This window comes from Bradyrhizobium sp. SZCCHNS3052 (assembly GCF_032484495.1).
In the GTDB taxonomy this organism is placed as follows: Bacteria; Pseudomonadota; Alphaproteobacteria; order Rhizobiales; family Xanthobacteraceae; genus Bradyrhizobium.
On sequence record NZ_JAUETB010000003.1, the window covers coordinates 1 to 57,671 of the forward strand.

Here is a 57,671-nt window from a genome sequence, read left to right on the forward strand (position 1 = left end):
CGGGCCTCAGTCGAGGTCCGGCCTTCCCTGCACCCTCTCGTTTGAAGAGGGTGAGACCACTGTATCACTCGGACGCCCGGGGCGCCGCGAGGCTACGGACACACATCCCCATATGCACATCCCATATGCCTCAAAATTGTTGATCACGACGGCGCCAATGGCTCGGTGCCCACCCTCCCCTGGAGGGGGAGGGTCGGTCGCCCGCGAAGCGGGCGAGCGGGGTGGGGTGATCTCTCCGCGAGCGCTTGTGCACGTGGAGAGATCACCCCACCCCGGCTCACGTTTCGCTTCGCTCACCACGAGGCGACCCTCCCCCCTCCAGGGGAGGGCGGGCACCGAGCTCGCGGCTTAGCTTTGGAGAGCGACTGATGCGGATCCATAGGGCCCGTTTTGAGGTGTCGGCTATGTTTCCGAACACCTTCACGGCAGTTGTCCGGGCCATGCCCTGCACGGCGACGAGGGCGGAGAGGCGATGCAGGAGCCGTCTCCCGTTCACCATTGACCGCCCCATCGATTGGCCTATCTCTTCAACACCGCAAAGAAACGGAACTGGATCCCCTGATGACCGCACATCCGCGCAACTTCGATGCCGCCATCGATCCCGTCAAGCTCGACCGCCTGGCCGAGGTGGCGGTGAAGGTGGGCCTGCAATTGCAGCCGGGTCAGGATCTGCTGCTGACCGCGCCGTCGGTGGCGCTGCCGCTGGTGCGCAAGGTCGCCGAGCACGCCTACAAGGCCGGCGCTGGGATCGTGACCTCGTTCTTCTCCGACGAGGAACTGACGCTGGCGCGCTACCGTTTTGGCCGTGACAACAGCTTCGATCGCGCCGCCGACTGGCTCTATCAGGGCATGGCCAAGGCGTTCTCGGAGAATACCGCGCGGCTCGCCATCGTCGGCGACAATCCGATGCTGCTGTCCGGCCAGGATCCGGCCAAGGTGGCGCGCGCCAGCAAGGCCAACTCCAAGGCCTATCAGCCGGCGCTGGAAAAGATCACCAATTTCGAGACCAACTGGAACATCATTGCCTATCCGAGCCCGTCCTGGGCCAAGCTGGTTTTCCCGGACGTGCCGGAGGAGGTCGCGGTGGCGAAGCTCGCGGACGCGATCTTCGCAGCGTCGCGTGTCGACCGCGAGGATGCCGTGTCTGCCTGGGAGCGCCACAACGCGGTGCTGCGCGAGCGCACCGAGTGGCTCAACGGCCAGCGTTTCAGCGCGCTGCATTACACCGGACCCGGCATGGACCTGACGATCGGTCTTGCCGACGGCCATGAATGGGAGGGCGGCGCCTCGACTGCCAAGAACGGCATCACCTGCAACGCCAACATTCCGACCGAGGAAGTGTTCACGACGCCGCATTGCCGCCGTGTGTCGGGTCACGTCGTCAGTTCCAAGCCGCTGTCCTATCAGGGCACGCTGATCGACAACATCCAGGTCAGATTCGAGGAGGGTCGCATCGTCGAGGCCAGGGCTTCGAAGGGCGAGGAGGTGCTTAACAAAGTGCTCGACACCGACGAGGGCGCGCGCCGGCTCGGCGAAGTCGCGCTGGTGCCGCACTCCTCGCCGATCTCCAAGAGCGGCCTGTTGTTCTACAACACGCTGTTCGACGAGAACGCGGCCTCGCACATCGCGCTCGGCCAGTGCTACTCCAAATGCTTCGTCAACGGCACGTCGCTGTCGCCGCAGCAGATCGCAGCCCAGGGCGGCAACCAAAGCCTGATCCACATCGACTGGATGATCGGCGCGGCCGACACCGACATCGACGGCCTCCATGAAGATGGCCGCCGCGTCCCGGTGTTCCGCAAGGGCGAGTGGGCCTGACGCATGACGGGCCGGCGCCACGCGTGCACCGGCCCGAAGCGAGCCGCGAGCGATGCTCGCGGCGGTGTCGTCGTCGATCGAAACTGCCTACTGCTTGGCGCTGCCGGTGGTGGCCTGCACGTCGATCGTGATCCGCTCCGACATCACCGGCTTGTTGTGGGGGATGTGGCTCCAGTCGCCGAGCACGAGCTGCAAGGTGTGCTTGCCCGGCGTGAGATTGACCGAGGCTTCAGTCTGGCCCTTGCCGAAATGCACGTGGCCGGCATCGACCGGGATCGCCTCGTTGAGTGCGTCGCCCTCGAGCGCGGGCGCGTCGATCAGCAGGTGGTGGTGCCCGGTGTTGGGAGCCTCGGTGCCGGACGGCGCGACGCCCATGCCGGACAGGCCGAAGCGGATCAGGACCGGCGAGGAGACGGTGTCGCCGTCCTTCAGGTTGATGAAGTAGGCCTTGGCGTTTTCGGGGGCGGGCGTTTCGCCCGCCATGACGAGACTGCTGGTTGCAAGGGCGGCGGCGGACAGCGTGAGGGCGAGTGCGAGGCTCAGTCGGCGCATCCTGGGAAATCCTTATCTCTGCGAAGGCGGCAAATCTTTAAAGGTGACGGCACGGCGCAGGATGGGCAGGGCGACCGGAGGGGCGCCTGTCCGCATCTTGCAGTGCGAGCAAACAGTAGATCAGCAGGTTTGGCGAGGCCGCGAACAAATTGCGGCGTTCGCGTGAAGTTTATAGCGCTTGCGTGTTTGTGATGCGACGGCTGGTCGCGGTGGTCTGTTCAAATCTTAACGATCGCGGAAAGCAGCCATTAGGTGCAATCGGCTACGGTCGCAGGCTCATGCCGGCGTTCGCCCGGTCATTTCAGTCCCATGCATTTGAGGTCCAAGATGTCTCCGTCCTTGATCGAAACCGCCAATCTCGCCGTCGACCTGGCGCCCGCTCCGATCGAGCCGTCCTGGATCATCGAGGGCAATCCGACCGCGACCTCCTGCACCATCGCGCGCAGCAGCGACGGGCTGGGCTCGACCATCGTCTGGCATTGCACCGAGGGCAAGTTCAACTGGTACTACGATTTCGACGAGACCATCCTGATCCTCGAAGGCGCGATCACGCTGGAGAGCGAGGGCATGCCGGCGAAACGCTACGGGCCGGGCGACGTGATCTTCTTCCGCGATGGCGCACATGCCAAGTGGCATGTCGAAGGCCACGTCAAGAAGCTCGCTTTCTGCCTGAAGACGCAGCCCTACGTGCTCGGCCTCGCGGTGCGGATCATCAACAAGCTCAAGCGCATGTTCCTGACGCCGGAAGGCCGCCGCGGCACCAGCCTTGCGGGCGCCTAGACGCCGTCGAGGATGATCACGGTCGGGACCTGTGGCAGCAGCTCGCGCGACATCTTCAAGGTGCGCTCGGCGCGGCGGTCGATCTCGAACTGCTGGCCGATCTTGCGCATGAACTCGTCGAGCGGAGTCGCGAAGCGGTGCATCGGCAGCACCACCGAGGCGCGCAGACGCTTGGTGATCTCCGAGATGCCGTCGAGCGACATCGTGTAGGTGCCGTCGATCGGCACCATCACCACGTCGAGCCGGCCGATTGCGGCGAAATGAGTCTCGTCGAGCTTGACGTGCAGGTGGCCGAGATGGCCGATGCACAGGCCGGCGACCTCGAAGATGAAGATCGAGTTGCCGTCCTTGATCATGTCGACGCCGATGGAATCTCCGAAATAGCGGCGGATGTCGGTGGTGATGTTGCGGATCAGCACGTCGCCGATTCGCTCGAAGATCTGGGCCGGCTTGCCGTCGTCGCCCCAGCCGCGCAGCACATGCGGGATGCGCGGATCGGGGGCCAGCGTGTAGTGCGTCGAATGCGCGCGGTTCATGGTGATCACGTCGGGCAGCCGTCCGACCTGATAGGCGCCGCTGTAGTCGGTCGCGATGCGGATGCCCATCGGCGTGTCGATGAAGTAGGTCGAGTGGCCGGCATAGGTGATCGTCACCTCGTTGCCGGCAGCCGCCGTCCGGCGCAGGCTGACCGGCATCGCGCGCGGTTGGTTGCCGGCCATCGCCAGGCACTCGCTGGTGCGCGGCCCCGATTGCGCCAGAGCGGGCGATGCGAACGCGACCAGCACGGCAAGCAGCGAGACCAGCGAGCGCAGCATGGCAGTTCCCCTTCGACAGCGCGTGTGAGTGTAGCGGGGAATCCGGATCAGAACTATCCTCGGCGCAACGCCCGGCTCGAGAGCGCGGCGCGACGACGTGGAGAGATGGCATGACGGATCGGGTGTTGCAGCCGTTGCGGGAGATCGACGCAGGCGTGCTCCGCATTGCCTATGTCGAGAGCGGGCCGGCCGATGGCCCCGTCGTCATCCTGCTGCACGGCTATCCCTACGATATCCACTCCTATGTCGAGGTCGCGCCGCGCCTCGCCGCGCAGGGCTGCCGCGTCATCGTGCCCTATCTGCGCGGCTATGGACCCACTCGTTTCCGCGACGCATCGACGCCGCGCTCGGGCCAGCAGGCCGCGGTCGGCGCCGATCTGGTCGCGCTGATGGATGCGCTGGCGATCCCGCGCGCCGTGTTCGCCGGCTATGATTGGGGTGGCAGGGCCGCCTGCGTCGGCGCGACGCTGTGGCCCGAGCGCTGCACGGGCCTGGTCTCCGTGAACGGCTATCTGATCCAGGACATCGCGCGGGCATTGGAGCCGGCGCCGGTGCCGCGCGAGTTCGCGTTCTGGTATCAGTGGTACTTCCAGACCGAGCGCGGCCGCGCCGGGCTCGCCGCCCACCGCGCCGACATCGCACGGCTGCTGTGGCAGCAATGGTCGCCGCACTGGCGCTTCGACGATGCGACCTTCGCGCGCGCGGCGGACGCGTTCGACAATCCCGATCACGTCGATGTCGTGATCCACAGCTATCGGCATCGCTACGGGCTGGCCGATGGGGATCCGCGCTATCAGGAGCTGGAGCGGCGATTGGCGACCCTGCCCGTCATCACCGTGCCTACGATCACGCTCGATGGCGACGCCGACGGCGTGATCCCGGCAACGGACGGCCAGGCGCATGCTGCGAAGTTCAGCAACCGGATCGGCCATCGCGTGATCGCGCGGGCCGGCCACAATTTGCCGCAGGAAGAGCCGGAGGCGTTCGCCGCCGCCGTGACGGAGCTGCTGCGCTGAACGCTTCAGGCCCGCGCCGGGCTCAGCTTCCAGGCCGCGAGCAACAGGCCCGCGGTCATCAGGCCGCAGACGATGGCGGCCTCGGGCAGCGCGAGCGCCAGCGCCGCGGTCGCCGCCCAGCCGATCGAGGAGAACGCCTCGGCAAAGGTCGCCAGCCGCGACGAGGTCTGGCGGCGGCGAAACTGGCTGCGACGCGCCTGGATCCGGAACCAGAGCTGGATGGCCGTGGAGGAGACGGTCGCGACCAGAACGGCAACGGCCGTGACCACCGCCTGCGCCGGTGCGACCCAACCGAGCGCAAGCACGAGGGGGGCGAAGATCATCGCGATCGTGATCAGCACGACCTCGACCTTGGCGCGCACGATGCGCGTCGCCGGCAGCGGCGCCGTCGCCACCAGCTCGGGCGCGTCCTCGCCGGAGAGGGTGAGCCAGGCGAGGCCGCCCGCGAGCTGGCCCGCCGCCATCACGACGACCGGCGTGATCAGGAACACCGCCTGCGAGCTGTCGGAGTAGCTGCGCCACAGCAGCAGCGCCGGAGGCACCAGATAGAGCAATTGCATCAGCGTCTGCGAGATCAGCCAGGGATCGCGCCGCAGCAGCATGAACTCCTTGCGCCGCAGCGCCTGCTGCCGCGAGCCGCCCCGAAACGACCTGACGCGTGCGCCGGCGCGGCTGGAGATGCCCTGGGCCGCGGCGCTGATCGCGGTGTCGGCGAAGCGCGGCGAGAACACCATCATGACGACGCCGAGCAACAACAGTCCGGCTGCCAGCAGAATCAGCAGCGCCTGGCCGTCGCCGAGCGCCGCTCGAGCCGGCAGCCAAACAAGACCGTCGGGATCGGGCGCGATGGCGGCCGCGGCATCCGAGGTGAGGATGGCGAAGCGCGACAGCGTGCCATAGGACACGATCGCCGCGATCTGCAGCACGATGACGAAGCCGGCGCCGATCACGGCCGCCAGGATCTGGGCGACCAGCCGCGTTCGCGCCGGACCAATGAGGCGGAACAGGACGATCGTGATGGCAATGGCGACCGCGGCCGCCGACAGGCCGACGGCCGCGACCACGACGAACGCCGCGAGCCAGCGCGTGCCACCCTCGATCAGCAGCACGTCGACGAAGGGGGTCGCGAGCAGCAGCGCCATGCTGGTCACGGAGAGCGCGATCGCCGCGATCCGGACGGAGAAGATCTCGGCCAGCCGCACCGGCGACGACATGATGAGATCGAGGTCGGCACGGGCGTAGAACACGCGTGTGACGGATTCGATCGCCTGCGACAGCATCAGCGCCCAGGACAGCATGATGGTCGCGGTGATGACGATCAGCGCGGTCTTGTCGAGCGGCAGCTCGAGATCGGCGTAGCGACCGACCACGACCCAGGCCGGCAGATGCATGAGGGCGCCGAACAGCACGAGACCGATGATGGCGGCCCGCGTGCGGCGGCGCCTGCCGGCCGTGATCATGCCGAGCCATTCCCGCCAGGCGAGCCGGAGCTCGTGACGGGCGAACCAGGCGAGCGTCGCCGCCCGCGTCATGCCGCGGACTCGACGTCGACCAGTGCGATGAACAACTCCTCCAGGCTGGTGTCGGTGCGACCGTTCTGCTGGCGCAGCTCGGCCAGAGTGCCTTCGGCGACGACGCGCCCGGCGGCGATCACGCCGATCCGGTCGGCCATGCGCTCGGCGACTTCGAGAATGTGCGTGGTCATGATCACCGTGCCGCCGCGGCGGACGCGCTCGGCGAGCAGGCCCTTGACGTGCCGCGCCGACACCGCGTCCAGGCCCGTCAGCGGCTCGTCCAGGATGATCAGCCGCGGGTCGTGGATCAGCGCGCCGGCGAGCGCGACCTTCTGGCGCATGCCCTTGGAAAAGCCTTCGCAGCGCTCGTGCAGATGCGGCTCCAGCCCGAGCGAGACCAGAAGTTCGGTTGCCGCGTTACTCGAGGCCGCCGGATCGATGCCCCACAGTCCGGCGACGAACTCGAGATATTCGAGCGGCGTGAGCTTGTCGTAGATCATGGGCTCGTCGGAGACCCAGGCCATCACCTGCTTGGCGGCGATCGGGTCGCGCAGTGCATCGATGCCGAAGATCTCGATCCGCCCGGCATCCGGCCGCAGCAGGCCCGCGACCATGCGCAGCGTCGTCGTCTTGCCGGCGCCGTTCGGGCCGACCAGTGCATAGAATTCACCCGAGCGCACCACGAGGTCGAGCGCATCGACCGCCGGCCGCTCGAAACATTTCGTCAGTCCTCGCACGGCGAGGGCGGGGCTGCCTGGGGTCATGACGGCACTATCGCCTCGTTCGGTTCGCGTCTGCAATGTGGATGCAACTCGTTGCGGCGCGGTGAACGAGCCGCCGCATCGTGTCCTTCGGTGCCGGCCGGTTCCGTCGGCGCACTGGCCGCATTCCTGCCGTCCTCGTCCCGTGAACTCCCGGCCACGTCTCAAGTTGTGGGCACGCGGCAACGATGCGCGATCGTCAATAGTTCACGGAAGCTGTCCCCTCAGGCGACAGCGCCCGGACCTCCGCCATCAGGGGCAAGGCCTGATACCGGGAGATGCCGGTCTCGTCGATCACGAACAACGGCCGCACCTGCCGCGCATCGCTGTCCTGGATCATCGCCATCCGCTGATTGTCGAGCATCAGCCAATGCCCGTCGAGGCGCGCCGCCGCGACGGCGTGATCCTCGTCCCGGACGACATCGTGCAGGATCACGATCCGCAGATCGTCGATGGCAACGCCGGCCATCCGAAGCGCGACGAGCTTGGCGATCGCGTAGTCCTCACAATCGCCGGCACGGCGTTCGAAGGTAGCGAGAGGGGAGGCCCACACGTCCACCTGGCCATATTGAGCGAGATCACTGGCCGGCCGGATGGCCAGATTGACCGCCCGATTGATCTCGCCGAGCCTTGCCCGTCCCGCCCGGAGACGGCCCTGATCGATGATCGCCAGCAGGCTGAGGGCGGCAGGGGAGACGCAGCGCTCGCGGTCGCCATCGCACAGCGCAAGCTGCACGCGCTCGTCTTCGAGCTTGCGCGCGAGCGCCAACCATTTGTCGCGCAACGGGCCTGCTTCCAGGCCGACCCGCGGCAGGCCGAATGGCTCGGCCGTATCCTCGATGGCGGTTGCGAACCCCAATGGCTGCGCGACAGGACCGGCGCCCGCTGGGCTGCCGATCCATATGGCGGCGCTGGCGGCCGCGACCGCCAGCGATGCGCGCATCAGCGCGAGAAAATTCATGTGACGCCCCGTGCCCGGATCTCGGCCGGCACGACGCAGCGCCTGACGGAACCGGATGCTTGTTGGGGGTCAGCATGGGTGCGAAGGCTTGGCCTCTGCTTAAAACCGGCAATCCGGCGACCAAATCGCAGGATTTACGCTGAACGTTGTGTTGCTCCGATGCGACAAATCCTAGCGAAAGCTGAGCGATGGTCGCGAAGGTCTGGAGGGTTCGCGGTGAAGTTGTGCTTCGAACCCATCCGCAGCTCCTGCCAAATTGATGCAATTCGTCGATTCTTGTTCTCCCACCCGCAGTCCTCCACTTGAAATCCGTTGTCAGGGGTAAGCCGGTGCGGATGTTGATGTCGGCAAAGGTATTGGATGGCCTATGAATACTTGGAATTACTTTGATTTTCTGAAGCGACGTGAATTTTGACTTGGCAGGTCTCGGCCGGGGTCAGCTTTAAAGAGGGCAGAAACTCGACAACATCGTAGCGATCCCGCGGAAGCCGCCGTTTTTGGCCACCTGAAGCACAAGCTGAAGGTGGTTCCGCCAGACACTTGCCAGTGATATGCACGCCTTGAACACTCATTCTTATGTATTCATTAACCATAGTCGGTGGCCCCTTGAATTACGCTGGCAATTTTGACGCCGCGCTTTTCTCCGAAGGCCGGGGCGCCTCTTCGCACGGTCACGTGCGGCTGGAGACGCCGCATGCCCATGCGCCGACCGACGCGATCGTCGTTCCGGACGCGCATTTTCTGTTCAATGCCGATTTCAAGCGGTCTGGTCTCGACCTGATCCTGTCGTCCGACGGACGCGAGATGGTGCTGCCGGACTATTTCAAGGGCGAGAAACGCGCGCCGCTGGCCTCGCCGGACGGCGCGCATCTGACCGGCGACCTCGTCAACGCGCTCTCCGGCGCGGTGCAGGTCAGCCAGGCCGGGGCGGCCGCGAGCGTGAGCAAGGTCATCGGCCATGTGACCAAGCTGCAGGGCACCGCGACGGTCATCCGCAACGGCGTTTCGATCCTCCTTCACAACGGCGACAACGTCGAGAAGGGCGACGTCGTCCAGTCCGGCTCGGATTCGACGCTCGGCATCACCTTCATCGACGGCACCGTGTTCGGCCTGTCGTCGAATGCGCGGATGGTGCTGAATGAAATGGTGTACGACCCCAACGGGTCGAACAATTCCTCGCTGATCAGCCTCGTCGCCGGCACGATCTCGTTCGTGGCCGGCGAGACCGCCAAGCATGGCGACATGAAGGTCGACACGCCCGTGGCGACCATGGGCATTCGCGGCACGGCCGTGCTGGTCGAGATCGACTTCACGGTGCCGGGGCAGGGCAGTCTGCCCGATGCCAAGTTCCAGGTGCTGGTCGAGCCCGATGGCCACACCGGCTCCTACGTTCTGTTCGACAAGACGACGCTGCAGCCGATCGCTGTGGTGAATCAGGCCGGACAGCAGATCCAGATCAGCAACGGAATCGTGAATCAGAGCGCTGTCCCGCTCACGCCGGACATCCAGAAGCTCATCAATGACGTCTTCACGCTGAAGTTCACCGACAACAGCAATCCGAAGTCGACGACCCATTTCACCGACATCGGGGTGCCGCAGACGCTGACGCCGCTGACCTTGCCCAATGGCACCAGCGCGACGCCGATCATCCGCGTGGTCGACGACACCGGCGCGACGACCGGGACTGGCCAGACCGGCGAGCAGCTGTCGCACATCCCGGGTCCGCCGGAAGTCAGGATTCTCGATACCGGCGGCCGGCTGACGACGGCTTTCGGAATTATGGAGCGCGCCGGTCAGACTGGGAACGGCGCCGATCTCGACGCCGTGCTCAGTCGCGTCAATTTCGTCGACGTCAATGGCATCGACCGGCCGACGGTGTCCGTCAGTTTCAGTTCCTACGCCTATAAGAGCGCGCAGCAGGCCGACGTCACGGCCTCGTTGAATGCCCTACAATTGCAGGACGTCCTGGCGACCGCGGTGAAGATCACGGTCACGCCCGATCCGAACAACAAGAATTTCGGCACGGCGACGCTGACCTACAGCGTTCCCGACAAGTATTTCGATTTTTTGGCGGCAGGTGAAACGCTGACGCTGACTTACATCGTCCGCGTGGACAACAACTTTGCGCCGTCCAACGAATTCGCTCTGGTCCCGATCACGATCACCGTGACGGGGACCAACGACAAGCCCGAGATCGTCGCGAGCGTCCAGACCATCGCGTTCGAGGGCGGCACCAGCGTGCCCGGCGGCCCGCTGACATCGGACGATCCGACCTCGGGCACGCTGACCTTCACGGACGTCGATCTCACCGACAGCCATACCGTCTCGGCGAAGCTGACCAGCGCGGTTTTGAAGGGCGGCGGCAGCATTCCGCCGGCTCCGTTCGCGCTGTTCGAACAGGCCCTGACTGCGTCTCTGGCCTCCGACAGCACCGGGAGCGGCACCGGCAAGATCAATTGGAGCTTCGCCAACCTGCCGGTCTATGTCGCGGATTTCATTCCCGCCGGCCAGACGCTGACGCTCACCTACACCGTGACCGTGACGGACTCGCAAGGCGCGACATCGACGCAGACGGTCACGGTGACGATCACCGGCACCGACGATCCGGCGGTGGTCTGGATCGCCACGACGCAGCCTGGCGAGAGCAGCGGGGGGCAGGTTCATCTGTGGAGCGACGGCGCGAACTGGGCAACCGGTCTGGCTCCGACCGCCGATGATGACGTCATCATCATCACCGATCAGCTGCACGGCCTGACGCCGGCCTTTCCGGTGACGATCGATGACGACGCCTACGCCTATGCCAAATCGGTCACGCTGAATGATTTCGGCGGCGGCGCCGTTCCGGAGCTCGACAATAACGGCACGCTGACGATCAGCGGCGCGCTGACCGCCAAGGCCGACTCGCTCATCTACAACTTCTCGGGTGCGACGATCACCGTCGGCGGCTCGGTGCAGATCCTCGAGCAAAGCGAGTTTCACAATGCCGGCACCGTGCTGCTGGCTGGTGGCGGCGTGTTCGGGGCGAACGCCGGCATCTTCAACACCGGAACGATCGAGCTGTCCGGCGGTACGCTGACCGTGCACGGCGACGTCACCAACGGCGGTGAGGACTCCTCCGGCCTCATCCAGGTCGACCAGGGCGCGACGCTGACCCTGGAGGGTGGCAGCATCGATGGCGGCACCATTCTGATCCAGGGAATGCCGATCGTTCAGAATTTTGGCACGCTGGAGAACGACGGGCAAACGCCGCCGCAAGCCAACGGTCTGCTCGTCCTGAAAGGCGGAGCCGACATCAGCAATGGCCAGCTGACCAATTTCGGCGCGGTCGATGTGTCTGGCGCCGGAAATGCCATCTCGAACGAGATCGTCACGAACGTCGGCCTGATCGACATCAAGGCGGGTGGCGCGCTCGCGCTCGCCAACGACACCAGCATCGACAATACCGATGGTACGATCACGGTCGAAGACGCCGGAACGCTGACCCTGTCACAGGCGCGCGTCAGCGGCGGCACGCTGATCAACGAGTCCGGCGGAGCGGTGGCCCTGATCGGCCACGCCGCGCTGATCGGCGGGACGCTCGACAATTTCGACACGATCGCCGTGTCCGGCAGCGGCAATGCGTTCGAGGACGAGACGATCACCAATGCGAACGCCGCCGCGATCACCATTGCGCTGGCTGGTGCTCTCTCTCTGAGCGGCACGAGCATCGCCGGCGGCGCTATCACCAGCCATGGGACGATCTCCGTCGACGGCGACAGCACGATCGACGGCAGCGCCGTCGCTGGCGGAGAACTGCTGATCGGCGAGACCGGTCCGCTTGCGGAAATGACGGCGATCCTGACCGTTCAGGGCGGCGCGTCGTTGACCGACGTCGGCATCACGATCGGCGACGGCTCGACGCTCGAGGTCGCTGCAGACGAGACCGCGACCCTGGCCGGTGTCACCGTCGACAATTCCGGCACAGTCCAGGTGGACGACGGCGCGGTGCTAGTGATCGAGAGCAGCACGATCACCGGCGGCGATCTCGTCAACCACGGCATCGTGCATGTCGAGACTGCGGTGGCGACCACGTTCGACAATGTCACCATCGATAACACGGACGGTCAGATCATCATCGATGAGGATGGTGAGATGCCGGTCCCGTCGACGCTGGTGCTCGACGGGAGCACGACGCTCACGGGCGGCACCTTGAAGATCCAGATCGCGGGCACGCTGGAGATCGCCGGTCACGTGACGCTGAGCGGGGTAGACGTCGAGAATCTCCACGTCTTCACCGTCGATCTCGGCGCTTACCTCGATCTCGTCGACACCAAGGTGAGCGGCGATGGTGAGCTGCATGTCCATGGCACGATCACGGCGAGCGGCACGAGCGGCCTCAGTGGAACGATCTACAACGACGGCACGATCGAGATCACGGGCGGTACGTTCGAGATCACTGGCGATGTCCAAGGCTCCGGCCAGATCAAGGTCGATGCCGACGCCATCCTGAAGATCGACGACCATATCGAACAGACGATCGACTTCAGCAGCAAGGGAAGCAGCGAGATCGTCATCGACGACGCCAGCTTCTCCGCCAAACTCGCCGGCCTCGGCGTTGACGACAAGATCGACCTGCAGACGATCAAGTGGAGCGCGGCGACGACGGCGACCTACGATTCGGAAGCGGGCGTGCTCAGCGTCATTGACGGCCAGGGCCACCGCATCGATCTGACGCTCGTCGGCAACTATAGCGATGCGCATTTTGCCGGGAGCGATGATGGCCATGGCGGAACGCTGATCACGCTCATGGCGAAGGATGACGTGCCGGTGGTCGCCGATCCCCACCAGGCCGGCGCCATCACTGAGACGCCCAGCACGACCGGATCGTCAGATCCGCGCAGCGTCGGCGGCACCATTCACTTCACCGATGTCGATCTGACGGACCGCCCGACGGCTGCCATCCTCACCAATGCGCAGACGGTGAAGTGGACCGCGGCCGACAACACCGATCTGTCCGGTCAACTGACGCCGGACCAGGTCTCTGCGCTCGCGCAGGCGCTGCATCTGGTTCAAAGCGACAACACCAACAACGGCTCTGTCGATTGGACCTATGCCATCGCCGATGGCTCGCTGGATTTCCTCGGCGACGACCAGACCGTCACGGTGACCACGACCGTGACGCTCGACGACCATCGCGGCGGCACCGCGGCCTCGACCATCGTCGTCACCATCACCGGGACAAACGACCTGCCGGTGGTCAAGTCGTTGGCGCAGGCCGTTGTAATCGCCGAGCACTCCGGCAAGTCGGAATCGAGCGATCTCGACACCGCGCACGGCACGATCACCTTCACCGATGCCGACGTCGCCGACACGCATGCGGTCAAGGTGATCGACGTCGAAGTCGATGGCGCCCACAGCGGTCTTCCCTCGGACACATCGCTGCTCAAGAGCTGGCTGTCGCTCGGAGCTCTCACCGATTCCGTGGGAGGCGCTACCGCATCGCAACCCTGGACCTTCTCCGCCCAGGACAAGGCGTTCGACTATCTCGGAGCCGGCCAGCACGTGACGCTGACCTACACAATTGAGATCGCCGACGGCCACGGCGGCGTTCAGAATGTGCCCGTGACCATCACGGTCAATGGCGCCGAGGACGCGCCCGTCATCACCGGCGAGACCAATCCGACCGTGCAGACCGTCGTCCTGGCCGAGCGGGCGACCGTGCTGGCGAGCACCGCCAAGACCAATGCCGAGGGCATGCCGACCGAGACGTTCGATCGCGTGTCGGAGGGCTCGATCTCCGACAACGGGCGCGGTCACGGCAGCTTCTACAGCGAGGCGCTGCACGCAACCTTCACGGCCAGCGGCAATGCGGGAATCGTGCACGGCTCCTCCCCGGTGTCGGCGGCGCCCTACATGGCCGACGGCGCCGACAAGACCAACTATCTCAGCGTCGGCAGCCACGCGCAGGAGACCATCACCTTCGACAGCGTCAAGAACAGCTTCGGGCTGTATTGGGGCTCGGTCGACAGCTACAACAGCATCTCCTTCTACAACGGCAACAAGCTGGTGGCGTCCTACACGGGCAGCGACGTCGCGCCGCTGCTCGCCAATGGCGGGCAGGCGTCGCTGGCCTCGAACGGCTATGTCGAGTTTCTCGGCCTGTCGCCGTTCAACAAGGTGGTGCTCGCCAGCAGCCAGAATGCGTTCGAGCTCGACAATGTTTCGGCCGGCTTCATCGCCGATCAGCCGGTGAAATTGACGAGCGGCATGTCCGGCACCTTGACGGTGCTCGACAGGGATGTCGGCGACACGCTGACCGCTTCGGTGGTCCAGAACGGCGTGATCAAATACAATGGCTTGCCGAGCCTGCCCTCGAACGCCCATGTCCAGGCGCTGGCCGATGCCCACGCGATCACCTTCGACCGCGCGATATCCGATGGCGGCTCCGAGGTGCTGCACTGGACATATCATCCGGCCGATGTGAACCTGGATTTTCTCAATCCCGGTGACACGCTGACCGTGACCTATCAGGCGGACGTCAGCGACGGCCGAGGCGGAACTGCGACCAAGGCGCTGACCGTCACGTTGGCCGGCAACGGCGCATCGACGATCAACGGCACGGACCAGAACGACAATTTCGTCAATGTCGGCGGCGGCGTGACGATCTTCGGCAAGGACGGCAACGACACCTTCGTCTTCAACCCGCATTTCGGCAGCGCCACGATCGGCGATTTCGATCTCAACAAGGACATCGTCGAGCTCGATCGTTCGCTGTTTGCCAGCGTCGAAGCGGTGGTCGCTGCCGCGCAGTCGGCCAATGGCGGCCACGACACCGTCATCACCGATGCGGTGCATGATACGCTCACGCTCAAGGGGGTGACGTTGGATCAATTCAAGGCGCATCACGACGGTTTCCACCTCGTCTGAGCCCGCACGTCCGTCTGCGATGCGGGCGCCGGCGTTGCCAAGCCGAGCGCTCTTTGGAGACGATCAGACGCCTCGGATCGCCCGCCTCGGCGTGATATCGGATGCTGCATGAAGCGATTGAGAGCAGTTCCTCGATGGTTCGCACGCAAGTTCGGCTTTGCGCGCCTGATGTGCCTGGTGCTGCTGGTCGCCTTCGCGGCGCTGCGCGCTGCCGATCCCGCGCCGATGCAGGAGCTACGCCTCCGCGCCTTCGACAACTTCCAGGCGTTCAGCCCCCGGCTCAAGACGATGCGCCCGGTCACCATCGTCGACATCGATGAGAAGAGTCTCGCCGACCCCAAGCTTGGCCAGTGGCCTTGGCCGCGGACGCGCATCGCTGAAATCATCGACAGACTGACGCAGCTCGGCGCGCTTGTCATCGCCTTCGACGTGGTCTTCGCCGAGCCGGACCGGCTCAACCCGGCGATCGCGGCGGATACGTTTCTGAATCTCGATGAGGCGACGCGCGAGAAGCTAAAGGCGTTACCGTCGAATGATCAGATGCTGGCCGACGCCTTGCGCAGGTCGCGCATCGTGCTCGGCGAGACGGCCAGCCTCGACAGGCGCACCGATCTTGACAAGACATTGCCGGTGACCGGCTTTGCGATGCTCGGCGACCCGATCCCGTTCATGGAGCCATTTCCCGGACTGTTGCGTAACGTTCCGGTGATCGAGCATGCGGCGGCCGGGCGTGGCCTGTTCACGATCCCGCCCGAGCGCGACGGAATCATCCGCCGGGTGCCGATGATCATGCGGGCGCAGGACGTCACGATGCTGGCATTGAGCTTCGAGATGCTGCGGGTCCTGACCGCCACAGATACGGTCTTCGTCAAGGCCGAGGAGGGCGGCATCACCAGCCTCGGCCTGCGCGGCTTTCAGATTCCGACCGACGGCAACGGCAAGATCTGGGTGCACTACGCCAATCATGATCCATCCATCTACGTCTCTGCCATCGACGTGCTCGAAGGCCACGTGCCACCGGAGAAGATCGCGAGGAAGCTGATCCTGATCGGACCGTCGGCCATCGGTCTGAACGACATCAAGACCACCCCGGTGTATTCGGCGATGCCGGGCGTCGAGGTGCACGCGCAGGTGCTGGAGTCGGTGCTCACGGATTCGATCCTGACGCGGCCCTATTGGGGAGTCGTGGTCGAGTTCTTCGGAGCCGTCCTGCTCGGGCTGCTGGTAATCGTGTTCGCGCCGCAACTCGGCGCCATCACGCTGGTGATCGTGGGAGGACTGTTCGCGAGCGCGCTGCTCGGCATCTCCTGGTACTTCTACACCCAGCACCGGCTCCTGATCGACTTCACCTATCCGATGCTGTCGACGACGGCGATCTATCTGACGCTGATCTTCGCCAATTTCGTCCGCGAGCAGAATCAGCGCCGGCAGATGCGCTCGGTGTTCGGGCAATATCTGTCGCCGGTGCTGGTCGAGCAGCTTGCCCAATCGCCGCCGACGCTGGGCGGCGAGGAGCGCGAGATCACGGTGATGTTCTCGGACGTGCGCGGCTTCACCACGATCTCGGAGAGCTACAAGCACGATCCGCAGGGCTTGACGCAGCTGATGAACCGCTTCCTCACGCCGCTGACCAACGCCATCATCGCCCGCAAGGGCTATGTCGACAAATACATGGGCGACGCCATCATGGCGTTCTGGAACGCGCCGCTCGCCGACAAGGATCATCAGATCAATGCCTGCGAGGCGGCGCTCGACATGCTCGAGCGGATCGATCAGGTGAACGGCGAACGCGAGCAGGAGGCCGAGCATGGCGGCCACGTCTACATTCCGCTCAAGGTCGGCATCGGCCTCAACACCGGCATCGGCGTGGTCGGCAACATGGGCTCCGACCTGAAGTTCAACTATTCGGCGCTTGGCGACAGCGTCAACCTCGCGTCGCGCCTGGAGGGCCAGACCAAGGAGTACGGCTTTCCGATCATCGTCGGCTCGGCGACTGCGATGGCCGTGAAGGACCGGCTCGCGATTCTCGAGCTCGACTTCATCATGGTCAAGGGTAAGACCGAACCGGAGGTGATCTACGCCATCGCCGGCCGCGAGGACGTGATGTACTCCGAGCGCTTCCAGTTGCTCCGCAACCTCACCATCGAGATGCTGGCGAGCTATCGCAGCCGCGATTGGGAAGGGGCGCTGGCCGCGATCGAGCGCGGCCGCAAGAGCGACCAGGGACAAGACTTGGCCAAGCTTTATGATCTCTATGACGCACGCATCCGCAACTACCAGGTCAATCCGCCGCCCGAGGATTGGAACGGGGCGTACGCACTGCTGACGAAGTAGCCGGTGGTCCGTTCCCGAGTTCGCATCATGTCGCGGCGGCCTCGTTGGCCTGGTCCGGTGCCCGCGCGATGAGTATGCTCATCATTTGCAGACCACATAAGCCGAATAGGGCGGGCAACGCTTGCTGCGCTCATCCGTGCCGGGGACGGGGCGGGTGGAATGCCGTGGCGGGAGACTTCGCTTGGCACGCGGCAGCTTGCCCGCATCCTGCTTCGATGACGATGGGACGAAGGGGTTTACAGGCCCATTGGATGATGTCTGGGCGTCCACCGCCGCGAGCTTGCCGATGAATGCGAGCGACAGGATGACGAGCTTGACCGAACGATAGCGCGCTCCAGTCTGCGGGACGGGTACAAGGATAGCGCAATCGAGCAGGCGTCGAGCGCATCGCGTTTGTTGCGAGGTTGCAACAGCGGGATAAGAAGCAACTTGTGTCATGTGACGTCGATTGCATGAATCTGCGCGTGCTTGTAGCATTTTTCTACTCAAGATAGAAAGTGCATGCAGATGGGGGGCATCGATGCAGTCTTCTGAGGACGGGAGTGCGGCCGGTTTGACGCAGGGCAGGCCGGCACGGGGTGCGATCAAGCGTTTCACTCTACCAGTTGCGGGCAGCCTCATTGCTGCTGTGGCTTGTGTGCTCGGGGCGGGCGCGGTGTCGGCCGCGGATCTCCCGGTCAAGGCGCCGCCTCCGCCGGTCTCGTTGTGGGAGTTCGAGGTCGGCGCCCGCTATTTCTACAGTTCGGGCCGCACCCGCTACACGTTGGGCGATCCTTTCGTCGCTGGCCAAACCAATTCTCTGCTGACCTACAAGAATCTCAACAGCCATGCCGGCGAGGGGTTCGCCAGGGCCGATCACAGTTTGGGTTTCTTCGCCAAGGGCTTTGCGGGCGGTGGCAACATCTTCAGCGGCAGGCTCAACGACGAAGACTTCCCGCCGGCCGTCATTCCGTACTCGAATACGGACAGCAGCGTGAACAGCGGCAGGCTTTGGTACGGCACGATCGACGCCGGCTACAATTTCTGGAGGGGGCCGGCGTTCAAGGTCGGCGGCTTCGTCGGCTACAATCATTTCTACGAAACCGTGAACGCATACGGATGTACCCAGGTCGCGACCAATCCGTTTATCTGTGGTCTCGATCCTGTTGCGGGGGGCGTGCTGGTGCTCAGCAAGACCGAGAACTGGGATTCGCTCCGCGTGGGGTTGAACGGCGTCTTCAAGCTCGGCCAGAACTGGAACGTCACCCTCGATGGCGCCGTTCTGCCCTATGTCCGGCTGAGCGGATTCGACAATCACTGGCTGCGGCCCGACATCAATCCGCTTCCGCAATCTGGAAATGGCTGGGGCTACCAGCTCGAGGGCATTGTGTCATACGACGTGACGAGAAATTTCAGCGTCGGCGTCGGTGGCCGCTATTGGTACGCCCGGACGACCAGTGGGACCACCCAATTTCCTGGAGTCCCGGGGTCGCCCACGACCTTCAGCTACGAGCGGTACGGCGGCTTTCTCCAGGCCTCCTACAAGTTTGACTCGGGCGCCTTCGGGAAATGAAATACTGGCTTATCGTGCTGAGGAGGAAGCCCGGCAAAACGCCGGGCTTCTTTCTTTGCGAGCGCGACGGCAGCCGGCCCGGTCAGTTATTCCGCCCCGATCGTCGTCAGGTCCTGGAACCAGTGTTGCGCCTGCACGAACTTCTTGACCTTCGGCGATAGCGCGTGCGGGTTGGTGTCGTGCACGACCCAGACCAGCACCGCATCGTCGACCACAGCCGCATGCGCCTGCGCGATCAACTCGTCCTGCTTGGCCGGATCGAACGTCTGCTTGGCTTCAGCAATCAGCGCATCGACCTTGGGATTCTTGTAGCCGCCCCAGTTGACGCCAACGGGCGCGATCTGGTCGGAGGCGAAGAAGCGGACGATCGCGTAGAGCGGGTCCGATGTGACATAGGCGATGTTGTTGGCGGTGATGCCGGCGTTCATCTCGTCGGCGGCGCCCTTGCGCCAATGCGTGTACAGCGTCTCCAACTCGACGACCTTGAAGTCGATGTCGATGCCGATCTCCTTGAAGCTCTGCTGCAGATATTCGTTCATCGGCAGCGACAGCATCTGGCCGGTGCCGCCCTGCGCGATGATGAAGGTCGTCTTCAGCGGCTTGGCTGGCGAATAGCCGGCTTCCTCGACCAGCTTCTTGGCGGTGGCGAGATCGTATTTCAGCTCGAAGCTCGGCTTGCCGAACCACGGGCTCGACGGGTCGACCTGGCCCTTGGCGGGCTTGGCGAGGCCGTTCATCAGCCCGACCACTTCGTCGCGATTGATCGCGAGATTGAGCGCCTTGCGCAGGCGGATGTCGGTCCAGGGCGAGCCCGGCAGCACGCTGAGATGATAGTTCCAGACATGCGGTGTGACGTTGTCGACGAGCTTCATGCCGGCCGCCTTGAGCTGCGGCACGGCGTCCGGCGCCGGCGTCTCGATCAGATCGACCTGGCCGGCGAGCAGCGCGTTGGTGCGGGTCAGCGCTTCCGGCATCGGCACGAGCACGAGCTTGTCCGTCTTCGGCAGCCGGTCCTTGTTCCAATATTCGGAATTCTTGGTGAGCTCCGCGAGCTCGCGCGGCACCAGTCTGGTCAGCTTGAATGGTCCCGTGCCGGAGGGCTGACTGGCGAACTTGTCCCAATCCTTGCCGAGCTTCTCATATTGCGCCGGGCTCGAAATCAGGAACCACAGCATCTGATACGGGAAGAACGAGTCGACCGTCTTGGTCGTGATCTCGATCGTGGAGTCGTCGATCTTGGCGTAGCTCGCGACTGAGGGAAGGCGTGTTTTGACCTGCGCGCTCTGCCGCTTGTCGAACTGCGGTGCCTTATCGTTGAGCACCTTGTCCAGATTCCAGATCACCGCATCGGCATTGAAGTCGCTGCCATCGTGGAACTTGACCCCCTTGCGCAGGGTGAAGCGCCATTTGGTCTTGTCGGCCTCGTCGATCTTCCATTCGGTGGCGAGGCCGGGAATGAGCTTGCCCGGTCTGTCGGCGATGCTCATGTCCCAGGCCACCAGCGGATCATAGATCGTGTAGCCGGTAAACTGATAGGCGCCGGCGCCGCGATCGGGCTGGCCCGTCGTCAGCGGAATGTCCGCCATCGAGATGCCGTAGCGCAGAACCGTTTCGGCCCGCGCCGCGACCGCGGAAAGACTGAGCGCGAGCGCAGTGGCGAGTAATGAGAATCGGATACGCATGAAGATGAAGCTCCGTTGAAACCGGATCAAATTCGACGCGCAAGACCTGCAATCGGGGTGCCAAGCCTCTGACCGGATCGTTCGAGCACAAACGGTTGTGACCTCGCGTCGCAGGCACGAGATCGGGAGCACCGCTGGCATAGGCGTTGCATAATGCTGCCCAGAATTTAGCCAGCTGATCGGAGACCTTGATCGTGCTTTTGCGTATTGCGACCTCAATGACGACGCGCGTGGCCGTTGCGGCCGCCATGATGACCAGCGCTGCCATCCTCGTGCTGCCGGCGCAGGCGGGCGCGGAAACCGTATTGCGCATCGGCATGACTGCCGCAGACATTCCGCGCACGCTCGGCCAGCCCGATCAGGGCTTCGAGGGCAACCGCTTCACCGGCCTTACGATGTACGACGCGCTGACGATGTGGGACCTGTCGTCGGAGGACAAGCCGAGCGTCGTCATTCCCGGCCTTGCCACCGAGTGGAAGGTCGACGATGCCGACAAGACCAAGTGGACGTTCAAGCTGCGTCCCGGCGTCACCTTCCATGACGGCGCGCCGTTCAATGCCGACGCCGTGGTGTGGAACGTCGAGAAGGTGCTGAAGCAGGACGCGCCGCAGTTCGATCCGAGCCAGGTCGGCGTCACCGCCTCGCGCATGCCGACGCTGGCATCGGCGCGCAAGATCGACGATCTCACCGTCGAGCTGACGACGAAGGAGCCGGACAGCTTCCTGCCGATCAACCTCACCAATCTGTTCATGGCGAGCCCGACGAAGTGGCAGAAACTCTATGAGTCCGCGACCGGCGCCGACGACAAGGCGAAGTCGCAAGCCGCCTGGGCCGCCTTCGCCAAGGATGCCTCGGGCACCGGTCCGTGGAAGATGGCGAAGTTCACGCCGCGCGAGCGGCTGGAGCTGGTCAAGAACGATGCCTATTGGGACAAGGCGCGTGTGCCCAAGGCCGACAAGATGATCCTGCTGCCGATGCCCGAGGCGAACGCGCGCACCGCGGCGCTGCTGTCCGGACAGGTCGACTGGGTCGAGGCGCCGGCGCCGGATGCGCTGCCGGAGATCAAGCAGCGCGGCTTCAAGCTCTACGCCAACGAGCAGCCGCATGTCTGGCCCTGGCAGTTCTCGCGCGTCGAAGGCTCGCCGTGGAACGACATCCGCGTTCGCAAGGCTGCCAACCTCTGCATCGATCGCGAGGGCCTGCGCGACGGCCTGCTTGCCGGACTGATGGTGCCGGCGACCGGAACCTTCGAGAAGGGCCATCCCTGGCGCGGCAACGTCACCTTCGAGATCAAGTACGACAAGGCGGCCGCGCAGAAGCTGATGCAGGAGGCCGGCTACGGCCCGAACAAGAAGCTCGAGGTCAAGACGCAGACGTCGGCGTCGGGCTCGGGCCAGATGCAGCCGCTGCCGATGAACGAATATCTGCAGCAGGCACTGGCCGAGTGCTATTTCGACGTCAAGCTCGACGTCATCGAGTGGAACACGCTGTTCACCAACTGGCGTCGCGGCGCCAAGGATCCGTCCGCCAACGGCGCCAACGCCACCAACGTCACCTACGCGGCGATGGACCCCTTCTTTGCGCTGGTGCGCTTCCTGCAGTCCTCGATGGCGCCGCCGGTCTCCAACAACTGGGGTTTCATCAACAACCCGAAGTTCGATGAGCTGGTGAAGAAGGCGCGCCAGACTTTCGATCCGGCCGAGCGCGACAAGGCGCTGGCGGAGCTGCATGCGGCGTCGGTCGATGACGCGGCGTTCCTCTACGTGGCGCACGACGTCGGCCCGCGCGCGATGAGCCCGAAGGTGAAGGGCGTGGTGCAGCCGAAGAGCTGGTTCATCGACTTCTCGCCGATCTCGGTGGAGTAGCCGTTCGCGTGGTGGAGTATTTGTCCACGTTCGCAGGCTGATCTCGCCGCTTGCCCCGCTGCGCTCCCTCCCCCCTTGTGGGGGAGGGGTGGGGAGGGGGGTACTCCGGCGGCAGTTTTTGTGTGGACCCCCACCCCCCACCCCTCCCCGCAAGGGGGAGGGGAGCTTTCTTGGTGCCGCTTGTATCTCGCGACTCTCCGCCGATGAGGAGAGGCTTATGAAGGTGACTCGTGCTCTCTTATGCTGCCAGGCGGATGGTCTATGCGATCCCGATCATCATCGGCGTCGCGCTCGTCTGCTTCATGCTCGTTCACATCACGCCGGGTGATCCGCTCGTTGCGGTGCTGCCGGCCGACGCGTCGCAGGAGCTGGCACAGCAGCTGCGCGTGGCCTATGGCTTCGACAAGCCGCTGCCGGTGCAGTTCGGGCTGTGGTTGTGGCGCGCCGTCAATGGCGATCTCGGCAGCTCGATCGCCACCGGCCGTCCCGTGCTCGCCGAGGTGCTGCGCGCAGTCTCCAACACCGTGACCCTGGCGATCGCAGCCGCCATCATCGGATTCTCGCTCGGCCTGTTCTTCGGCCTCGTCGCCGGCTATTTCCGCGACAGCTGGATCGACAAGGTGGCGACGTCCATTGCGATCGCCGGCGTATCGCTGCCGCACTATTGGCTCGGCATGGTGCTCGTCATCATCTTCTCGGTCGAGCTGAACTGGCTGCCTGCGGTTGGCGCCGGTCCGTCCGGCTCGGGCGCATGGTCGTGGGACTGGGCCCATATCCGCTTCCTGGTCCTGCCCGCGATCACCACCTCGGTGATTCCGATGGGCATCATCACGCGCACCGTGCGCGCGCTGACCGGCGACATCCTCAGCCAGGATTTCGTCGAGGCGCTGCGCGCGAAGGGCCTGCGCGAAACCCAGGTGTTCCGCCACGTGCTGAAGAATGCCGCGCCGACCGCCCTGGCGGTCATGGGCCTGCAGCTCGGCTACATGCTGGGCGGATCGATCCTGATCGAGACTGTGTTCTCGTGGCCCGGCTCGGGTCTGCTGTTGAACTCGGCGATCTTCCAGCGTGACCTGCCGCTCTTGCAGGGCACGATCCTGGTGCTGGCGATGTTCTTCGTCATCCTCAATCTCGTGGTCGACATCGCGCAGGCCGCGATCGATCCGCGCATCAAGCGAGGCTAACGATGAGCGTCAGTACCCCCGGCGCCCTCAACGACGCCTCGCCGCAGGCCGCGCCGATCGCGAACGCACGCGGCTATTGGGCGACCGTCGGTCGCCGGATCGTCCGCGACAAGCTCAGCATGGTCTGCGTCGCGATCCTGCTGCTGATCTTTCTCTCCGCGCTGCTCGCGCCCTATCTGCATCTCGCGGATCCCTATCAGGGCTCGATGATTCGGCGCCTGCGCCACATCGGCACGCCGAACTATCCGCTCGGCACCGACGAGCTGGGACGCGACATGCTGGCGCGGCTGATCTATGGCGGCCGGCTGTCGCTGCTGATCGGCATCTCGCCCGTGATCCTCGCCTTCGGCATCGGCACGATGCTCGGCCTCGTCGCCGGCTATGTCGGCGGCTGGGTCAACACCGCGATCATGCGCACCATCGACGTGTTCTACGCCTTCCCCTCGGTGCTGCTGGCGATCGCGATCTCGGGCGCGCTCGGCGCCGGGATCACCAACTCCATCGTCTCCTTGACCATCGTGTTCGTGCCGCAGATCACCCGCGTCGCCGAGAGCGTCACGACGGGCGTGCGCAATCGCGATTTCGTCGAGGCCGCGCGCGCCTCGGGCGCGAACGCGTTTACGGTCATGCGCGCGCACATGCTCGGCAACGTGCTCGGGCCGATCTTCGTGTACGCCACCGGCCTGATCTCGGTATCGATGATCCTCGCGGCCGGTCTTTCGTTCCTTGGTCTCGGCACCAAGCCGCCGGAGCCGGAATGGGGCTTGATGCTGAACACCTTGCGTACGGCGATCTACGTCAATCCCTGGGTGGCGGCGCTGCCGGGCGTGATGATCTTCGCTGTCTCCATCTGCTTCAACCTGCTCAGCGACGGCCTGCGTAGCGCGATGGACATCCGGAGCTGAGAGGCATGAATGAAGCATCGGAAGTCACCGGACTTCAGCCGATCGAGGACCTCGGCGGCAAGGCGCAGCCGCTGCTGCGGGTCGATGGCCTGACGAAACACTTCCCGGTCCGTGGCGGCCTGTTCGGCGCGCGCAAGACGGTGCGCGCCGTCGACGACGTCTCGTTCGTCATCGGCAAGGGCGAGACGGTCGGCATCGTCGGCGAGTCCGGCTGCGGCAAGTCCACCACGGCGCGGCTCCTGATGCATCTGATGGACCGCGATGCCGGCGAGATCATCTTCGACGGCCGGCAGGTCGGCCACGAGATGTCGTTGCGCGAGCTCAGGCGCGGCATGCAGATGGTGTTCCAGGACTCCTATGCCTCGCTCAATCCGCGGCTGACGATCGAGGAGTCGATTGCATTCGGGCCGAAGGTGCACGGCATGACCGACACTGCGGCGCGTGCGCTGGCGCGCGAGCTGCTCGGCAAGGTCGGCCTGAGGCCCGAGACCTTCGCCAACCGTTATCCGCACGAGATCTCCGGCGGCCAGCGCCAGCGCGTCAACATCGCCCGTGCACTCGCTTTGTCGCCGCGACTGGTGATCCTCGACGAGGCGGTGTCGGCGCTCGACAAGTCGGTCGAGGCGCAGGTGCTGAACCTGCTGATGGACCTGAAGCGCGAGTTCGGCCTGACCTATCTGTTCATCAGCCACGACCTCAACGTCATCAACTACATTTCCGACCGCGTGCTGGTGATGTATCTCGGCGAGGTCGTCGAGCTCGGTCCGGTCGAGCAGGTCTGGGCCAGGCCGGCGCATCCCTATACACGGGCGCTGCTGGCGGCGATGCCGTCCTCCGATCCCGACAGGCGCACGGAGGAGCCGCCGCTGTCTGGGGATCCACCCAACCCGATCGATCCGCCCGCCGGCTGCCGCTTCCACACCCGCTGTCCATTTGCCGAGGCGCCATGCGCGAATGTCGCGCCAAGATTGACGGAGCTGGATACAATGGGCCATCAGGCCGCCTGCCACATGGCGATCCCAGGCTCGGGACACAGCCGGGCGCCGGCCGCCTGACGGGCAGACACCAGCAGCGAGAAGCGGAATGACCAGACCCACGCCCCAGCAAGTCAGTGCCATCGCGGAGGCCTCCGGCCTGCCGGTCGACAAGGAGGTTGCCACCCGCATCGCCGACTCGATCGGACCGGCCTTCGACAACTTCGCCGCGGTTGCCGGTACACTCCCATTCGACCTGGAGCCGGCGAGCTACGTCCTGGCGCAGACGCTGAAGGTGGGCCGATGAGCACCGAACCTGCCTTGATGACCCTGACCGACGTCGCGAAGGCGATTGCGGACAGGAAGCTCTCTTCGGTCGAGGTGACGCGCTCCTGCCTGCATCGCATCGCGCAGTGGCAGCCGAGGCTGAACGCCTTCATGGCGATCGAATCCGAGCCGGCGCTGAAGGCTGCCGCCGAGGCCGATGCAGCGCTCGCCAAGGACGGCCCCAAGGGCCCGCTGCACGGCGTTCCGCTTGCGCACAAGGACATGTATTACGAGGCCGGCCACATCTCGACCTGCGGCTCGCTGATCCGGCGCGACTTCGTCGCAACGACGACCTCGACCGCGCTGCAGCGGCTGAAGGATGCCGGTTCGATCCGGCTCGGCACCCTGCAGATGGCCGAATTCGCCTATGGCCCGACGGGACACAACGCGCATTACGGTCCGGTGCACAATCCCTGGAAGCTCGGCTACGTCACCGGTGGCTCGTCGTCCGGCTCCGGCTCGGCGGTCGGCGCGCGCCTGACCTTCGCGGCACTCGGCTCCGATACCGGCGGCTCGATCCGCATGCCCGCGAATTTCTGCGGCGTCACCGGCCTGAAGGTGACCTGGGGCCGCGTCAGCCGCGCCGGTGCGATGCCGCTGTCGCAGTCGCTCGACACGGTCGGGCCGCTGGCGCAGACCGCGGAGGATTGTGCGCTGATCCTTGGGCTGATGGCTGGTCCCGATCCCGAGGATCCCACCGCCAGCGCGGCGCCCGTGCCGGACTATGTCGCCGCCACCCAGGCCTCGATCAAGGGTCTCAGGATCGGCGTGCCCAAGGCGTTCTATGTCGACGACCTCGATCCTGAGGTTGCGCGCTGTCTCGATGCGGCGATCGCGGTGCTGAAGACCGAGGGCGCCGATGTGGTTCAGGTCGAGCTGCCGGATCAGCGCCAGCTCACCGCAGCCTGCCAGCTCGTGCTAGCGGTCGAGGCGGCCGCCTTCCACAAGCGCTGGATGATCGAGCGTCCGCAGGACTATGGCCCGCAGGTGCTGATGCGACTGCAGAACGCTCTGGCCGTCTCCGGCGTCGCCTATCTCGAAGCGCTGCGTTGGCGCGGTGCGGCGCTGGCGGCGCATGTCGCGGCAACCTCTGGCGTCGATGCCGTGATCGCGCCGGTGTCGCCGCTGGTGACGCCCTCGATCGCCGAGAGCGATGTCGGCGGCGCGCCGGGTGCGGAAGCTGTGATCCAGCGCATCACCCGCTTCACCCGCCCGGTGAACTATCTCGGCCTGCCGTCGCTGGCGATCCCGACCGGCTTCACGTCGACGGGGCTTCCTGTCGGCATGCAACTGATCGGCCGCTCCTTCGATGAGGCTACGATTCTGACCATCGGCGCCGCCTTCCAGCGCGCGACCGACTTCCACGCCCGGGTGCCGACGCTGCCATGAGGGAGACCTGTGCATCCCGTCCGACGGTCTCACCCTCCCCTGGAGGGGGAGGGTCGATTGCGCATCTCATGCGCAATCGGGGTGGGGTGACGGTCTCTCCCCTTGGAAGCGAGTCCATGGAGAGGCTGTCACCCCACCCCGTCTCGCATTCCGCTGCGCTTCATGCGAGCCGACCCTTCCCCTCCAGGGGAGGGTGGCAGCTCACTTCGCAATTGGCCACGGTGTTCCTGACGGAAAGGCGAGATAGCCTCCCATGACCAACCTCGTCGAGATCGACAATCTCACCATCCGCTTCACCGGCGAGCGCACCGTGCATGCGGTGAACGATGTCAGCCTGTCGCTCGGCGATGGCGAGGTGCTCGGCCTGCTCGGCGAGTCCGGCTCGGGCAAAAGCGTGACCATGCGGGCGCTGATGCGGCTGTTGCCGAACAAGCGGACGCAGATCTCCGGCAGTGTCAAGGTGCTGGGCCGCGACGTGCTGGCGATGAACGACGAGGAGCTGTCGCGGTTTCGCGGCCGCTCCGTGTCGATGATCTTCCAGGAGCCGGGGCTGGCGCTCGATCCGGTCTACACCATCGGCCGGCAGATCGCCGAGACCGTGATGCGGCACGAGGGCAGGAGTTTTGCGGAAGCACAGGCGCGGGCGCTGGAGATGCTCGACGTCGTCAGGATTCCCTCGGCGAAGCGTCGCCTGGAGTCCTATCCGCACGAGATGTCCGGCGGCATGCGCCAGCGCGCGATGATCGCGCTGGCGCTGGCGTGCCGGCCGAAAGTGCTGCTGGCCGACGAGCCGACCACCGCACTCGACGCCACCGTCCAGATCCAGATCCTGCTGCTGTTGCGCGAACTGCAGCGCGAGTTCGGCATGTCCGTCATCTTCGTCACCCACGACATCGGCGTCGCGATCGAGATCTGCGACCGCCTCGCCGTGATGTATGCCGGAGAGATCGTGGAGCAGGGCAGCTTGCGCGAGATCGTGCGCCAACCCGTGCACCCCTATGCGCGCGGCCTGCTGGCTTCGACGATCCATGGTGCCAGGCGCGGCGAGCGGCTGCAGACCATTCCGGGCACGCCACCCTCGCTCGACCGGGCGCCGCGGAGCTGCTCGTTCGCACCGCGCTGCGGCCTGGCGCAGCCGCGCTGCTCGGAGGCGATGCCGCCGAACATTGCGCTCGGACCACAGCGGCTGGCGCGCTGCGTCCTGGCCGAGGCGCCGGCAAGTGTGGCGGCAACGTAACGGTTCGCCCGAAACGCGCTCCTCACCGGCCGAAACCGTCCATCGCGTGTCGAAGCGTCGCAACGGCCTCGCTAAGGTGCTGCCACGCGTGGGACCGATCGTCCGCGCTGGATGAGGACACGCCATGCACGTATCGAACGAAGGTATCCTGGTCATTCTGTTCGTTGGCCTGGTTGCAGGCTGGCTGGCCGGCAAGATCGTCCGCGGCACCGGCTTCGGGCTGGTCGGCGACATCGTGATCGGCGTGCTCGGCGCCTTGGTCGCAAGCCTGATCTTCCCGCGGCTTGGCGTCCGGATCGGCACCGGCCTCGTGTCGGAAATCGTCTATTCCGCGCTCGGCGCCATCATTCTCCTGCTGGTGGTGCGGCTGGTGCGGACCGGCGGGCGGCTCTAGGACTTGCGATCCGGCGTGGCTGAACGTTTGCACCGCGCCACGCGACATACCCCAGCACATAGCTAATTTACGCTAAAGTGAGCATCGTTGGACGCTCACCGCGGGAATCAGTATATTTCGCCTTGTTTGCCGCCAGTTTGTGCTTTTGGTCGGCGGCCACGTAGCTCATTTGATCAATTGAAGAGATGGTGGTGATGGCGGCTGCACCTCACGTGAGGCAATCCGAGCTCAGCGATGCCTTGCGCGGTTGCCGTAGCGCCTTCATCGGCGTCGGGGTGATGAGCTGCATCATCAACCTGCTGTATCTCACCGGCTCGATCTTCATGCTCGAGGTCTACGATCGGGTGCTGCCGAGCCGGTCCGTGCCGACGCTGATCGGCCTGATCATCATCGCCGCGGGGCTTTACGCCGCCCAGGGTGCGCTCGACATGATCCGCAGCCGCATTCTCGGCCGGATCGGCACCGCGCTGGACGAGAGCCTGAACGCGCGGGTGTTCGACACCGTGGTGCGGCTGCCGCTGTCCGCCGGCGGCCGCAACGAGGGCCTGCAGCCGCTGCGCGACCTCGATAACATCAGGAGCTTCCTCGGCAGCCAGGGGCCGGGCGCGTTCTTCGATCTGCCGTGGCTGCCGCTGTATCTGGCGATCTGCTTCGCTTTTCACGTGATGCTCGGCGTTACCGCGCTGGCCGGCGCCATCATCCTCGTCGCCCTGACGCTGATCACCGAATTCCTCACCCGCACGCCGGCCAAGGAGGCGATGGGGCTCGCCGCCCGCCGCAACGATCTCGCCACCTCAAGTCGCCGCAACGCCGAGGTCCTGGTCGCGATGGGCATGACCGGGCGCATGCTGTCGCGCTGGAGCGAGACCAACGAAAAATATCTCGCCGGCAACCAGCGCGCCAGCGACGTCGCCGGCGGCCTCGGCGCCATCGCCAAGGTGCTGCGCATGATGCTGCAGTCCGCGGTGCTCGCGGTCGGCGCCTATCTCGTGATCCATCAGGAGGCGACCGCGGGCATCATCATCGCCGGCTCGATCCTGAGCGCGCGGGCGCTGGCGCCCGTCGATCTCGCGATCGCACATTGGAAGAGCTTCGTTGCCGCGCGCCAGAGCTGGCGCCGTCTCAGCCATCTGTTGCAGACGATGCCGCAGCGACCGGCGCCGACCCTGCTGCAGCCGCCGGTCGGCAAGCTCTCGGTCGAGGCCATCTCGATCGTCGCGCCGGGGGACCAGAAGGCGATCGTGCAGGACGTGAGCTTCGCGTTGTCGGCCGGCAATGGCCTCGGCATCATCGGTCCGAGCGCGTCGGGCAAGTCGTCGCTGGTGCGGGCGCTGGTCGGTGTCTGGCGTCCGGTGCGCGGCCATGTCCGGCTCGATGGTGCGGCGCTCGACCAATGGTCGACGGACGAGCTCGGCCGTCACATCGGCTATCTGCCGCAGGATGTCGAATTGTTCGCAGGCTCCGTCGCGCAGAACATCTGCCGTTTCGATCCGCAGGCCTCCGCCGACGGCATCATCGCCGCCGCCAAGGAAGCCGGCGTGCACGACATGATCATCAAGATGCGCGACGGCTATGACACAGAGATCGGCGAGCAGGGTGCCGCGCTGTCGGCAGGCCAGGCGCAGCGCGTGGCGCTGGCGCGCGCGCTCTATGGCAATCCGTTCCTGATCGTGCTCGACGAGCCCAACTCCAATCTCGATACCGAAGGCGACGAGGCGCTGTCACGCGCGGTGCGCTCAGCGCGGGCGCGCGGCGCGATCGTGGTCGTCGTCGCGCACCGGCCGATCGGCATCGAGGCGGTCGACCAGGTGCTGGTCATGAAGGACGGCCGCGCCCAGGCGTTCGGTCCGAAGGAGACGGTGCTGGCGCAGGTGCTGCAGCCGCGTGCGCCGTCGCCGATCAAGATCGTCTCGGAAGCCGGAGTGGCAAAGCCATGAGCAGTCAGGTCGTTGCCGGTCCACTTCCTGGCGGCCGCAAGACGGAGAGCGTGCGCGAGTCGATCCGCCGCCACCTGCTGATCGGCATGGGCGTCGTCGTTGCGGTCGCCGGCGGGCTTGGCGGCTGGGCCGCGACGCAGCAGATTTCCGGCGCGTTGATCGCGCCCGGCCAGATCGTGGTCGAATCCAACGTCAAGAAGGTGCAGCATCCGACCGGCGGCGTGGTCGGCGAGCTTCGGGCGCGCGACGGCGACGTCGTCAAGTCCGGCGACATCGTGGTGCGGCTCGACGACACCGTGACCAAGGCAAGTCTCGCCATCGTCACCAAGAACCTCGATGCGCTGCAGGCGCGCGCCGCCCGGCTGGAGGCCGAGCAGCGCGGCTGGGCCAAGATCCTGTTTCCGCCGCAGTTGCTGCAGCGCATGAGCGATCCCGAGGTCAAGAGCCTGACGGCGAGCGAGACCAAGCTGTTCGAGGTCCGCGTCAACGGCCGCATTGGTCAGAAGGCGCAGCTGCGCGAGCGCGTCACCCAGCTGAACGAGGAGATCGAGGGACTCTCCGCGCAGGTCAGCGCCAAGGACCAGGAGATCGCGCTGGTCCAGAAGGAGCTCGACGGCGTGCGCCAGCTCTATGAGCAGCATCTGGTGCAGCTGTCGCGCCTGACCACCTTGGAGCGCGACGCTGCCCGCCTCAACGGCGAGCGCGCGCAATTCATCGCCGCGCGTGCCCAGGCCAAGGGCAAGATCAGCGAGACCGAGCTGCAGATCATCCAGGTCGACAAGGACATGGTCAGCGAGGTGTCCAAGGATCTGCGCGAGACCACCGACAAGATCGGCGAGTTCGTCGAGCGCAAGGTCACCGCCGAGGACCAGCTTCGCCGCGTCGACATCCGCGCGCCGCAGGACGGCATGGTGCTGCAGTCGAGCGTCCATACCGTCGGCGGCGTCATCACCGCCGGCGACACCATCATGCTGATCGTGCCGCAGAGCGACGATCTCCAGGTCGAGGCCAAGGTCAATCCGCAGGACATCGACAAGCTGCAGGTCGGCCAGAAGACGTTGCTGCGGCTGTCCGCCTTCAACCAGCGCACCACGCCGGAGCTGAACGGCGTCGTCAGCCGCGTCTCGCCCGACGTCACCACCGACCAGCGCACCGGCCAGAGCTATTACACCATCCGCGTCTCGATGCCGCCCGAGGAGATCGCAAGGCTCGGCGACGTCAAGCTGATCCCGGGCATGCCGGTCGAGGCATTCGTGCAGACCGGCGACCGCACTGTCATTTCCTACCTGATGAAGCCGCTGCACGACCAGCTGATGCGTGCGTTCCGGGAGAAGTGAGGGGCCCGGCTGCCGTCCCTGCAGAGACGGCGGGCAGCGCTCCAATCTCGCTGTCATCCCCGCGAACGCGGGGATCCATAACCACAGGGAGCAGTCGTGGCGCGAGATGCTCGTGACGTCTCGCGTCGCGCCCCATTTCTGCTGGGGAGTATGGGTCCTGGGTCGGCGCCCGCCGACGCTGCGCGTCATCGGGCTTGCCCGGGACGACAGCGGTTTATTCGTCGAGTTTCTTGAGTAACAGCTCCAGCGCGCTCTTCGCGAACAGCTGCATGTTGGCAAAACGGTCGCTGTGGCCGCTCTCCAGAGTGACGACTGCGGTCGCGGGCCCCGCAACCGCGAAGCACGCATGTCCCGCCGCGTCGCCGTAGCGATTGCCGGCAGGACCCGCGGCACCGGTCTCCGACACTCCCCAATCAGTCGCAAAGCGCGTCCTGATCTGCCGCGCCAGCAGCTCCGCATAAGGCTCCGACGCCGAGCGGATGCCCTTCATCGCCTCGTCCGGAATGTCCATCAGCACGCGGCGGGCGTCGCGCGTATAGACCACGGCGCCGCCGAGGAAATAGGCGGATGCGCCGGGCACCGCGAGCAGCGCCGCCGCGATCAGGCCGCCGGCGGAGGATTCCGCAACGGCAATGGTCTGCTTTTTGGCGGTCAGCCGCGCCGCGACCTTCTCGGCGACAGCGATGAGGTGCTGCATGGCGTTCATCCTTCGGAAGCGTCGACACCCGCCGCTGCCGGCTGCTGTTCATTCCCCACCATCATGCGCCGAAAGCGCACGTCGAGGAAGGCGCTGCCCCTCGCAGCGATCACGCAATGATCGGCTCGCGCGCCGCGACGGCCTGGCGGCCGCCGCGATAGACGGTCATCGCTGCGATGATACCGAGCACGGCGGCGCACATCAGCCAGTAGCCGGGCGAGGCCTTGTCGTCGGTCTTGTTGATGAGCCAGGTCGAGACCGCCGGCGTCGCGGTGCCGAACAGCCCAGCCGCCAGCGCAAAGGCGATCGAGAAGCAGGTGGTGCGGACATGCGCAGGCACGATCTCGACCAGGCAGCCCAGCATGGTGCCGCTATAGACGCCGAAATAGAACGAGAACAGCATTTCGACCGTGAGCAGCTTGCCGAAGCTCGGCGCCGCCGCGAGCCAGTGCAACGCCGGGTAGGCGGTGAGGAACGCCAGCGTCGCGATGGTCACAAGCACCGGCTTGCGTCCGATCCGATCCGACACCGCGCCGCCGACCGGATTCCATAAGAAGTTGGTCACGGCGACCAGCAAAGTGACGAGCAGTGAATCCGACGCCGACAGCTTCAGCTGCTTGCCGAAGCCGGGACCGTAGACGGTGATGAAGTAGAACGTCGTCGTGGTCAGCACCGCGATCATCATGCCGAGGATCACGATGCGCCAGTTCTCCAGCGCCGAGGCGAATACTTCGCGCGCGGTCGGGTGCTTCTTCATCGCGAGGAAGGCCGGCGTCTCCTCCAGCGTGCGGCGCAGGAAGAAGATCAGCGGAATGATCAGGCAGCCGATGAAGAAGGGAATGCGCCAGCCCCAGGCGGCCACCATGTCCGCCGGCATGGCCTGGTTGAGCACGTAGCCGATGACCGACGCGACGAAGATCGCGACCTGCTGGCTGGACGACTGGAACGAGGTGTAGAGGCCGCGATTGCCGGGCGTGGAGATCTCGGACAGATAGACCGACACGCCGCCGAGCTCGACACCGGCCGAGAAGCCCTGCAACAGCCGGCCGAGCAGCACGATGATCGGGGCCGCGATGCCGATCGTCGCATAGGTCGGGCAGAATGCGATGACGATCGTGCCGATCGCCATGATGCCGAGCGTCACGATCAGGCCCTGGCGCCGGCCGATCTTGTCGACATAGGCGCCGAGCACGATGGCGCCGACCGGTCGCATCAGGGCGCCGAGCCAGAACACGCCATAGGCATTGAGCAGAGATGCAGTCTCGTTCTCCGATGGGAAGAACGCCTTGGCGATGATCGGGGCGTAGAAGCCGAACAGGAAGAAGTCGAACTGCTCGAGGAAATTGCCGCTGGTGGCGCGCAGGATCGCGCCGATGCGCGAATGGATCGTAGCCGGCTGCGGGATTGACGTTGAGGACACGCGGGGAAACTCCTACCGTCGAGAGGCTCGTGCGGAGGATTTCTACGCCGGCCGAGGGGAAAGGTGCGACAATCTGCCACGCCAAGCCCTGGCGGCCAATAGCTTTGCGCTCAAGGCGCCCTAGGCCTGAACAGAATTGGCGGCGGCCGACTTCTGCTGCATTGCACCCTTCAGCCATTGCCGGAACGCCTTCAGCTTCGGCGGATCGGTCCGGCCCTCCGGCGTCACCAGATAGAACCCGGCATCGCTCGGCAGCGTCATCTTGAACGGCACCACCAGCCGGCCCTTGGCGATGTCGTCCTGGACGTAGGCCGTACGCCCGATCGCGACGCCGAGCCCGTCGATCGCGGCCTGAACGGTCATCAGCGACAGGTCGAAGCTCAGCCGACCCTGCCTCGACATCTCCACCGGCAGACCCGCCGCGGTCAGCCATAGCCGCCAGTCGTCGTCATAGCCGCCGCTGACCTGCAGCAGCGTGTGATGTGCGAGGTCCTCCGGACAGCGTAGTGGCTTGTCGCCCTGCAGCAGCGCCGGACTGCACACCGGAAACAGCTCGTCGGCCATCAGCCACTCCGCCCGCACGCCCGGCCAATGGCCACGGCCATAGCGGATCGCGGCGTCGACGTCGTCCTTGCGAAAATCGACCAGGCCGGTCGACGTCGTGATCCGCACGTCGATGCCGGGATGGGCCTCCTGAAAGGCCGTCAGCCGCGGCAGCAGCCATTTGGCGGCCAGCGAGGCGATGGTGGAGACCGTCAGCACCTTGGCGTTGTCCTTGCGGACCAGCCGTTCCGTTGCCAGCCGGAGATCGTCGAACGCGGCGCGCACCAGCGGGAGATAGTCGCGGGCCTGCGGCGTCAGCGCCAGGCTACGGTTCTGGCGGACGAAGAGGCGCAGCCCGAGCTCGTCCTCCAAGCGCTTGATCTGATGGCTGATTGCGGTCTGCGTCACGTTCAGCTCGGAGGCCGCGCGGGTGAAGCTCAGATGCCGCGCCGCAGCCTCGAACGCCCGCAATCCATTCAGCGACGGCAGTCGGGCCATTCACGGCCTCCCCGGTTCATGACGTTATTTCATCCGAAACGGTAGTAAATGTCGTTTGTGGATGAAGCGCAAGCGCTCGATATTGCAGCCTCAAGGAATTTTCAGGAGGCCTTCATGTCCATCTACGTCTCCTCGTCAATGACGAAACATCATGGCCCGGGGTTCTGGTCCGGCGTCGTGGAGCTGCTCGCCGCCTGGCGCTTCCGCTACCGCACGCGGCACGAGCTGGCGCAATGGTCGGAGCGCGACCTGCACGACCTCGGTCTGTCCCGCAGCGATATCGCCGCCGAGATCGACAAGCCGTTCTGGCGGGGTTGATCCCCCTTACTCATCCCGCCGCGCCGGTGCCGCTCCGCAAAGGAGGGCGCCGGCAAGCTTCCCGGTTGGAGCCGCGCATGCCGACGCCCGCCATTGCCGATCTCGCTGCCGGCTCCAACATCATTCACACGCGGCGTGGCGAGGAGGTGCGCCTGCGCTTCGTCACATCTGACGACGCCGAGGCGCTGCAGAGCTATGTCCGGTCCTTGAGCCAACGCTCGCGCCACAAGCGTTTCCTCGGCGCACTCAACGAGCTGCCAAAGGCGGTGCTCGAGGATTTCGTCGCGCTCGGCCGCAACGACCGCTACAGCCTGATCGCGACGATGGACCATGAAGGTGTCGAAGCCATCGTGGCCGAGGCGCGCTACGCATTCGATCGCGGCGTCGGTCGTGTCGAGTTTGGCCTGTCGGTCCATGACCGCTGGCAAGGCCACGGCATCGGCCCGGCGCTCATCGCGAATCTGGAAGGACGCGCGCTCGCGTTGGGTGGCGTGACCCTCTCGGGCGATGCGCTGCGTACCAACGACGTAATGATTGCATTGGCCCGCAAGGCCGGTTTCACGATCAAGCCGCATGCGGACGATTGGACCCTGGTGCGGTTCGAGAAGGGTCTAAGCGGAGTGGTGACTCATTCAGTGGGGCCAGATTTGCGCGTGGTCGGTCGCGCGCCGCAAGTCGCCACGTCCGAGATCAAATGACGTCATGCCTGCGAAGGCGGGGCATCCCGTACGCCGCGGCCTCACCGTGTCACCAGCTGTCAGTTGCGTGTACTGGATCGCCCGGTCGAGCCGGGCGATCACAGTTGCTATGAGGCGACCACCGATCCGCGTCATTGCGAGCGCAAGCGAAGCAATCCAGAGTCCTTGCTCCGCCCTGGATTCTTCGCTTCGCTCGCAATGACGGTGATCGTGGTGCGTCTTTGCCCACGTCATACGGAACATCAACTTCTCAAAACGTCTCCACCCACGGCCGCAGCTCCATCTCCCAGCTCCAGGCACTCCGTGGCTGCTGCAGCACGCTCCAATAACTTGCGGCGATGGCATCCGGATCGAGCATCGAATTCGGGCGCTCCGCGGCTTCCTGACGCTCTGCGCTCTTGATCGCGCCGTCGATGACGAAATGCGCGACGTGGATGCCCTGCGGCGACAGTTCGCGCGCCATGCTCTGGGCGAGGCCGCGCAGCGCGAACTTGCCCATCGCGAACGGCGCCGACTGGGCGTAGCCCTTCACGCTGGCGGAGGCGCCGGTGAACAGGATGGCGCCGTGCTTGTTCGGCAGCATGCGCTGTGCCGCCTGCTGCGCCACCAGGAAGCCGCCGAAGGCGCTGACGGCAATCGACTGCTGCACGTCGGCCGGCACGAGATCGGTGAGCGCTCCGCGCGCCCGCGCGCTGGCATTGTAGACCACGAGATCAGGCGCGCCGATCTCGCGCTCGACGATGCCGAACAGCCGCTCGACCTCCTCCGGATTGGTCGCATCGCAGGGGTAGGCGCGGGCGCCGGTTTCGTTGCAGAGCGCGCCGAGCTTCTCGATCTTGCGGGCGGCAAGCGCCACGCGGATCTTCTCGCGCGCGAACAGCCTCGCCAGCGAGGCCGAGAGCCCCTCGCCGGCACCGACGATGAGGGCGATCTTGTAGGCAGGGATGTCCATGGGCATGTCCTTGGGCCAAAGCGTCCGCAGACATCAAGCTAGTGCACCGGCGGCCGACTTCCTACGGCTCGTCCCCACATTTTTGCCGCGCGTCCTCAGGTGGGACGCGGCTGCAATCCAGCGAGGCAGCCGATCTCCTCCAGCACGACATCGAGCCGGCTGCGATCGTGCAGGAAAGCGTATTTGCCGCGGAGCATCGCCAGCGAGCGCGCGTGATATTTCTGCGGCTTCTGCATCCATGTGAAGTCGCCGAACTGGACGCGGAAGACGCTGCGGTTCTCGGCCAGCGCCTGCTCGTTGGCGAGCGTCCATGGCATGAACAGCGCGCCGACCTGGCGGGTCAGGATCGGCATCAAGGTCAGTGATAGTTCCGGCCACAGCTCGAACTCACCTTCGGCGCGCGGCCATAGCATGCGGTGGATCCAGGCCAGCACATGCGGCGCGCGGCCTTCGATCAGGGCGCCGGCCGTCGGATCGGTCCACAGCTCGTAGAGCTGGCCCCACAGTCCGAAATCGCCGTAGGCCGGACGGTGGCCGAACAGATATGGCCTGACCGAGAGATGCCGTTCGAGCAGGTCGAGCATTTCGGCAAAGCCCTGCTCGATCTGCGGCGCGTTGATCTCGTTGGAGCCGACATACCACAGCCGCTCGACCATGCGCGCGCGGATCTTCTCGGCCAGCTCGCCCAACTCGGCCTCGTCCGCCCTGGGGGCGCGGATGCGGGCGATGCGTCCGGCCGAGGCGCGCTGGTCGAGATCGCGCGCCCAGCGATAATGGAACATCCACTTGTTGCCCCACTCGTCCCCGAACTCCTCGATCAAGGCCGAGATGAAGCTCGTCAGCGCGTCGCCGGGATGAATCGTGGGTTGCGGAAAGTCGAGCTCCAGTGCGTCGATGATCGGCGTCGAGTCCTGCATCGGCACCTCGTCGGGGGCGACCACCAGCGGAATGATCGGCAGCTTGGCGTGCCGCGCGAACTCCGCCTCGCTTTCCGCATTGCGCAATATCCAGTGATGCGGGATGCCCTTGTAACGCAGATACGATCGCACCTTGACCGAATAGGGCGACATCTCCGCCCCGAAGATGCGATAAACCTCCGTCGGCTGATTGGTCATGGATCTGCTCCCGGTTCGGCGCACGCCGCTGCCTGTTGTGTATCCGATCAGGCGCAACCTGTCGAAGAGTCCATCAGAGACTTGCGGAAACGAACGAGGGCTTAACGATCATGCATCAGTTCCTGAGGCGCGATGACGTGATGACCGGCGGCGCAAGGCCGGAGCTGCTGGCGCCCGATACCACCGGGCTGAACTTCTATCGCGCCGACCCCGCGCTCGCCGATCTCCTGCGCATCCATCTGCCCGAAGCGCTGTTTCGGCACCTCGTGCCGCATCTCGACCGTCTCGGCGAGCTCGCCGGCTCCTATCTCGACGAATGCGCCCGCTTGGCTGACCGCCATGGCCCTGTGCTGCACCAGCGCGACCGCTTCGGCCGCGACGTGCAGTGGGTCGAGTACCATCCGGCCTATCGCGAGCTCGAGCGCGCCGCCTTTGGCGAGTTCGGCATTCACGCGATGTCGATCCGGAAGGGCATTCTCGGCTGGCCGACCAAGTATCCGGTCACGGCCAAGCACGCCTTCACCTTCCTGTTCAACCAGGCGGAGTTCGGGCTGGGCTGTCCGATCAACGTCACCGACGGATGCGCCAAGCTGCTGGCGAGCTTCGGCAGCGACGGGCTCAAGGCCAAGTACCTCGATGGCCTGACGCAGACCGACATGAGAAAGCTGACCCAGGGCGGCCAGTTCATGACCGAGAAGGAGGGCGGCTCCGATGTCGGCACGTTGACGACGGTCGCCGTCCCGGAGGGCGACCATTGGCGCCTGCATGGCGAGAAATGGTTCTGCTCCAATGCCGATGCGAAAGTCGTGATGCTGTTGGCGCGGCCGCAAGGTGCCGAAGCGGGAACGCGCGGCGTCGGCCTGTTCCTGATGCCGCGCTTCCTCGATGACGGCAGCCAGAACCACTATCGGATCGTGCGCCTGAAGGACAAGCTCGGAACGCGCTCGATGGCCTCGGGCGAGATCAAGCTGGAGGGCGCCGTCGCCTATGCGGTCGGGAGGCTCGATCGCGGCTTCGTGCAGATGGCCGAGATGGTCAACTCGTCGCGTCTCTCCAACGGCGTCAAGTCGACGGCGCTGATGCGGCGGGCCTGGCACGACGCAATTACGGTCGCGCGCAACCGCGTGGTGTTCGGAAAACGCATCGTCGACCTGCCGCTCGGCCGGCGGCAACTGCTGAAGATCCTGCTCGCGACCGAGCAGGCGCTGTCGCTGAGCTTCCTCACCGCCGACGCGCTCGACCGTGCCGAGGCCGGCAGCCAGGATGCCGCGGCGCTGCTGCGCATTCTGACGCCGACATTGAAATTCCGCGCCACGCGCGACGCGCGCAAGGTCTGCGGCGATGCGTTGGAGATGCGCGGCGGGATCGGCTATGTCGAGGAGTTCGTGACCGCGCGGCTGCTGCGCGACGCCCATCTCGGCTCGATCTGGGAAGGCACCGGCAACATCGTCGCGCTCGATGCGCTGAAGCGCGCCGTGGGCCGGCACGGTGCGGAGGCCGCGCTGGCAGCCGACCTGCATGCGCGGCTCGACGACAGCGCCGTCGTGCCGCAGGCCTGGCGCGATCAGCTGCATCGACTCGTGGATCGTGCCGTGGGCTTTGCGCGCGAGGTCGCGGGACGCGCCGACAACGAGTCCGAAGCGCGCCGCGCCACCAGCCTGCTGTATCACGTGGCAAGCGCCGTCTCGACGACTTGGGAAAGCGGGCGCATCCACGCGATGCGCGGCGACGCGCGCAGGCTGTTGCTGGCGAAGCTCATCGTCGCGCACCGGCTGACGCCGTCCGATCCGTTCCGGCTCGCGGAAAATAGGATGGATGATGCCATCGCGACACTGCTGCTCGGCGAACGTACCGCTGACATGGAGGAGGTTGGCGAACTGCTGTCAGCGGCGTAGGCTTGCCGCGACCAACAACAAACAAGATCGGGAGAACGCCAATGAAAGCCGCCGTGCTGATGGAGGTCAACAAGCCGCTGGTGATCGAGGACATCAGTGTGCCCAAGCCGGGGCCGCGGGAAGTGCTGATCCGCACGGCGGTTGCCGGTCTCTGCCATTCCGACCTGCACTTCATCGAAGGCCTGTATCCGCATCCGCTGCCCGCCGTGCTCGGCCATGAATCGGCTGGGATCGTCGAGCAGGTCGGCGCCGACGTGACCTATGTGAAGCCGGGCGATCACGTCGTCACGTGCTTGTCCGTGTTCTGCGGCACCTGCGACAACTGCACCACGGGCCGCCCGGTGTTGTGCACCGATACGACGGTGAAGATGCCGCCCGGCGCCTCCAACCGGCTGTCATGGGGACGAAGCGAGAAGCTGCACCAGTTCCTCAACCTCTCGTCCTTCGCCGAGCAGATGCTGGTGCACGAGAACGCGATCGTGAAGATCCGCCCGGACATGCCGCTCGATCTCGCAGCGCTGATCGGCTGCGGCGTCATCACCGGCTATGGCGCGGTCGTCAACACGGCGCGGGTGCAGGCCGGCGAGACGGTGGCCGTGATCGGCTGCGGCGGCGTCGGCATGGCTGCGATCAACGGCGCCGAGATCGCGGGCGCGGGCCGCATCATCGCCATCGACACCAATCCGGCCAAGCTGCAGCTTGCGACGAAACTGGGCGCGACTGACATCATCAATCCCACTGAGGGCGACGTCGTGGCCCAGGTGCGCGAGCTCACCAAGGGCGGCGTGCACCACGCCTTCGAGGTGCTCGGGCGCAAGGAGACCGCCGAGCAGGCGTTCGCGATGCTGGCGCCGGGCGGCACCGCGACCATCGTCGGCATGATCCCGTTCGGCCAGAAGATCGAGCTGCACGGCTTCGACTTCCTGCGCGAGCGCCGCATCCAGGGCTCGTCGATGGGCTCGAACCACTTTCGCGTCGACATGCCCCGCCTCGTCGAGTTCTATCTGCGCGGCAAGCTGCATCTGGAGGACTGGATCTCCGCCAAGCTGAAGCTGTCGGAGATCAACGAGGGCTTTGCCAACATGAAGGCAGGCAAGACGCTGCGCAGCGTGATCATGTTCGATGCGTGAGGTGGGTGGTCGGGTGTGAGGCAGGTGATGAGGTTCGGCGGGTCTGCCTATTAGTTACCCGTCATGCCCGGGCCTGACCCGGGCATCCAGCCTCTCTGCAAGACGGATGGCCGGGTCAAGCCCGGCCATGACGATGTAGGACGACGGCGGAATTTGGCGAGGCGTTGTTGAATAAGCCCGATCGCGAACTAGTTCGCGAACCGCGGCGGCGGGACGAAGCCGCCGAATTCGCGCTCGATCAGGTCGGCGAGCTTGAGCGGCGTGCGGTCCTCGAGGAACGGGCCGACGATCTGCACCCCGACCGGCAGGCCGTCGGCGAGTCCAAGCGGAATCGCGGTGGCGGGCAGTCCGGGCAAGGTGGCGATGCCCGGCCAGGCGAGCTGATCGGTGTAGCAATGCTCGACGCCGTCGATGCTGATGCGGCGCTGCTCCTGGTCGGGCGAATGGTCGTGCGGATAGGCCGGCGTTGGCATGATCGGGCAGATCACGGCATCGAACTGCTCGAACAGCGTTCGCCATTGCGCGCGCAGCCGCGCCCGCGCCCCGCCGGCCTGCACCCAGTCGCGATGGCTGAGCGCGATGCCGCGCAGCCGCTCGGCCGCGAGGCTCGCTGCCTCCTTCGGCAATTGCGCGGCCGCGTGACTGGCGCCGGCGTGGACCTCCGCCGGCATGGTGGCGCCGATGAAGCCGAGCAGCATGCGCATGTAGAGCCGGCTCGATGCGGCGAAGTCCGGCAGCAGCGGGCTGTCCGTCGTGACGCTCACGCCGGCCCGTGCGAGGTCGGCCGTCAGCCGCTCGATCGCGCCGCGCACGGCGCTGTCGGTCGGCAGCAGCGGATCGCTCGCGACCACCAGCACGCGGAAATCCCGCAGGCGACCGTGGCGCGGCGGCGGCAGGTCGAGGCGATATGCCTTGCCGGCCTCGAGCGGGTCGGGGCCTGCGATCACATCGAGCAGCAGCGACAGATCGGCGGCCGAGCGCGCCATCGGGCCGACGACGGCGAGGTCGGCCTCGCCCGGCAGCGGCTGAAACGGCGGCGGCGTATGGCCGCGCGAGGCCACCAGGCCGTAGCTCGGCTTGTGCGCGGTGACGCCGCAATGAAACGCCGGCACCCGGAGCGAGCCGCCGATATCGGAGCCGAGCGACAGCGAGCCGTAGCCGGCCGCCAGGGCCGCGGCCGATCCGCCTGACGAACCGCCCGGCGTGCGGCCGAGATCGTAGGGATTGTTGGTGGTGCCGTAGATGTCGTTGTAGCTCTGCCAGTCGCCGAGCCCGAGCGGCACGTTGGTCTTGCCGAGCACGATGCCACCGGCGTCCTTCACGCGAGTCACCGTCAGCGCATCCTCGGCCGCGATGAAATCCCTGTGCTGCGGAAAACCCCAGGTCGTCGGCAGGCCGGCGACGTTGTAGGATTCCTTCACCGTGAGCGGAAGGCCGAGCAGGGGCCGCCGTTCGCCGCGCGTCAGCGCGGCGTCGGCGGCGTCGGCGGCAGCGAGCGCGCGCTCGAAATCGCGCACGCAGACGGCGTTGATCTCGGGGTCATGACGTTCGATGCGGTCGATGGCGAGCTTGGTCAGCTCGACCGACGAGATCTCACGATCTGCCAACGCCCTCGCCGTGTCGACGGCGGTTGCGAACGTCCATTGCGGTGCGGCCAAGGTCGATCCTCCCGGTGAGATGTTTGCCGGGAGTCCTAACCGATGCGGATGGCGATCGCTTGACCAAAATTGCGGATTCTAGCCCGGCAGCATCCGCTGCATGACACGGTCGCGATAGATGAAGACGTGCGCGAGTGCGGCGGCGACGTGAACGACGATCAGGATCAGCAGCAGCCATTCGGAGGCTTGGTGCAGCCCGTCGATGGCGCGGTTACCGGCCGGGTTGCGCGCGGCCAGCATCGGCAATGGAAACAGGTAGAAGAACGATACGCTCCAGCCGCGGAAGGAGGCGAACAGCCAGCCGGTGATGGTGCTCGCCAGCACCATCACATAGAGCATCCAGTGCACGACCTCCGAGCTCAGCCGCTGCCAGGGCGGCAGCGAGCTCTCCGGTGCGACCGGATGGGTGAGCCGCCAGACGAAGCGCACGGCGATCAATGCCAGAATGGTGAGGCCGAATGAAATGTGCAGGATCATCGGCGCGCCGGGGGGTGTATTGGCATGCAGGTCCGGCATCAGCCAGCCGATCGGATACTGGATGGCGAGCAGCGCCACCACCAGCCAGTGCAGGATCTTCGCGGGTGTGCCGTAATGCAGGCGTGGCGTCATGACGAGTTTTCCGTTGTGATCGGTCCGGCGCCATCAGCCTCGCGGCTGAGCGGTTGGCAAGACGCCGGGGTGCGGATGCTAGGCCGCTCCTATGAGAATTCCGACGCCGAGCACGATGATGCCGCCGAGCACGATCTGGAACACCGCCTGCAGGAACGGCGTGTCCATATAGCGCGCGCGGATGTAGGCGATCGCCCACAGCTCGAAGAACACGACGAGGCTCGCGATCGCGGTCGCGATCCAGAACGCGTTGGTCCAGGAGTCGGGGACGAGATAGGGCATCGTGTGCCCCAGTCCGCCGAGCGTCGTCATCGCGCCGCACACGGCGCCGCGCAGCCACGGCGAGCCGCGGCCCGTCAGCGAGCCGTCGTCGGACAGCGCCTCGGCGAAGCCCATGCTGATGCCGGCGCCGATCGAGGCGGCAAGGCCCACCAGGAAGGTCTGGAAGTTCTGATGCGTGGCGAAGGCGGCGGCGAACAGCGGCGCCAGCGTCGAGACCGAGCCGTCCATCAGGCCGGCGAGACCGGGCTGGACATATTGCAGCACGAACACGCGCCGCCGCGTCTCGTCCTCCTTGTGCCGGACATCCGGACTGAGGATCTTGTCGGTCAGTTTCGCCGCAACCTTCTCGTGGCCCTTCTCGGCCTCGGCGAGATCGCCGAGCAGCCGGCGCACGCCGACGTCCTTGGCCTGCTCGGCCGCCTTGGCGTAGAAGCGCTCGGCCTCGAACTCCATCGTGCCGACCTCGCGGCGGATGGCGTCGAGCGACAGGTTCTTGGTCAGCCAGATCGGCCGGCGCTGCATGAAGCCCTTGACGTTCTCGCGCCGGATCGGCGGCAGGTTCTTGCCGAAGCGCTCCTCATAGAGTTCGAGCAGCATGTGGCGGTGGCCCTTCTCCTCCTCGGCCATCTGCTCGAACAGCTTGGCTGAATCCGGATAACGTTCCGCCAGATCCTCCGCGAAGCTCATATAGATACGGCCGTCTTCCTCTTCGGCCGAGATCGCGATTGCCAGGATCTCGCGCTCGGTGAGGTCGGCGAAGTTCTTCATTCCAAGGTCCCCGGATCTCTCGCTCTCAACATTCGGGTGTTTAGAACGTTTCTAAAGTCTATATGGATTTGCCGCACCGCGGTCAAACTCCGGCCGCTGATTGGTCGCGAAACCCTTCGGTGACAGCGCATTCAAGCTCCAGTCATGGAACTGCGAGGATAGTCCGTCGTTCGCGTTCCGCTCAGCCACCTAAGGAGTTCCCATGGATAGCGTCAAATATCGGCTCAACGATCCAGGGTTGGCGCCGCGCCGCACCCGGATGGATATCCCGGGCTGGGCAGGCGAACGCCAGCCACGAGCGAATGGCTCGCATGAGCAGGTCTGGCATTGCGTACCATTCTCGGAAGGTGCGCAATATGGCATCGAGCTATTTTATCCGTACGACTTCGAGCTGCAGGTCACCACGCGGGACGGCAAGCTGGAGCTGTCCGGCGACTGGGGCGAGCCGCCGAGCCCGAGCCTGCAATGGCCGCCGTTCCGCAATTTTGGCGATGCCTTCTACACCTACCAGATCCTGCTCGATCTCAAGGTGCCCAACGGTTTCGCGATCCGGACCGAGCCGCATCCGCGCTTCTACACCGACCGCAGCGATACCTGCCCGATCGCGGTGCCGGCGTTGGTGCGCAATTTCTGGCCGATGCTGTTCTTCTGCGTCTTCAAGGCGCCCGCGGAAGGGCGGACGCATATCTTCCGTCCGGGCGAGCCGTTCGCGCAGGTGATCGTGATTCCGGAGGAGGCAAACTTCACGGTCGAGCCCATGACTCCGGACGAGGCGGCCGAGCGCGAGTTGCAGTCGCGCCGCATCCACGCCAGCCGTCCGGTGCTCGCCAAGGAGACCGAATGGGTGTCGAGCACCGACACGGTGTTCGACGGCACCTACCGCCACCTGCATCGCGCGGCGAAGGACAAGGCGCGCAAGTCCTGACGCTTCCGTCTTCCTCAAACGAAAGAGCGCCGACCTCACGGTCGGCGCCCCCCGAGCTTTCACCTCTCAACGATCAGTAGCGATCGTAGTACCAGTGGTGATGGTGATGATGGTGGTGGTGATGGTAGTACCGGCGCGGCACCACATAGACCCGGGGGCCGTAACCGTACCCATAGCCAGGGCCGTAGCCATAGCCGCGCCAGTAGCCATGGTGATGGTGGTGATGATGGTGGTGGTGATGGTACCACTGCGCCAGCTGCACCTTCGGTTCGGCCTCCGGCGGCGCCTGCTCGTCGAGCGCCTGCAGCACCTTGGCCGCATTCGGGATCGGCTCGAGCAGGTCGGCGTAGGAGTTGGCCTTCAGCACGTCGCTCGGGGCCGGAGCCGCTGACGCCTGCGCCGTGCCGAGCGCGCCGACAGCGGCGACTGCGCCCAACAAGCCTGCGATCTTCTTATCCATAAATCTTCTCCTGATGCGCATTGCCCGGATGCAAAAACGTCAACCCCGAATGTTCGTTCCTCGATTCGCCTAATACGTCGGAACGGCGTCCGAAATCAGGCTGTCGATTTGTTCAGGAACGTGAACAGGAGCTCATTGACTCGTTCATGTTGCTCCTGCTGCACCCAATGTCCGGCGCGATCGATCAGCTCGCACAGGATCATGTTGGTGCACACTCGGGACTGCATCGCTTCGAACACACCGGGCCGTTGGTAGATGCCCCAGTCTTGCAGGCCGGAGATGAATGCGGACGGAACGTCGATCGTGAGATCCGACCAGGTCTGCAATTCAGCGTCGAATAGACCAGACGTGCCGCAGCGGTACCATTGCAGCCCGCCCTGGAAGCCGTTTCGTTCATATTCGGCGGTATAGACCGCGAGCTCATGGTCCGGCAGCCAGCGATTCGCCGCGATCGCCGCCGCATCCGGCATCTCCTCGGCGACGGTCTCGGCCATCGTCTTGTCGAGGTCCATGACGTAGTAGGTCGGTAGCTTGGCGAGTTCGGCCGCGTCCCAGGCCTGCAGAGGAGAAGGGGCGTTGGCCGCCCAGTCTGCGCTCTTGTGATGGTAATAGGCGCGCAGGAATTCATGCAGCCCCTGCGGGGGATGATGCATGTCCGCATTGGCCTGCCGCGTCGCGTAGTACCATTGATAGTGCTTGCGCGGACGCGGCAGCGCAGCCAGTTCGCGATGCACGGGATCCTCCTGCGCCGCGAGGGGATGGCTGGCGATGTCGAACGGTGCTGCGGGTGGCCCCGGGAACGGTGCGCTCATCATCACGACCGATCGAAAGACATCGGGGCGGATCACTGCGCACCACGCCGCGACGGGGCTGCCGAAGTCGTGGCCGACGACAGACGCGACATGGCGATGGCCGAATGCATAGACCACGCCGAGCGCATCGCGCACCAGGTTGGTGAAGCGAAACGGCGCGAGATCACCGTCATAGTCGGCGCTCCACCCTGTGGTGCGGCCATAGCCGCGCTGGTCCGGCGCCAGCACGTGGTAGCCGGCGGCGGCCAGCGCCGGCATCACCTTGCGCCAGCTATAGGCCAGCTCGGGAAAGCCGTGTAGCAGCAGCACACAGGGACGGCCGGGCGTCTCGAAGCCGGCTTCGAGCACGTGCATGCGCAGGCCGTTGATGCCGTCGACGAAGCGGGACCGGATCGTGGGTGGGAGGGGAAGCGGGGGAAAGGAAGTCGACATTCGAACGTCTCCTCGTCATGGCCGAGCTTGACCGGCCATCCACGTCTTCTCTTGTGCCAGCTTGAAAGACGCCGATGCCCGGCACAAGGCCGGGCATGACGGAATTTTGCGGAATGATCGCGTGCTAGGCCGCGCCCTTCTTCGGCCAGTAGCGTTCGCGCAGGTGGCGCTTGACCAGCTTGCCGGTCGGCGTGCGCGGAAGCTCCGGCTCGAAATCGATCGAGCGCGGGCACTTGATCGGCGACAGATGCTGGCGGCAGAACAGGATCAATTGCTCCTCGAACGCCTTGCCGGCGCGCGCCATGTCGTGCGGCTGCACCACCGCCTTGACCTCCTCGCCCATCTCCTCGTTCGGCACGCCGAACACGGCGACATCGGCGACGTCGGGATGCGTGATGAGGACGTCCTCGGTCTCCTGCGGGTAGATGTTCACGCCGCCGGAGATGATCATGTAGGACTTGCGGTCGGTCAGATAGAGGAAGCCGTCGGCGTCGAGATAGCCGACGTCGCCGAGCGTCGACCAGCCCTTGTCGTTGTAGGCCCGCTTCGTCTTCTCCGGATCGTTGTGATAGGAGAACACCGGCGCGTCGGCGAAGTACACCGTGCCGATCTCGCCGGTCGGCAGCTCCTCGTCATTCTCGCCGAGGATCTTGATCTTGCCGACAACGGCGCGTCCGACGCTGCCACGATGCTCCAGCCACTGCTTCGAGGTGCAGACGGTGACGCCGTTGCCTTCGGAGCCGGCATAATACTCGATCAGGATCGGACCCCACCACTCGATCATCCTGGCCTTGACGTCGACCGGGCAGGGCGCAGCGGCATGGATCGCGCCCTTCAGGGTCGACACGTCGTAGCGCTTGCGCACGTCCTCCGGCAGTTTCAGCATGCGCACGAACATGGTCGGCACAAGCTGCGACTGCGTGACCTTGTACTTTTCGACCAGCTTCAGGAAGTCTTCGGCGTCGAAATGCTCCATGATGATCGAGGTGCCACCGAGCACTGAGACCATCATGTTGAAGCGCAAGGGAGCTGCATGATAGAGCGGCGCCGGCGACAGATAGGTGCTCTCGGCGTTCATGCCGCACATGTCGGCGCACAGCACGCGCAGGAACTGGTTCGGCTGATCGATCGGATTGCCTTCGAAATCCTTCTTGATGCCCTTCGGCCGTCCGGTGGTGCCCGACGAATACAGCATGTCGTAGCCGGCGACCTGATCGGCGATCGGCGTCTTGGGCTGGGCGCCGGCCTCCTTGTCCCAGGAGCGGAAGCCGGGCTCGGGCTCGTCGATCATGAAGAACAGCGGGCCGTCCGTGGCGCTCACGAGATCGCGCACCTGCTCGGCGCATTTCGGCGAGGTGATGAAGACCTTGGCGCCGCAATCCCTGATGATGTAGGCGATCTCGTCCTTGGTGAGATAGCGGCTGATCGCGGTGTAGTACAGGCCGGAGCGCTGCGCCGCCCAGGCGATTTCCATGAAAGCCAGCCGATTCTCCATCAGGAAGGCGATATGGTCGCCGGCCTTGAGCCCCAGCGCACGGAATAGATGAGCGCCCTGGTTCGAGAGTTCGTCGAGCTCGCGATAGGTGATGGCCTTGCCGGTGCCGGCCATCTGATAGGCGATCTTGTCGGGATGGCTGCGGGCGTGAATGGAGGGGTGGGTCATGAAAGACTCCGGCGGGGAGGCGCGAGTAACGAATGGCGAGTAGCGAATAGGGAATGGCGAATAGCGGAGCGTCTGGGCGAGCGGAGCGGGATCGCTCTCCCTATTCACCACTCGCCATTCGCTATTCGCTTCCTACAGCCTTTCCACGATCGTCACGTTGGCCATGCCGCCGCCTTCGCACATCGTCTGTAACCCATAGCGCTTGTTGCGGGCCTTCAGCGCATGCAGCAGCGTGGTCATCAGCTTGGTGCCGGAGCCGCCGAGCGGATGGCCGAGCGCGATCGCGCCGCCATTGACGTTGAGGCGGTTCGGATCGGCGCCGATGGTCTTCAGCCAGGCGGTCGGCACGGAAGCGAACGCCTCGTTGACCTCATAGAGATCGATCTCGTCGATCGACATGCCGGCCTTCTGCAGCGCGCGCTGCGTCGCCGGGAGCGGCGCCTCCAGCATGATGACGGGGTCGCCGCCCATCATGGTCATGTGATGGACGCGGGCCAGCGGCTTGACGCCGAGCGACTTCAGGCCGCGCTCGTTGACGACCATGACGCCGGACGCGCCGTCGCAGATCTGGCTGGCCGTGGCCGCCGTCAGCTTGCCGTTCTCGGCGATCAGCTTGACGCTCTTGATGCCGTCGAGGCTGACGTCGAAGCGGATGCCCTCGTCGATGTGGTGGGTGTCGGTCGAGCCGTCGGCACGGGTGATCTCGAGCGGGATGATCTCGTCCTTGAAGTGGCCTGCCTGCGTGGCGGCAATCGCGCGCTGATGGCTGTTATAGGCATATTCGTCGAGTTCATCCTTGGAGAGACCGTACTTCTCCGCCATCATTTCCGCGCCGGTGAACTGGCTGAACTGGATGTTCGGATAGCGGCTCTCGATGCCAGGGCTCTTGTAGTGCCCGAAGCCGTTCTTCGCCGGAAGCGTGGAGGAGAGACCCATCGGCACCCGGGTCATCGACTCCACGCCGGCGGCGATCACGACATCCATCGCGCCCGACATCACTGCCTGCGCGGCGAAATGCAGCGCCTGCTGCGACGAGCCGCACTGCCGGTCGATCGAGGTGCCCGGCACGCTCTCCGGCAGCTTCGAGGCCATCACCGCATTGCGCGCGATGTTGTTCGATTGCTCGCCGGTTTGCATCACGCAGCCCATGATCACGTCCTCGACCTGGTCCGGCGCGGCGCCGGAGCGATCGACCAGCGCGTCCAGCACCTTCGCCGCGAGGTCGGCCGGATGCCAGCCGGCCAGCCGTCCTCCCTTGCGGCCGCCGGCCGTGCGTGCGGCCGCGACGATGTAGGCTTCCGCCATGACGTATCCTCCCTAGACTTGGTGTTCGTGATTGGCGGCGATTTAAATGCCCGATCGAGCGTTAGTCAATCGATCAATTAACTCTTGAGATCAACTCCGGCTTCGGCTTATCTGCCTCGATCAAGCGCGAGACATGTCTTGGGACCTCAGCTTCACAACAGCGTGCCAGAGAAACTTCCCGCGGGGCGGAATGCGACGGCGGAGAAGCTGCTGGACGCCGCCAGCGAGCTGATGATCGCGAGGTCCTCGATCGAAATCTCGCTCAGCGACATCGCGCAGAAGTCCGGCTCTAATGCAGCGCTGGTGAAATATCATTTCGGCAACAAGGACGGCCTGCTGCTGGCGCTGCTCGCCCGCGACGCGGCGACCGAGGTGGCCAATCTCGAATATCTCCTGGCGCAGCCGCTGCCGCCGACGGCGAAGCTGAAGCTGCACATCAGCGGCATCATCCGCGCCTATCACCGGTTTCCCTACATGAACCGGCTGATCCATTATCTGCTGCATGAGAGCAGCGCGGAGGCGGCCGACGAAGTGTCGAAGTTCTTCGTGGCGCCGCTGCTCGATTTCCATCGCCGGCTCATCGAGGAGGGCGTCGCCAGGGGCGAGTTTCGCGCCGTCGATCCGGTGCTGTTCTACACCAGCCTGATCGGCGCCTGCGATCACCTGTTCTTCGGCCGCCACGCGATGTCGCGCGCGATCGGCGTCGGCCCGGTCACCGATGATGTCTGCCGTCAGTACATCGCCCATATGGAGGCGCTGATCTGCGGTGGAATATTGAAACGGGCGAGTGGCGAATAGGGAGTCGCGAATGTGGGAAGCCTCTATTCGCTACTCCCTATTCGCTATTCGCAAGCAAAAACGTCTAGGGAGGAAACCTGACATGCAGTTGAACAACGTTGCCGTTCTCATCACCGGCGGTGGCTCGGGTCTCGGCGCAGCTACGGCGCGCGCCATGGCGGCCAAGGGGGCCAAGGTGGCCGTGCTCGATCAGAGCCTGGAAAACGCCGAGAAGATCGCCGCCGAGATCAAGGGCGTCGCGCTGCATGCCGACGTCACCAATGAGGATCAGGTCAAGGCCGGCCTCGCCAAGGCCGAGGCGGCCCACGGCATCGCCCGCGTGCTGGTGAATTGCGCCGGCATCGGCGGCTCGCAGCGCATCGTCGGCAAGGACGGCGTCTATCCGCTCGCCAAGTTCGCGCGCATCATCAACGTCAACCTGATCGGCACCTTCAACGTGCTGCGGCTGTTTGCCGAGCGCCTCGTCACCGCCGAGCCGGTCGGCGAGGAGCGTGGCGTCATCATCAACACCGCCAGCGTCGCGGCCTATGAAGGCCAGATCGGCCAGATCGCCTATTCGGCCTCGAAGGGCGGCGTCGTCGGCCTGACCCTGCCCGCTGCGCGCGATCTCGCCAGCCAGAAAATCCGCGTCAACACCATCGCGCCCGGCCTGTTCCTGACACCGCTGCTGATGGGACTGAACGAAGAAGCGCGCAAGAGCCTGGGCGCCCAGGTGCCGCATCCGGCCCGGCTCGGCGACGCCTCCGAGTACGGTAACCTCGCCGTCCACATCGTCGAGAACCCGATGCTGAACGGCGAAACCATCCGCCTCGACGGCGCCATCCGCATGGCCCCGCGCTGACGGCAACCTCCGCCGTCGTCCCCGCGAACGCGGGGACCCATACTCCGCGGCGTCTGTGATAGGCAGACTGGCAGACGCCGCACTCTTACCAATCAAGCCGGTGGCTATGGATCCCGGCGTTCGCCGGGATGACACTGAGGGTGGAGCGCGCGCCATGTCCCAACCGCTGCTGATCGAACACGACAATGGCGTCGACCGGGTGACGCTCAATCGCCCCGAGAGCCTGAACGCGCTCGACCCGGCGCTGATCGACGCGCTCAACGCTTATTTCGAAAGCCTGCAGCGCAATCGCACCACGCGAGTCGTCGTGCTCAAGGGTGCCGGCAAGAACTTCTGCGCGGGGCTCGATCTGAAGGCCGCGATGCAGCGGCGCGGCGGCGTCAATGAGCCGCCCAGCGTGACCGAGTCGCTGGACTCGCAGCGCCGCATCGCCGACATCGTGATGTTGATGCGGCGTTGCCCGCAGCCGATCATTGCGCTGGTGCAGGGCGCAGCCGCCGGCGGCGGCTTTGCGTTGGCGCTCGCGGCCGATATCCGCATCGCCAGCCGCTCGGCGCGGATGAACTGTGCCTTCATCAAGCTTGGCTTAGGGGGCTGCGACATCGGCACCAGCTATTTCCTGCCGCGCCTCGTCGGCGTCTCCGTCGCATCGGAGCTGATCCTCACCGGCCGCTTCATCGGAGCCGAGCGCGCGCTCATGGTCGGGCTGGTGTCGGAAATCGTCGAGGACGATATGCTCGAGGGCGCGGCTGCGCCCTTCGTCGATGCGATGATGACGGCCTCGCCGGTCGGACTTCGACTCTCAAAGGAATGTCTCAACATGAGCGTCGATGCGTCGTCGATCGAAGCCGTCATCGCGATGGAAGATCGCAACCAGGTGCTGTGCAGCCGCTCGGAGGATTTCAAGGAGGGCATTCAAGCCTTCCTCGAGAAGCGCAAGCCGGTCTATACCAACCGCTAGATATCAAGATCCGCAAAGGACGATATTTCGGGAGACGCAAAATGGACGGGACGGCAGCGAAGGTGTTGGAGAAGCCGGCATTCCGCAAGGTCAACTGGCTGGCGCGCGACATCGATATCGAGAGACGCGGTGACGGCGTCATCGTCATCAAATCGCGCATTCCGCTGCAGGCCTATGAGCCGCATTTGGCGGCGCCGCTCGCCCGCTGGGCTAAGGAGGCGCCGACGCGGACCTGGCTCGCGCAACGCAGCGGAGCCGAGCGGCAATGGCGCAAGCTGTCCTATGCCGAGGCCAAGCGCACCGTCGATGGGCTGACGCAGGGCCTGCTCGATTTGAAGCTGGACGGCCGCCCCGTCGCCATCCTCTCCGGCAATTCGATCGAGCATGCGCTCATCACCATGGCTGCGATGCAGGCCCGTTCGCCGGCCGCTCCGGTGTCGCCCGCCTATTCACTGATGAGCCACGATCATCTCAAGTTGAAATATCTGTTCGGCCTCGTGAAGCCGGGCGTGGTCATGGTGCAGGACGGCCCGACCTTCGAGAAGGCGCTGAAGGCGCTCGATCTCGACGGCGTCACCGTCGTTCATGTCGCGCGTCCGTGCGAGGGCATTGCGAGCATCAGCTTCGCTGATCTCGCCGCGACGCCGGTCACCGGCGCGGTCGACGCGTCGATTGCGCAGATCACACCGGACACGGTCGGCAAGCTGCTGTTCACCTCCGGCTCGACCGGCATGCCCAAGGCGGTCATCAACACCCAGCGCATGATGTGCGCCAATGCGGCGATGATGATGCAGACGCGGCCGCGCGGGCCTGATGCGCCGATCTCGACGGTGCTCGACTGGATGCCATGGAATCACACCATGGGCGGCAATGCGCTGTTCAATCCGCTCTTGATCGAGGGCGGCACGCTCTACATCGACGACGGCCGGCCGATGCCCGGCATGTTCGACGAAACCATCCGGAACCTGCGCGAGGTGTCGCCGACCTATTACGCCAATGTGCCCGCCGGCTATGCGGCGCTGGCGGCGGCGATGGAGAAGGACGATGCGCTGTGCCGCTCCTTCTTCAAGGATCTGGGCATCATGGCCTATGGCGGCGCGCGGCTGCCGGACGATCTGTACGAGCGGATGCAGGCGCTGGCGGTCAAGACCACCGGCGAGCGCATCGTGTTCTACACCGGATGGGGCTCGACCGAGACGGCGCCGACCTCGACCGGCACCTATTGGAACACGGAGCGGGTCGGGCTCATCGGCCTGCCGTTCCCCGGCGTCGAGCTGAAGATGGTGCCGACCGGCGACAAATACGAGCTGCGCCTGCGCGGCATCAACGTGATGCCCGGCTATTTCGGCCAGCCCGAGCTGACGAAGAAGGCGTTCGACGAGGAAGGGTTCTACTGCATCGGCGATGCCGGCGTGTTCGTCGATCCCAATGACCCGGCGCAAGGCATCATCTTCGCCGGCCGCGTGGTCGAGGATTTCAAGCTCACGACAGGCACCTTCGTCCATGTCGGCTCGCTTCGCACCGATGCGATCGCAGCCGCAACGCCGGCGATCCACGATGCACTGGTGACCGGGCAGGACCGCGAATATGTCGGTCTCCTGGCCTGGCCCAATCTGCACGCCTGCCGCCAGTTGGTCGGCGATCCCAACGCGACGTTCGAGGACGTGGTGAAGCATCCGGCCGTCATCGACTGCGTCCGCCGTGGTCTCGAAGCCCATAATAAAGAGTGCGAGGGCGCGACCAGCCGGCGCATCGGCCGCGCCATGCTGATGGTCGAGCCGCCCTCGATCGACGGCCATGAGCTGACCGACAAGGGCTACATCAACCAGCGCGCCGGTCTCGAACGCCGTGCCGCGCTGGTCGAGCGGCTCTACGCGGCCGAGCCCGACAGCGACGTGATCGTGCTGTGACGACGCATTTTGAAACCGTCATTCCGGGGCACTCGCGAAGCGAGTGAACCCGGAATCCAGAGATAAATCAGATCGAGATTCCGGGTTCGATGCTGCGCATCGCCCCGGAATGACGATCAGGAAGCAGGTGAGGCCATGAACTTCGATTTCTCCGACGACCAGAAGCAGTTGCGGGACCAGGCGCGGAAATTCCTCGCCGAGAAGTGTCCGCCCAAGGCGGTGCGTGTCGTGCTCGATGGCAAGGAGCCGTATGACCGAGCGCTGTGGAAAGGCTTCGCCGAGATGGGCTTCCTCGGCGTCGCCATTCCTGAGGAGTACGGCGGCGCGGGCGCCGGTCATCTCGAGCTCTGCGTGATCGCCGAAGAGGTCGGCCGCGCGCTGGCGCCGGTGCCGTTCTCGTCGACCGTGTATCTTGCCGCGGAGGCCCTGATGCTGGCCGGCAGCGATGCGCAGAAGCAGGCCTGGCTGCCGAAGATCGCCAATGGCGAGGCGATCGGCACCTTGGCGTTGTTCGAGGGCACCGGCAATCCGTCGCCCAAAGCGATCAAGTGTGAGGCCGCCAACGGCGTGCTCAACGGCACCAAGAAGCCGGTCGCCGACGGCGCCATCGCCGATCTCATCATCGTTGCCGCGCGTACCGGCTCGACCGGCCGCGACGGCGACATCTCGCTGTTCCTGGTCGACCCCAAGGCGGGCGGCGTCGAAGCCAAGGCGCTGACCAATCTCGATCCGACGCGCGGCCAGGCCGAGCTCACCTTCAAGAACTGCAAGGCGGAGCCGCTCGGCGCCGCCGGCGAGGGTTGGAGCATCATCACCCAGGTGCTCGATCGCGCCGCGGTGCTGACGGCGTTCGAGCAGGTTGGCGGCTCCGACCGCGCGCTGGAGATGGGCCGCGACTACGCGCTCGACCGGATCGCCTTTGGCCGTCCGATCGGCTCGTTCCAGGCGGTCAAGCACATGCTGGCCGACATGTACGTCTCGGCGACCTTGGCGCGCTCCAACTCCTATTATGGCGCCTGGGCGCTCTCGACTAATGCGCCGGAATTGCCGGAGGCCGCGGCCTCAGCGCGCATCAGCGCGACGCAAGCCTTTCAACACTGCGCCAAGAACAACATCCAGGTCCATGGCGGCATGGGCTTCACCTGGGAGTTCGACTGTCACATGTACTACCGACGCGCCAACGCGCTCGCGCTCGGCCTCGGCAGCCTCTCTTACTGGGAAGACCAACTGATCGACCGCATGCGCAAGCGCAATGCGGCGTGACCCAAGCCCGTCATTCCGGGGCGCTCGCGCGCGACAAAATGACCATGCCATTTTGCGCGGAGTGAGCGAACCCGGAATCTCGAGATGACTCACCTCTGGATTCCGGATCGACCCGCGTTGCGGGTCGTCCGGAATGACGATCTGAAAGGAATTCTCATGAACTTCGATGACACTCCGCAGGAGGCCGCGTTTCGCGCCGAGGCGCGCGCGTGGATCGCCGCCAATGCGCCGAAGCAGTACGAGGACGAACTGCGCGCGTCCTCGCTTGGCCGCACCGCGCTGAAGAACGCCAGCATTCTCGACGTCGCCAAGGCCTGGCAGAAGAAGAAGGCCGAGGCCGGCTGGGCCTGCTTGCACTGGCCAAAGGAATATGGCGGTCGCGGGTCCTCACCCATCGAGCGCGTGATCTGGCAGCAGGAGGAGGGGCCCTACGGCAAGCTGTCCGGCATGTTCATCATCGGCCACGGCATGTGCGGCCCGACGATGATGGCCTATGCCTCCGAGCAGCATAAGAGAGAGTATCTGCCGCCGCTGGCCTCGGGCGAGAAGGTCTGGTGCCAGCTGTTCTCCGAGCCGGCCGGCGGCTCCGACGTCGCCGGCCTGCGCACCCGCGCCGAGAAGCGCGGCGACGACTGGGTGATCAACGGCCAGAAGATCTGGACCTCGGGCGCGCATTATTCCGACTACGGCATCCTGCTGACGCGTACCGATCCGACGGTACCGAAGCACAAGGGCCTCACCATGTTCTTCCTGGACATGAAGAGCCCGGGTGTCGAGGTCCGGCCGATCAAGCAGGCGAGCGGGCACTCGGATTTCAACGAGGTCTATTTCACTGACGTCGTGATCCCGGACTCGCAGCGTCTCGGCGCGGTCAATGACGGCTGGAACGTCGCGCTCACCACCTTGATGAACGAACGCATGTCGATCGGCGCCGGCGTCGCCACCGGCTTCCCGGAGCTGTTCGACTTCTGCTCCAACCTGATGCTGGACGATCGTCCCGCGATCGAGGACCGCAACGTGCGCTCGAAGCTCGCGAGTTGGGCGGTGAAGGCGAGCGGGCTGAAATACACCAGCATCCGCGCCATCTCGGCGCTGTCGAAGGGCGAGCGGCCGGGACCTGAGAACTCGATCGGTAAACTGGTCGCAGGACCAATGATCCAGGACGTCGCGACCTACGCGCTCGACCTGCAGGGCGCCGCCGGCGTGCTCAGCGGTCCCGAGGCCGAGCTCGCCGGAAAATTCCAGGCGATGCTGCTGCGCGCGCCCGGCACCCGCGTCGAAGGCGGCACCGACGAGATCATGCGCAACATCATCGCGGAGCGCGTGCTGGGTCTTCCTGGCGACATCCGTGTCGACAAGGACCTTCCGTTCAACCAGGTTCCGACCAAGGGACGAAGCTAACAAGTGCAGTCGTAGGGCGGGTTAGCGCAGCGTAACCCGCCGCTAGCTCGTACAACGCTGATCAAGTGGCGGGTTAC

General features: G+C 65.3%; 45 protein-coding genes. 27 read left to right on the forward strand and 18 right to left on the reverse strand.

The genetic code is table 11. From position 1 onward, the window contains the following. The first annotated feature begins 561 nt into the window (after positions 1 to 561). Positions 562 to 1,818 (forward strand): aminopeptidase, encoded by a 1,257-nt coding sequence (locus tag QX073_RS11620; protein ID WP_315713699.1) that lies wholly within the window; start codon positions 562 to 564, stop codon positions 1,816 to 1,818. Positions 1,819 to 1,905: 87 nt separating this feature from the next. On the opposite strand, the gene QX073_RS11625 is transcribed toward QX073_RS11620, so the two are convergent. Continuing rightward, positions 1,906 to 2,370, reverse strand: coding sequence for a DUF4399 domain-containing protein (locus QX073_RS11625; protein WP_315754975.1), 465 nt, complete (start codon positions 2,368 to 2,370; stop codon positions 1,906 to 1,908). Positions 2,371 to 2,697: 327 nt separating this feature from the next. Between QX073_RS11625 and QX073_RS11630 the strand changes: the two genes are divergently transcribed. Next, positions 2,698 to 3,150, forward strand: coding sequence for a cupin domain-containing protein (locus QX073_RS11630; RefSeq protein WP_316172711.1), 453 nt, complete (start codon positions 2,698 to 2,700; stop codon positions 3,148 to 3,150). On the opposite strand, the gene QX073_RS11635 is transcribed toward QX073_RS11630, so the two are convergent. Further along, on the reverse strand, positions 3,147 to 3,965 hold the full coding sequence (locus QX073_RS11635) for an MBL fold metallo-hydrolase (RefSeq protein WP_315825907.1): 819 nt from the start codon (positions 3,963 to 3,965) through the stop codon (positions 3,147 to 3,149). The two genes, QX073_RS11630 and QX073_RS11635, sit on opposite strands and share 4 nt — an antisense overlap. A gap of 110 nt (positions 3,966 to 4,075) precedes the next feature. Between QX073_RS11635 and QX073_RS11640 the strand changes: the two genes are divergently transcribed. Next, entirely contained in the window at positions 4,076 to 4,981 is a 906-nt protein-coding gene (locus tag QX073_RS11640) for an alpha/beta hydrolase (protein ID WP_316183761.1), read from the forward strand. A 5-nt stretch (positions 4,982 to 4,986) separates the two neighbouring features. Here QX073_RS11640 and QX073_RS11645 read toward each other — a convergent pair whose 3' ends face one another. From QX073_RS11645 to QX073_RS11655, 3 genes are all read right to left on the reverse strand, one after another. Continuing rightward, positions 4,987 to 6,513, reverse strand: a complete 1,527-nt coding sequence (locus QX073_RS11645; protein ID WP_316225797.1) for a permease — start codon at positions 6,511 to 6,513, stop codon at positions 4,987 to 4,989. Continuing rightward, complete coding sequence (locus QX073_RS11650) at positions 6,510 to 7,259, reverse strand: ABC transporter ATP-binding protein (protein ID WP_315825910.1); 750 nt, start codon at positions 7,257 to 7,259, stop codon at positions 6,510 to 6,512. The genes QX073_RS11645 and QX073_RS11650 overlap by 4 nt, the downstream gene beginning before the upstream one ends. A 196-nt stretch (positions 7,260 to 7,455) precedes the next feature. Further along, positions 7,456 to 8,217: a transglutaminase-like cysteine peptidase gene (locus QX073_RS11655; RefSeq protein ID WP_315825911.1), complete on the reverse strand. Its 762-nt coding sequence runs from the start codon at positions 8,215 to 8,217 to the stop codon at positions 7,456 to 7,458. A 606-nt stretch (positions 8,218 to 8,823) separates the two neighbouring features. On the opposite strand from QX073_RS11655, the gene QX073_RS11660 reads away from it, so the two are divergent. The 3 genes from QX073_RS11660 to QX073_RS11670 all read left to right on the forward strand — a co-directional run bounded on the left by QX073_RS11660 (position 8,824) and on the right by QX073_RS11670 (position 19,009). Continuing rightward, positions 8,824 to 15,123, forward strand: coding sequence for a VCBS domain-containing protein (locus QX073_RS11660; protein ID WP_316225798.1), 6,300 nt, complete (start codon positions 8,824 to 8,826; stop codon positions 15,121 to 15,123). Positions 15,124 to 15,231: 108 nt separating this feature from the next. Further along, a complete protein-coding gene (locus QX073_RS11665) occupies positions 15,232 to 17,457 on the forward strand; it encodes an adenylate/guanylate cyclase domain-containing protein (RefSeq protein WP_316174578.1) in 2,226 nt (741 codons plus the stop codon). Positions 17,458 to 17,977: 520 nt separating this feature from the next. Further along, entirely contained in the window at positions 17,978 to 19,009 is a 1,032-nt protein-coding gene (locus QX073_RS11670) for a hypothetical protein (protein WP_316159349.1), read from the forward strand. A gap of 86 nt (positions 19,010 to 19,095) precedes the next feature. Here the strand turns inward: QX073_RS11670 and QX073_RS11675 are convergent, their stop codons facing one another. Beyond that, positions 19,096 to 20,691 (reverse strand): ABC transporter substrate-binding protein, encoded by a 1,596-nt coding sequence (locus QX073_RS11675; protein ID WP_315713710.1) that lies wholly within the window; start codon positions 20,689 to 20,691, stop codon positions 19,096 to 19,098. A gap of 218 nt (positions 20,692 to 20,909) precedes the next feature. Here QX073_RS11675 and QX073_RS11680 point away from each other — a divergent pair, with 218 nt between their 5' ends. The 10 genes from QX073_RS11680 to QX073_RS11725 all read left to right on the forward strand — a co-directional run bounded on the left by QX073_RS11680 (position 20,910) and on the right by QX073_RS11725 (position 32,240). Then, entirely contained in the window at positions 20,910 to 22,556 is a 1,647-nt protein-coding gene (locus tag QX073_RS11680) for an ABC transporter substrate-binding protein (RefSeq protein WP_410052155.1), read from the forward strand. 230 nt (positions 22,557 to 22,786) lie between these two features. Continuing rightward, complete coding sequence (locus QX073_RS11685) at positions 22,787 to 23,740, forward strand: ABC transporter permease (protein ID WP_315713711.1); 954 nt, start codon at positions 22,787 to 22,789, stop codon at positions 23,738 to 23,740. Between the two features lie 2 nt (positions 23,741 to 23,742). Then, positions 23,743 to 24,645: an ABC transporter permease gene (locus QX073_RS11690; RefSeq protein WP_316200344.1), complete on the forward strand. Its 903-nt coding sequence runs from the start codon at positions 23,743 to 23,745 to the stop codon at positions 24,643 to 24,645. Positions 24,646 to 24,650: 5 nt separating this feature from the next. Further along, positions 24,651 to 25,700: an oligopeptide/dipeptide ABC transporter ATP-binding protein gene (locus QX073_RS11695; protein ID WP_315713713.1), complete on the forward strand. Its 1,050-nt coding sequence runs from the start codon at positions 24,651 to 24,653 to the stop codon at positions 25,698 to 25,700. Between the two features lie 28 nt (positions 25,701 to 25,728). After that, positions 25,729 to 25,926: a hypothetical protein gene (locus tag QX073_RS11700; RefSeq protein WP_009026147.1), complete on the forward strand. Its 198-nt coding sequence runs from the start codon at positions 25,729 to 25,731 to the stop codon at positions 25,924 to 25,926. After that, positions 25,923 to 27,335, forward strand: a complete 1,413-nt coding sequence (locus QX073_RS11705) for an amidase (protein ID WP_316203831.1) — start codon at positions 25,923 to 25,925, stop codon at positions 27,333 to 27,335. The genes QX073_RS11700 and QX073_RS11705 overlap by 4 nt, the downstream gene beginning before the upstream one ends. Positions 27,336 to 27,588: 253 nt before the next feature. Continuing rightward, the gene (locus QX073_RS11710) at positions 27,589 to 28,572 is read left to right on the forward strand and encodes an ABC transporter ATP-binding protein (RefSeq protein WP_315825920.1); all 984 of its coding nucleotides are present in this window, start codon (positions 27,589 to 27,591) and stop codon (positions 28,570 to 28,572) included. Between the two features lie 124 nt (positions 28,573 to 28,696). After that, positions 28,697 to 28,966, forward strand: coding sequence for a GlsB/YeaQ/YmgE family stress response membrane protein (locus QX073_RS11715; protein WP_315713716.1), 270 nt, complete (start codon positions 28,697 to 28,699; stop codon positions 28,964 to 28,966). Positions 28,967 to 29,160: 194 nt separating this feature from the next. Continuing rightward, positions 29,161 to 30,903, forward strand: a complete 1,743-nt coding sequence (locus QX073_RS11720; protein WP_316172701.1) for a type I secretion system permease/ATPase — start codon at positions 29,161 to 29,163, stop codon at positions 30,901 to 30,903. Further along, positions 30,900 to 32,240, forward strand: a complete 1,341-nt coding sequence (locus QX073_RS11725; protein WP_315713718.1) for an HlyD family type I secretion periplasmic adaptor subunit — start codon at positions 30,900 to 30,902, stop codon at positions 32,238 to 32,240. The genes QX073_RS11720 and QX073_RS11725 overlap by 4 nt, the downstream gene beginning before the upstream one ends. Positions 32,241 to 32,454: 214 nt before the next feature. Here QX073_RS11725 and QX073_RS11730 read toward each other — a convergent pair whose 3' ends face one another. The 3 genes from QX073_RS11730 to QX073_RS11740 all read right to left on the reverse strand — a co-directional run bounded on the left by QX073_RS11730 (position 32,455) and on the right by QX073_RS11740 (position 35,398). Continuing rightward, a complete protein-coding gene (locus QX073_RS11730) occupies positions 32,455 to 32,937 on the reverse strand; it encodes a CinA family protein (protein WP_316169566.1) in 483 nt (160 codons plus the stop codon). 109 nt (positions 32,938 to 33,046) lie between these two features. Beyond that, positions 33,047 to 34,357: an MFS transporter gene (locus QX073_RS11735; protein ID WP_316186645.1), complete on the reverse strand. Its 1,311-nt coding sequence runs from the start codon at positions 34,355 to 34,357 to the stop codon at positions 33,047 to 33,049. Between the two features lie 120 nt (positions 34,358 to 34,477). Beyond that, on the reverse strand, positions 34,478 to 35,398 hold the full coding sequence (locus QX073_RS11740; protein ID WP_315713721.1) for a transcriptional regulator GcvA: 921 nt from the start codon (positions 35,396 to 35,398) through the stop codon (positions 34,478 to 34,480). A gap of 114 nt (positions 35,399 to 35,512) precedes the next feature. On the opposite strand from QX073_RS11740, the gene QX073_RS11745 reads away from it, so the two are divergent. Both QX073_RS11745 and QX073_RS11750 read left to right on the forward strand, forming a co-directional pair. Continuing rightward, complete coding sequence (locus tag QX073_RS11745) at positions 35,513 to 35,716, forward strand: DUF1127 domain-containing protein (protein ID WP_315713722.1); 204 nt, start codon at positions 35,513 to 35,515, stop codon at positions 35,714 to 35,716. Positions 35,717 to 35,793: 77 nt separating this feature from the next. Continuing rightward, complete coding sequence (locus QX073_RS11750; RefSeq protein WP_316172699.1) at positions 35,794 to 36,414, forward strand: GNAT family N-acetyltransferase; 621 nt, start codon at positions 35,794 to 35,796, stop codon at positions 36,412 to 36,414. 250 nt (positions 36,415 to 36,664) lie between these two features. Here QX073_RS11750 and QX073_RS11755 read toward each other — a convergent pair whose 3' ends face one another. Next, positions 36,665 to 37,366: an SDR family NAD(P)-dependent oxidoreductase gene (locus tag QX073_RS11755; RefSeq protein ID WP_315713724.1), complete on the reverse strand. Its 702-nt coding sequence runs from the start codon at positions 37,364 to 37,366 to the stop codon at positions 36,665 to 36,667. A gap of 95 nt (positions 37,367 to 37,461) precedes the next feature. After that, positions 37,462 to 38,481: a glutathione S-transferase family protein gene (locus tag QX073_RS11760; protein WP_315825924.1), complete on the reverse strand. Its 1,020-nt coding sequence runs from the start codon at positions 38,479 to 38,481 to the stop codon at positions 37,462 to 37,464. 110 nt (positions 38,482 to 38,591) lie between these two features. Between QX073_RS11760 and QX073_RS11765 the strand changes: the two genes are divergently transcribed. Next, entirely contained in the window at positions 38,592 to 40,376 is a 1,785-nt protein-coding gene (locus tag QX073_RS11765) for an acyl-CoA dehydrogenase family protein (protein ID WP_316172697.1), read from the forward strand. A gap of 41 nt (positions 40,377 to 40,417) precedes the next feature. Continuing rightward, positions 40,418 to 41,506: a Zn-dependent alcohol dehydrogenase gene (locus tag QX073_RS11770; protein WP_315713727.1), complete on the forward strand. Its 1,089-nt coding sequence runs from the start codon at positions 40,418 to 40,420 to the stop codon at positions 41,504 to 41,506. A 188-nt stretch (positions 41,507 to 41,694) separates the two neighbouring features. Here QX073_RS11770 and QX073_RS11775 read toward each other — a convergent pair whose 3' ends face one another. The 3 genes from QX073_RS11775 to mbfA form a co-directional block, all read right to left on the reverse strand. Beyond that, entirely contained in the window at positions 41,695 to 43,164 is a 1,470-nt protein-coding gene (locus QX073_RS11775) for an amidase (protein WP_316225799.1), read from the reverse strand. A 78-nt stretch (positions 43,165 to 43,242) separates the two neighbouring features. Beyond that, the gene (locus QX073_RS11780; protein ID WP_316167340.1) at positions 43,243 to 43,773 is read right to left on the reverse strand and encodes a cytochrome b; all 531 of its coding nucleotides are present in this window, start codon (positions 43,771 to 43,773) and stop codon (positions 43,243 to 43,245) included. Between the two features lie 78 nt (positions 43,774 to 43,851). Continuing rightward, on the reverse strand, positions 43,852 to 44,823 hold the full coding sequence (gene mbfA / locus QX073_RS11785) for an iron exporter MbfA (protein ID WP_315713729.1): 972 nt from the start codon (positions 44,821 to 44,823) through the stop codon (positions 43,852 to 43,854). Positions 44,824 to 45,025: 202 nt separating this feature from the next. Here mbfA and QX073_RS11790 point away from each other — a divergent pair, with 202 nt between their 5' ends. Continuing rightward, positions 45,026 to 45,748, forward strand: coding sequence for a hypothetical protein (locus QX073_RS11790; RefSeq protein ID WP_316200336.1), 723 nt, complete (start codon positions 45,026 to 45,028; stop codon positions 45,746 to 45,748). Positions 45,749 to 45,821: 73 nt separating this feature from the next. On the opposite strand, the gene QX073_RS11795 is transcribed toward QX073_RS11790, so the two are convergent. From QX073_RS11795 to QX073_RS11810, 4 genes are all read right to left on the reverse strand, one after another. After that, entirely contained in the window at positions 45,822 to 46,208 is a 387-nt protein-coding gene (locus QX073_RS11795; RefSeq protein WP_315713731.1) for a hypothetical protein, read from the reverse strand. Positions 46,209 to 46,303: 95 nt separating this feature from the next. Then, a complete protein-coding gene (locus tag QX073_RS11800; RefSeq protein ID WP_315714359.1) occupies positions 46,304 to 47,374 on the reverse strand; it encodes an alpha/beta hydrolase in 1,071 nt (356 codons plus the stop codon). A gap of 202 nt (positions 47,375 to 47,576) precedes the next feature. Then, a complete protein-coding gene (locus QX073_RS11805; RefSeq protein ID WP_316183769.1) occupies positions 47,577 to 49,115 on the reverse strand; it encodes an acyl-CoA synthetase in 1,539 nt (512 codons plus the stop codon). A 132-nt stretch (positions 49,116 to 49,247) separates the two neighbouring features. Further along, positions 49,248 to 50,420 (reverse strand): acetyl-CoA C-acetyltransferase, encoded by a 1,173-nt coding sequence (locus QX073_RS11810; RefSeq protein ID WP_315825929.1) that lies wholly within the window; start codon positions 50,418 to 50,420, stop codon positions 49,248 to 49,250. Positions 50,421 to 50,558: 138 nt separating this feature from the next. On the opposite strand from QX073_RS11810, the gene QX073_RS11815 reads away from it, so the two are divergent. The 6 genes from QX073_RS11815 to QX073_RS11840 all read left to right on the forward strand — a co-directional run bounded on the left by QX073_RS11815 (position 50,559) and on the right by QX073_RS11840 (position 57,594). Continuing rightward, on the forward strand, positions 50,559 to 51,218 hold the full coding sequence (locus QX073_RS11815; protein ID WP_315825930.1) for a TetR family transcriptional regulator: 660 nt from the start codon (positions 50,559 to 50,561) through the stop codon (positions 51,216 to 51,218). A gap of 82 nt (positions 51,219 to 51,300) precedes the next feature. Further along, positions 51,301 to 52,059, forward strand: a complete 759-nt coding sequence (locus QX073_RS11820; RefSeq protein WP_315825931.1) for an SDR family NAD(P)-dependent oxidoreductase — start codon at positions 51,301 to 51,303, stop codon at positions 52,057 to 52,059. A 154-nt stretch (positions 52,060 to 52,213) separates the two neighbouring features. Further along, entirely contained in the window at positions 52,214 to 53,020 is an 807-nt protein-coding gene (locus QX073_RS11825) for an enoyl-CoA hydratase/isomerase family protein (RefSeq protein WP_316169560.1), read from the forward strand. Positions 53,021 to 53,061: 41 nt separating this feature from the next. Continuing rightward, complete coding sequence (locus tag QX073_RS11830) at positions 53,062 to 54,930, forward strand: AMP-binding protein (protein WP_316172693.1); 1,869 nt, start codon at positions 53,062 to 53,064, stop codon at positions 54,928 to 54,930. A gap of 135 nt (positions 54,931 to 55,065) precedes the next feature. Next, positions 55,066 to 56,193 carry an acyl-CoA dehydrogenase family protein gene (locus QX073_RS11835; protein ID WP_315825934.1) on the forward strand — a complete coding sequence of 376 codons (1,128 nt, stop codon included), beginning with the start codon at positions 55,066 to 55,068 and terminating at the stop codon, positions 56,191 to 56,193. Positions 56,194 to 56,349: 156 nt separating this feature from the next. Then, entirely contained in the window at positions 56,350 to 57,594 is a 1,245-nt protein-coding gene (locus QX073_RS11840) for an acyl-CoA dehydrogenase (protein WP_315825935.1), read from the forward strand. Positions 57,595 to 57,671 lie beyond the last annotated feature (77 nt).

Excerpts from the sequence above, each read along its gene's own strand:
- QX073_RS11620 (WP_315713699.1), top strand. The coding sequence starts at position 562 with ATGACCGCACATCCGCGCAACTTCGATGCCGCCATCGATCCCGTCAAG.
- QX073_RS11625 (WP_315754975.1), bottom strand. The coding sequence starts at position 2,370 with ATGCGCCGACTGAGCCTCGCACTCGCCCTCACGCTGTCCGCCGCCGCC.
- QX073_RS11630 (WP_316172711.1), top strand. The coding sequence starts at position 2,698 with ATGTCTCCGTCCTTGATCGAAACCGCCAATCTCGCCGTCGACCTGGCG.
- QX073_RS11635 (WP_315825907.1), bottom strand. The coding sequence starts at position 3,965 with ATGCTGCGCTCGCTGGTCTCGCTGCTTGCCGTGCTGGTCGCGTTCGCA.
- QX073_RS11640 (WP_316183761.1), top strand. The coding sequence starts at position 4,076 with ATGACGGATCGGGTGTTGCAGCCGTTGCGGGAGATCGACGCAGGCGTG.
- QX073_RS11645 (WP_316225797.1), bottom strand. The coding sequence starts at position 6,513 with ATGACGCGGGCGGCGACGCTCGCCTGGTTCGCCCGTCACGAGCTCCGG.
- QX073_RS11650 (WP_315825910.1), bottom strand. The coding sequence starts at position 7,259 with ATGACCCCAGGCAGCCCCGCCCTCGCCGTGCGAGGACTGACGAAATGT.
- QX073_RS11655 (WP_315825911.1), bottom strand. The coding sequence starts at position 8,217 with ATGAATTTTCTCGCGCTGATGCGCGCATCGCTGGCGGTCGCGGCCGCC.
- QX073_RS11665 (WP_316174578.1), top strand. The coding sequence starts at position 15,232 with ATGAAGCGATTGAGAGCAGTTCCTCGATGGTTCGCACGCAAGTTCGGC.
- QX073_RS11670 (WP_316159349.1), top strand. The coding sequence starts at position 17,978 with ATGCAGTCTTCTGAGGACGGGAGTGCGGCCGGTTTGACGCAGGGCAGG.
- QX073_RS11675 (WP_315713710.1), bottom strand. The coding sequence starts at position 20,691 with ATGCGTATCCGATTCTCATTACTCGCCACTGCGCTCGCGCTCAGTCTT.
- QX073_RS11680 (WP_410052155.1), top strand. The coding sequence starts at position 20,910 with ATGACGACGCGCGTGGCCGTTGCGGCCGCCATGATGACCAGCGCTGCC.
- QX073_RS11690 (WP_316200344.1), top strand. The coding sequence starts at position 23,743 with ATGAGCGTCAGTACCCCCGGCGCCCTCAACGACGCCTCGCCGCAGGCC.
- QX073_RS11695 (WP_315713713.1), top strand. The coding sequence starts at position 24,651 with ATGAATGAAGCATCGGAAGTCACCGGACTTCAGCCGATCGAGGACCTC.
- QX073_RS11700 (WP_009026147.1), top strand. The coding sequence starts at position 25,729 with ATGACCAGACCCACGCCCCAGCAAGTCAGTGCCATCGCGGAGGCCTCC.
- QX073_RS11705 (WP_316203831.1), top strand. The coding sequence starts at position 25,923 with ATGAGCACCGAACCTGCCTTGATGACCCTGACCGACGTCGCGAAGGCG.
- QX073_RS11710 (WP_315825920.1), top strand. The coding sequence starts at position 27,589 with ATGACCAACCTCGTCGAGATCGACAATCTCACCATCCGCTTCACCGGC.
- QX073_RS11715 (WP_315713716.1), top strand. The coding sequence starts at position 28,697 with ATGCACGTATCGAACGAAGGTATCCTGGTCATTCTGTTCGTTGGCCTG.
- QX073_RS11720 (WP_316172701.1), top strand. The coding sequence starts at position 29,161 with ATGGCGGCTGCACCTCACGTGAGGCAATCCGAGCTCAGCGATGCCTTG.
- QX073_RS11725 (WP_315713718.1), top strand. The coding sequence starts at position 30,900 with ATGAGCAGTCAGGTCGTTGCCGGTCCACTTCCTGGCGGCCGCAAGACG.
- QX073_RS11730 (WP_316169566.1), bottom strand. The coding sequence starts at position 32,937 with ATGCAGCACCTCATCGCTGTCGCCGAGAAGGTCGCGGCGCGGCTGACC.
- QX073_RS11740 (WP_315713721.1), bottom strand. The coding sequence starts at position 35,398 with ATGGCCCGACTGCCGTCGCTGAATGGATTGCGGGCGTTCGAGGCTGCG.
- QX073_RS11745 (WP_315713722.1), top strand. The coding sequence starts at position 35,513 with ATGTCCATCTACGTCTCCTCGTCAATGACGAAACATCATGGCCCGGGG.
- QX073_RS11750 (WP_316172699.1), top strand. The coding sequence starts at position 35,794 with ATGCCGACGCCCGCCATTGCCGATCTCGCTGCCGGCTCCAACATCATT.
- QX073_RS11755 (WP_315713724.1), bottom strand. The coding sequence starts at position 37,366 with ATGGACATCCCTGCCTACAAGATCGCCCTCATCGTCGGTGCCGGCGAG.
- QX073_RS11760 (WP_315825924.1), bottom strand. The coding sequence starts at position 38,481 with ATGACCAATCAGCCGACGGAGGTTTATCGCATCTTCGGGGCGGAGATG.
- QX073_RS11765 (WP_316172697.1), top strand. The coding sequence starts at position 38,592 with ATGCATCAGTTCCTGAGGCGCGATGACGTGATGACCGGCGGCGCAAGG.
- QX073_RS11770 (WP_315713727.1), top strand. The coding sequence starts at position 40,418 with ATGAAAGCCGCCGTGCTGATGGAGGTCAACAAGCCGCTGGTGATCGAG.
- QX073_RS11780 (WP_316167340.1), bottom strand. The coding sequence starts at position 43,773 with ATGACGCCACGCCTGCATTACGGCACACCCGCGAAGATCCTGCACTGG.
- mbfA (WP_315713729.1), bottom strand. The coding sequence starts at position 44,823 with ATGAAGAACTTCGCCGACCTCACCGAGCGCGAGATCCTGGCAATCGCG.
- QX073_RS11790 (WP_316200336.1), top strand. The coding sequence starts at position 45,026 with ATGGATAGCGTCAAATATCGGCTCAACGATCCAGGGTTGGCGCCGCGC.
- QX073_RS11795 (WP_315713731.1), bottom strand. The coding sequence starts at position 46,208 with ATGGATAAGAAGATCGCAGGCTTGTTGGGCGCAGTCGCCGCTGTCGGC.
- QX073_RS11800 (WP_315714359.1), bottom strand. The coding sequence starts at position 47,374 with ATGCACGTGCTCGAAGCCGGCTTCGAGACGCCCGGCCGTCCCTGTGTG.
- QX073_RS11805 (WP_316183769.1), bottom strand. The coding sequence starts at position 49,115 with ATGACCCACCCCTCCATTCACGCCCGCAGCCATCCCGACAAGATCGCC.
- QX073_RS11810 (WP_315825929.1), bottom strand. The coding sequence starts at position 50,420 with ATGGCGGAAGCCTACATCGTCGCGGCCGCACGCACGGCCGGCGGCCGC.
- QX073_RS11820 (WP_315825931.1), top strand. The coding sequence starts at position 51,301 with ATGCAGTTGAACAACGTTGCCGTTCTCATCACCGGCGGTGGCTCGGGT.
- QX073_RS11825 (WP_316169560.1), top strand. The coding sequence starts at position 52,214 with ATGTCCCAACCGCTGCTGATCGAACACGACAATGGCGTCGACCGGGTG.
- QX073_RS11830 (WP_316172693.1), top strand. The coding sequence starts at position 53,062 with ATGGACGGGACGGCAGCGAAGGTGTTGGAGAAGCCGGCATTCCGCAAG.
- QX073_RS11835 (WP_315825934.1), top strand. The coding sequence starts at position 55,066 with ATGAACTTCGATTTCTCCGACGACCAGAAGCAGTTGCGGGACCAGGCG.
- QX073_RS11840 (WP_315825935.1), top strand. The coding sequence starts at position 56,350 with ATGAACTTCGATGACACTCCGCAGGAGGCCGCGTTTCGCGCCGAGGCG.